The sequence below is a fragment of the Acidovorax sp. BoFeN1 genome (assembly GCF_003345135.1).
In the GTDB taxonomy this organism is placed as follows: domain Bacteria; phylum Pseudomonadota; class Gammaproteobacteria; order Burkholderiales; family Burkholderiaceae_C; genus Acidovorax; species Acidovorax defluvii.
This window is the reverse complement of record NZ_QOZT01000002.1, coordinates 1-56,959: the sequence shown is the minus strand read 5'-3', so window position 1 is coordinate 56,959 and position 56,959 is coordinate 1. Positions and strand designations below refer to the sequence as shown.

At 64.7% G+C, this 56,959-nt stretch carries 48 protein-coding genes and 1 riboswitch (1 of these 49 cut by a window edge); of the genes, 27 read left to right on the top strand and 21 right to left on the bottom strand.

Features of this window, described 5'->3' with window-relative positions; translation table 11 throughout:
* Window positions 1–1,377: the 5' portion of a flavin-containing monooxygenase gene (locus tag DTW89_RS00755; protein WP_114654519.1), read on the bottom strand. The gene continues 219 nt to the left of window position 1, outside the view; only the first 1,377 of its 1,596 coding nucleotides appear in the window; its start codon is at window positions 1,375–1,377; its stop codon lies off the left edge, out of view.
* A gap of 128 nt (window positions 1,378–1,505) precedes the next feature.
* Window positions 1,506–2,408, bottom strand: coding sequence for an alpha/beta hydrolase (locus DTW89_RS00750; protein ID WP_114654518.1), 903 nt, complete (start codon window positions 2,406–2,408; stop codon window positions 1,506–1,508).
* Window positions 2,409–2,681: 273 nt separating this feature from the next.
* On the opposite strand from DTW89_RS00750, the gene DTW89_RS00745 reads away from it, so the two are divergent.
* Window positions 2,682–4,517, top strand: a complete 1,836-nt coding sequence (locus DTW89_RS00745) for an acyl-CoA dehydrogenase (RefSeq protein ID WP_114654517.1) — start codon at window positions 2,682–2,684, stop codon at window positions 4,515–4,517.
* A gap of 12 nt (window positions 4,518–4,529) precedes the next feature.
* Here DTW89_RS00745 and DTW89_RS00740 read toward each other — a convergent pair whose 3' ends face one another.
* A complete protein-coding gene (locus DTW89_RS00740; RefSeq protein WP_114654516.1) occupies window positions 4,530–5,702 on the bottom strand; it encodes a VanZ family protein in 1,173 nt (390 codons plus the stop codon).
* Between the two features lie 225 nt (window positions 5,703–5,927).
* Window positions 5,928–6,689, bottom strand: coding sequence for a PEP-CTERM sorting domain-containing protein (locus DTW89_RS00735; protein ID WP_236636982.1), 762 nt, complete (start codon window positions 6,687–6,689; stop codon window positions 5,928–5,930).
* Window positions 6,690–6,894: 205 nt separating this feature from the next.
* Between DTW89_RS00735 and DTW89_RS00730 the strand changes: the two genes are divergently transcribed.
* The 13 genes from DTW89_RS00730 (at window position 6,895) to DTW89_RS00670 (ending at window position 21,399) form a co-directional block, all read left to right on the top strand.
* Window positions 6,895–7,686, top strand: a complete 792-nt coding sequence (locus tag DTW89_RS00730) for an SDR family oxidoreductase (protein ID WP_024815309.1) — start codon at window positions 6,895–6,897, stop codon at window positions 7,684–7,686.
* Window positions 7,687–7,865: 179 nt separating this feature from the next.
* On the top strand, window positions 7,866–8,291 hold the full coding sequence (locus DTW89_RS00725) for a PaaI family thioesterase (protein ID WP_024815308.1): 426 nt from the start codon (window positions 7,866–7,868) through the stop codon (window positions 8,289–8,291).
* 114 nt (window positions 8,292–8,405) lie between these two features.
* Window positions 8,406–9,422, top strand: coding sequence for an NADP-dependent oxidoreductase (locus DTW89_RS00720; RefSeq protein ID WP_114654514.1), 1,017 nt, complete (start codon window positions 8,406–8,408; stop codon window positions 9,420–9,422).
* A gap of 39 nt (window positions 9,423–9,461) precedes the next feature.
* Window positions 9,462–9,929 carry a GNAT family N-acetyltransferase gene (locus DTW89_RS00715; RefSeq protein ID WP_035241073.1) on the top strand — a complete coding sequence of 156 codons (468 nt, stop codon included), beginning with the start codon at window positions 9,462–9,464 and terminating at the stop codon, window positions 9,927–9,929.
* A 65-nt stretch (window positions 9,930–9,994) separates the two neighbouring features.
* Window positions 9,995–10,930 carry a glutathione S-transferase family protein gene (locus DTW89_RS00710; protein ID WP_114654513.1) on the top strand — a complete coding sequence of 312 codons (936 nt, stop codon included), beginning with the start codon at window positions 9,995–9,997 and terminating at the stop codon, window positions 10,928–10,930.
* 154 nt (window positions 10,931–11,084) lie between these two features.
* Window positions 11,085–11,990, top strand: a complete 906-nt coding sequence (locus tag DTW89_RS00705; protein ID WP_024815304.1) for an SDR family oxidoreductase — start codon at window positions 11,085–11,087, stop codon at window positions 11,988–11,990.
* 94 nt (window positions 11,991–12,084) lie between these two features.
* The gene (locus DTW89_RS00700) at window positions 12,085–12,696 is read left to right on the top strand and encodes a methylated-DNA--[protein]-cysteine S-methyltransferase (protein WP_114654512.1); all 612 of its coding nucleotides are present in this window, start codon (window positions 12,085–12,087) and stop codon (window positions 12,694–12,696) included.
* A 332-nt stretch (window positions 12,697–13,028) separates the two neighbouring features.
* Window positions 13,029–14,462 (top strand): MFS transporter, encoded by a 1,434-nt coding sequence (locus tag DTW89_RS00695; protein ID WP_114654511.1) that lies wholly within the window; start codon window positions 13,029–13,031, stop codon window positions 14,460–14,462.
* A 389-nt stretch (window positions 14,463–14,851) separates the two neighbouring features.
* Window positions 14,852–15,643 (top strand): LuxR C-terminal-related transcriptional regulator, encoded by a 792-nt coding sequence (locus DTW89_RS00690; protein WP_201740910.1) that lies wholly within the window; start codon window positions 14,852–14,854, stop codon window positions 15,641–15,643.
* A 38-nt stretch (window positions 15,644–15,681) separates the two neighbouring features.
* Entirely contained in the window at window positions 15,682–16,578 is an 897-nt protein-coding gene (locus DTW89_RS00685; protein ID WP_114654510.1) for a sensor histidine kinase, read from the top strand.
* 203 nt (window positions 16,579–16,781) lie between these two features.
* On the top strand, window positions 16,782–19,169 hold the full coding sequence (locus DTW89_RS00680; RefSeq protein WP_114654509.1) for a Tex family protein: 2,388 nt from the start codon (window positions 16,782–16,784) through the stop codon (window positions 19,167–19,169).
* 47 nt (window positions 19,170–19,216) lie between these two features.
* Complete coding sequence (locus DTW89_RS00675) at window positions 19,217–20,044, top strand: HDOD domain-containing protein (protein WP_024815298.1); 828 nt, start codon at window positions 19,217–19,219, stop codon at window positions 20,042–20,044.
* A 170-nt stretch (window positions 20,045–20,214) separates the two neighbouring features.
* The gene (locus DTW89_RS00670; RefSeq protein ID WP_114654508.1) at window positions 20,215–21,399 is read left to right on the top strand and encodes a patatin-like phospholipase family protein; all 1,185 of its coding nucleotides are present in this window, start codon (window positions 20,215–20,217) and stop codon (window positions 21,397–21,399) included.
* Window positions 21,400–21,437: 38 nt separating this feature from the next.
* Here DTW89_RS00670 and DTW89_RS00665 read toward each other — a convergent pair whose 3' ends face one another.
* Window positions 21,438–22,574, bottom strand: a complete 1,137-nt coding sequence (locus tag DTW89_RS00665; RefSeq protein ID WP_114654507.1) for an iron-containing alcohol dehydrogenase — start codon at window positions 22,572–22,574, stop codon at window positions 21,438–21,440.
* Between the two features lie 59 nt (window positions 22,575–22,633).
* On the opposite strand from DTW89_RS00665, the gene DTW89_RS00660 reads away from it, so the two are divergent.
* From DTW89_RS00660 to DTW89_RS00650, 3 genes are all read left to right on the top strand, one after another.
* Window positions 22,634–23,503: a 2-keto-4-pentenoate hydratase gene (locus DTW89_RS00660; RefSeq protein ID WP_114654506.1), complete on the top strand. Its 870-nt coding sequence runs from the start codon at window positions 22,634–22,636 to the stop codon at window positions 23,501–23,503.
* 69 nt (window positions 23,504–23,572) lie between these two features.
* A complete protein-coding gene (locus tag DTW89_RS00655; RefSeq protein ID WP_114654505.1) occupies window positions 23,573–24,535 on the top strand; it encodes an alpha/beta hydrolase in 963 nt (320 codons plus the stop codon).
* A 6-nt stretch (window positions 24,536–24,541) separates the two neighbouring features.
* The gene (locus tag DTW89_RS00650) at window positions 24,542–25,399 is read left to right on the top strand and encodes a YbgC/FadM family acyl-CoA thioesterase (RefSeq protein WP_114654504.1); all 858 of its coding nucleotides are present in this window, start codon (window positions 24,542–24,544) and stop codon (window positions 25,397–25,399) included.
* A gap of 144 nt (window positions 25,400–25,543) precedes the next feature.
* Here the strand turns inward: DTW89_RS00650 and DTW89_RS00645 are convergent, their stop codons facing one another.
* The 3 genes from DTW89_RS00645 to DTW89_RS00635 form a co-directional block, all read right to left on the bottom strand.
* Window positions 25,544–26,827, bottom strand: a complete 1,284-nt coding sequence (locus tag DTW89_RS00645; RefSeq protein WP_114654503.1) for an O-acetylhomoserine aminocarboxypropyltransferase/cysteine synthase family protein — start codon at window positions 26,825–26,827, stop codon at window positions 25,544–25,546.
* Window positions 26,828–26,939: 112 nt separating this feature from the next.
* Window positions 26,940–29,675: a cation-translocating P-type ATPase gene (locus DTW89_RS00640; protein ID WP_114654502.1), complete on the bottom strand. Its 2,736-nt coding sequence runs from the start codon at window positions 29,673–29,675 to the stop codon at window positions 26,940–26,942.
* 259 nt (window positions 29,676–29,934) lie between these two features.
* Window positions 29,935–31,938, bottom strand: coding sequence for a peptidase U32 family protein (locus tag DTW89_RS00635; RefSeq protein ID WP_114654501.1), 2,004 nt, complete (start codon window positions 31,936–31,938; stop codon window positions 29,935–29,937).
* Between the two features lie 258 nt (window positions 31,939–32,196).
* Between DTW89_RS00635 and DTW89_RS00630 the strand changes: the two genes are divergently transcribed.
* The 5 genes from DTW89_RS00630 to DTW89_RS00610 all read left to right on the top strand — a co-directional run bounded on the left by DTW89_RS00630 (window position 32,197) and on the right by DTW89_RS00610 (window position 36,853).
* Complete coding sequence (locus tag DTW89_RS00630; protein ID WP_442858079.1) at window positions 32,197–33,345, top strand: branched-chain amino acid ABC transporter substrate-binding protein; 1,149 nt, start codon at window positions 32,197–32,199, stop codon at window positions 33,343–33,345.
* A gap of 114 nt (window positions 33,346–33,459) precedes the next feature.
* Entirely contained in the window at window positions 33,460–34,101 is a 642-nt protein-coding gene (locus tag DTW89_RS00625) for an FMN-binding negative transcriptional regulator (protein WP_114654500.1), read from the top strand.
* Between the two features lies 1 nt (window position 34,102).
* Window positions 34,103–34,354, top strand: a complete 252-nt coding sequence (locus DTW89_RS00620; RefSeq protein ID WP_114654499.1) for a hypothetical protein — start codon at window positions 34,103–34,105, stop codon at window positions 34,352–34,354.
* Window positions 34,355–34,418: 64 nt separating this feature from the next.
* On the top strand, window positions 34,419–35,810 hold the full coding sequence (tadA, locus tag DTW89_RS00615) for a tRNA adenosine(34) deaminase TadA (RefSeq protein WP_114654498.1): 1,392 nt from the start codon (window positions 34,419–34,421) through the stop codon (window positions 35,808–35,810).
* A gap of 65 nt (window positions 35,811–35,875) precedes the next feature.
* Window positions 35,876–36,853: an LD-carboxypeptidase gene (locus DTW89_RS00610; RefSeq protein ID WP_111868111.1), complete on the top strand. Its 978-nt coding sequence runs from the start codon at window positions 35,876–35,878 to the stop codon at window positions 36,851–36,853.
* A gap of 122 nt (window positions 36,854–36,975) precedes the next feature.
* On the opposite strand, the gene DTW89_RS00605 is transcribed toward DTW89_RS00610, so the two are convergent.
* Window positions 36,976–37,323, bottom strand: a complete 348-nt coding sequence (locus DTW89_RS00605) for a hypothetical protein (RefSeq protein WP_111868112.1) — start codon at window positions 37,321–37,323, stop codon at window positions 36,976–36,978.
* Between the two features lie 275 nt (window positions 37,324–37,598).
* Between DTW89_RS00605 and DTW89_RS00600 the strand changes: the two genes are divergently transcribed.
* Window positions 37,599–38,528: an FHA domain-containing protein gene (locus DTW89_RS00600; protein ID WP_024815283.1), complete on the top strand. Its 930-nt coding sequence runs from the start codon at window positions 37,599–37,601 to the stop codon at window positions 38,526–38,528.
* Window positions 38,529–38,629: 101 nt separating this feature from the next.
* Window positions 38,630–41,170 (top strand): penicillin acylase family protein, encoded by a 2,541-nt coding sequence (locus DTW89_RS00595; protein WP_114654542.1) that lies wholly within the window; start codon window positions 38,630–38,632, stop codon window positions 41,168–41,170.
* 196 nt (window positions 41,171–41,366) lie between these two features.
* On the opposite strand, the gene DTW89_RS00590 is transcribed toward DTW89_RS00595, so the two are convergent.
* The gene (locus tag DTW89_RS00590; protein WP_236636981.1) at window positions 41,367–42,068 is read right to left on the bottom strand and encodes a hypothetical protein; all 702 of its coding nucleotides are present in this window, start codon (window positions 42,066–42,068) and stop codon (window positions 41,367–41,369) included.
* 34 nt (window positions 42,069–42,102) lie between these two features.
* Between DTW89_RS00590 and DTW89_RS19365 the strand changes: the two genes are divergently transcribed.
* Window positions 42,103–42,261 (top strand): hypothetical protein, encoded by a 159-nt coding sequence (locus DTW89_RS19365; protein WP_161555613.1) that lies wholly within the window; start codon window positions 42,103–42,105, stop codon window positions 42,259–42,261.
* Between the two features lie 163 nt (window positions 42,262–42,424).
* Here DTW89_RS19365 and DTW89_RS00585 read toward each other — a convergent pair whose 3' ends face one another.
* From DTW89_RS00585 to DTW89_RS00565, 5 genes are all read right to left on the bottom strand, one after another.
* Window positions 42,425–43,669 carry an acyl-CoA dehydrogenase family protein gene (locus DTW89_RS00585; protein WP_024815280.1) on the bottom strand — a complete coding sequence of 415 codons (1,245 nt, stop codon included), beginning with the start codon at window positions 43,667–43,669 and terminating at the stop codon, window positions 42,425–42,427.
* A 33-nt stretch (window positions 43,670–43,702) separates the two neighbouring features.
* Window positions 43,703–44,788 carry a phosphotransferase gene (locus DTW89_RS00580; RefSeq protein ID WP_114654497.1) on the bottom strand — a complete coding sequence of 362 codons (1,086 nt, stop codon included), beginning with the start codon at window positions 44,786–44,788 and terminating at the stop codon, window positions 43,703–43,705.
* A 91-nt stretch (window positions 44,789–44,879) separates the two neighbouring features.
* The gene (locus DTW89_RS00575) at window positions 44,880–45,599 is read right to left on the bottom strand and encodes a Crp/Fnr family transcriptional regulator (protein WP_114654496.1); all 720 of its coding nucleotides are present in this window, start codon (window positions 45,597–45,599) and stop codon (window positions 44,880–44,882) included.
* A gap of 161 nt (window positions 45,600–45,760) precedes the next feature.
* Window positions 45,761–46,540, bottom strand: coding sequence for an oxepin-CoA hydrolase, alternative type (locus DTW89_RS00570; protein ID WP_114654495.1), 780 nt, complete (start codon window positions 46,538–46,540; stop codon window positions 45,761–45,763).
* Between the two features lie 34 nt (window positions 46,541–46,574).
* Complete coding sequence (locus DTW89_RS00565) at window positions 46,575–48,098, bottom strand: 3-hydroxyacyl-CoA dehydrogenase (protein WP_114654494.1); 1,524 nt, start codon at window positions 48,096–48,098, stop codon at window positions 46,575–46,577.
* 71 nt (window positions 48,099–48,169) lie between these two features.
* Between DTW89_RS00565 and DTW89_RS00560 the strand changes: the two genes are divergently transcribed.
* Window positions 48,170–50,362 (top strand): hypothetical protein, encoded by a 2,193-nt coding sequence (locus DTW89_RS00560; protein ID WP_236636980.1) that lies wholly within the window; start codon window positions 48,170–48,172, stop codon window positions 50,360–50,362.
* A 163-nt stretch (window positions 50,363–50,525) separates the two neighbouring features.
* Here DTW89_RS00560 and DTW89_RS00555 read toward each other — a convergent pair whose 3' ends face one another.
* Genes DTW89_RS00555 through DTW89_RS00540 form a run of 4 tightly spaced genes read right to left on the bottom strand, consistent with a single transcriptional unit; the run spans window position 50,526 to window position 53,561 of the window.
* Window positions 50,526–51,428, bottom strand: a complete 903-nt coding sequence (locus tag DTW89_RS00555) for a thiamine phosphate synthase (RefSeq protein ID WP_114654541.1) — start codon at window positions 51,426–51,428, stop codon at window positions 50,526–50,528.
* 5 nt (window positions 51,429–51,433) lie between these two features.
* Window positions 51,434–52,243, bottom strand: coding sequence for a thiazole synthase (locus DTW89_RS00550; RefSeq protein ID WP_114654540.1), 810 nt, complete (start codon window positions 52,241–52,243; stop codon window positions 51,434–51,436).
* Window positions 52,244–52,257: 14 nt separating this feature from the next.
* Window positions 52,258–52,455, bottom strand: coding sequence for a sulfur carrier protein ThiS (gene thiS / locus DTW89_RS00545; RefSeq protein ID WP_114654492.1), 198 nt, complete (start codon window positions 52,453–52,455; stop codon window positions 52,258–52,260).
* Entirely contained in the window at window positions 52,452–53,561 is a 1,110-nt protein-coding gene (locus DTW89_RS00540) for an FAD-dependent oxidoreductase (RefSeq protein ID WP_114654491.1), read from the bottom strand. Before DTW89_RS00540 ends, thiS begins: the two co-directional genes overlap by 4 nt.
* 256 nt (window positions 53,562–53,817) lie before the next feature.
* On the opposite strand from DTW89_RS00540, the gene thiD reads away from it, so the two are divergent.
* Window positions 53,818–54,672: a bifunctional hydroxymethylpyrimidine kinase/phosphomethylpyrimidine kinase gene (gene thiD / locus DTW89_RS00535; RefSeq protein ID WP_114654490.1), complete on the top strand. Its 855-nt coding sequence runs from the start codon at window positions 53,818–53,820 to the stop codon at window positions 54,670–54,672.
* 48 nt (window positions 54,673–54,720) lie between these two features.
* Here the strand turns inward: thiD and DTW89_RS00530 are convergent, their stop codons facing one another.
* Window positions 54,721–55,116: a glutaredoxin family protein gene (locus DTW89_RS00530; RefSeq protein ID WP_114654489.1), complete on the bottom strand. Its 396-nt coding sequence runs from the start codon at window positions 55,114–55,116 to the stop codon at window positions 54,721–54,723.
* Between the two features lie 70 nt (window positions 55,117–55,186).
* On the bottom strand, window positions 55,187–56,458 hold the full coding sequence (locus DTW89_RS00525) for a purine-cytosine permease family protein (RefSeq protein ID WP_114654488.1): 1,272 nt from the start codon (window positions 56,456–56,458) through the stop codon (window positions 55,187–55,189).
* 68 nt (window positions 56,459–56,526) lie between these two features.
* A riboswitch (TPP riboswitch) is annotated at window positions 56,527–56,632 on the bottom strand.
* Window positions 56,633–56,959: the final 327 nt, after the last annotated feature.

Here is a 56,959-nt window from a genome sequence, read left to right as displayed (position 1 = left end):
TTTCAGGTCCTTGGCGTTCACATCCTTGATCAGCGCGGCAATCCACTCGACCTGGCTCTCGATGGACGGTGGCAGGTTGGTGAAGGGGCCGTTGGGGCCCAGCACCATGAACATGTTGGGGAAGTTGGCATTGGCCACGCCCATGTAGCTGCTAGGGCCTGATTTCCACTGCTCTTGAATCGTCAGGCCATTGCGGCCACGGATGTCGATCTTGGTGTAGTTGCCATCCACCGCGTCAAAGCCAGTGGCAAAAATCAGCATGTCCAGTTCGTGCTCCACGCCATCGGTGGTTTTGACGCCCTTGGGGGTGATTTCGACAATCGGGTTGGCCTTGACATCCACCAGATCGACATTGGGCCGGTTGTAGGTGGCGTAGTAGCCGCTGTCGCACAGCGGGCGCTTGGCGTACAGGTCTTGCGGCATGAGCTTGCGTGCCGTCTCGGGGTCCTTGACGATTTCGGCAATCTTGCTGCGGATGAAGTCTTGCGCCGCCTTGTTGGCGCGCTCATCGGTGGCGATGTCGCAGAAGGTCTCGAACATGAAGCGGAAACCACCGCCGTTGTCCCAGGCTTTCTGGAACACAGCTTGGCGCTCTTCTTCCGACACGCTCATGGCCGAGACGGTGCTTTCCTTGAAGCCAAAGGCCACCACCGAGCCCATGACCTGGTCCCAGATCTCGTCGTAGTTCTTCTTCACTTCGGCCACGTACTCGGGCGTGACCGGGCCATTGCCCACCGGCACGCTGTACTGCGGCGAGCGCTGGAATACCGTCAGGTGCTCGACCTTGGGCGCAATCGCGGTAATGACCTGGGTGCCGGTGGAGCCCGTGCCAATCACGCCCACGCGCTTGCCGGCGTATTGCACATCATCGGGCCAGTTGCCGGTGTGCAGCCACTCGCCCTGGAAGGTGTCGAGCCCCTTGATCTTGGGGACGTTTGTGGCCGAGAGCAGGCCCAGCGCGGTCACCAGGAATTTGGCGGTGTAGGCCTCGCCGGTGTCGGTTTTCACTTCCCACAGGTTGGTGGCTTCGTTGAAGTGGGCGGCGGTGATGCCGGTGTTGAGCTGGATGTCGGGGCGCAGGTTGTGGCGGTCGGCCACATGCTCCAGGTACGACAGAATTTGCGGCTGCGTCACATAGCGCGTGGTGATGTGCATCTCTTGCAGCAGCTCTTTGTCCCAGGAGTAGCAATAGACAAAGCTCTCGGTGTCGGAGAGCGCGCCGGGGTAACGGTTCCAGTACCAGGTGCCGCCCACGCCGCCGGCCTTGTCAAAGACGCGCACTTTCAGGCCCTGCTCGTCGCGCAGCTTTTTCAGCATGTACATGCCGCCAAAGCCGGCACCGATGACGATGGCGTCCAGATGTTGGGTTTTTTTCATGGTTGATCTCTCTGTGTGTTGCGGCCACAGCTGCGCCCAGCGGCGACGTAGTGGCCCGCGTTGTTGCAATGAAATGAAGAAAACTTCCCCAAGGCCCTCTGGCCCAGGGGTGCCTGGCTAACCGGCGCTCAGGCGCGCTTGAACCACTGGGCAATGCGCCGCAGCTCGTCGTCGGCCTCGGGGGCTCGGCCCGCCAGGAACGGGAAGACGTGCTGCATGCCGTCAACCACCGACAGCGTGACGTTCACGCCGGCAGCCTTGGCGATGCGCGCCAGATCCTGCGCGTTGTCTAGCAGGGTTTCGGCACTGCCGGCGTTGATGTACAGGCGCGGAAAGCCGGTGTAGTCGGCCTTCAGCGGATTGGCCAGCGGGTCGGTGCGCGAGCCCTTCTCGCCCAGGAACATGCCCGACATGGCCTCCAGCACGGCCTTGCTGACCAGGGCGTCCGTGGCCGCGTTGGTCTGCAGCGTCTTGCCGACATGTTCCATGTCGAGCCAGGGCGAGAAGGCAATCACCGCGCCCGGCAGCGCCACGCCGTCCTGGCGCAGCTTCAGCACGGTGGAGATGGCCAGGTTGCCGCCAGCCGAGTCGCCGCTGGTGACGATGTCTGCCGCCTTGAAGCCGCGCGCCAGCAGTTCTTTATAGACAGCCGTCGAGTCTTCAATCTGGGCCGGGTACGGATGCTCGGGGGCCCGGCGGTAGTCGATCACCACCGCAGTCACGCCCAGGTGCTTTGCCAGATGACCGGCCAGCTTGCGATGGCTGGCGGCCGAGCCCACGGCAAAGCCACCGCCGTGCGTGTACAGGATGACCTTCTTGGCGTCAGCGCCTTGGGGCAGGGCCCAGATGGCTTCCACACCGGCGAGCACTTCCGACTTGTAGGTCACGTCTTCGGGCTCGAGCGTCGGTTGATGCCACTCGTCGTACAGGCTGCGCAGGTCGGCGATGGTCATCGCGGGATTGGCGGCCATGCGGTCCGACCAGGACTGGTACAGCGCGCGCAGAAAATCGGATTGGGGTGAAGTACCCATGCATGTCTCCTTCGGTTGTGGTGAGCAGTGGCTGATTATTCGGAGGCAGTGCCCTCCCGTATTGAAGGTCCTGCGCACGCGCGTTGTAGAAAATGCGCAGTGACGGATGGTTCTACGGGTAAACCCCCGGGATTCACGGACCCAATGGCATTCCATTGCCACAGCAGGGGCGTGGCCGCAGCAATGTGCGGGAGCGGTCGGCCTGGGTCACCCTCATCGCCGCGTCGCGCAACGGACATGTCCGACGGGGTGTGCCCACCCATAATTTGCCGCATGACGACCCTGCGCTCCACCCTCGAATTCCTGCTCTACAACTGGCTCCAGGCCGAATCGCTCACCGCGCGCGAGCGCTTTGCCGACCATTCGCGCGAGACCTTTGATGCCGTGCTTGACACCTGCGAGCGCATCGCGCGCGAGAAGTACGCGCCGTTTAACCGCACGGTGGACACGCAGGAGCCGCATTTCGATGGCGAGCGCGTCACGTTGCCGCAGGCCACCAAGGATGCGTATGACGCCTACGCTGCCTCGGGCATGCTCAGCGCCGCGCAGGATTACGACATGGGCGGCATGCAGTTGCCCTACACGGTGGACGCGGCGGCCAATGCTTTTTTTGCCGTGGCGTCGATCAGCATCAGCTCCAGCCTGCTGAGCGTGGGCAATGCCAACCTGCTCATGGTGCATGGCACCGATCTGCAGAAGAAGGTGTTTGCGCTCAACGAGTTTTCGGGGCGCTTCTCGGGCACCATGTGCCTGAGCGAGCCGCAGGCGGGCTCCAGCTTGAGCGACGTGGCCACGCGCGCTGTGCCGGATGGCGAAGCGTTTGAAAGTGACCCGCTGGGCCCGCGCTACCGGCTTACGGGCAACAAGATGTGGATTTCGTCGGGTGAGCACGATCTGTCGGAAAACATCGTGCACCTCGTGCTGGCCAAGATTCCGGGGCCTGACGGCAAGCTGGTGCCGGGCACGCGCGGTATTTCGCTGTTCATCGTGCCCAAGAAGCTCGTCAATACCGAAGGCGAGCTGACCGGCGTGCGCAACGATGTGGCGCTGGCGGGCCTGAACCACAAGCTGGGCTGGCGCGGCACCACCAACACGCTGCTCAACTTTGGCGAAGGCAAATACCCGGTGAAGGGCAGGGCGGGGGCTGTGGGCTACCTTGTGGGCCAGCCTGGCAAGGGCCTGGCGTGCATGTTCCACATGATGAACGAGGCGCGCATCGGCATCGGCATGGCCGCCACCATGCTGGGCCTGGCGGGCTATTACGCCAGCCTGGACTACGCCAAAAACCGCCCGCAGGGCCGGCTGATGGGGGCGAGTGGCAAGGACGCTGGCCAACCGCAGGTGCGCATCATCGAGCACGCCGACGTCAAGCGCATGCTGCTGGCGCAAAAGAGCTACGGCGAGGGCGCGCTGGCGCTCAACCTGTTCTGCGCCCGCCTGGTGGACGAGCAGCACACTGGAGTGCCCGAGGCTGCCGACGAGGCGCGCCTGCTGTTGGAAGTGCTTACCCCCATCGCCAAAAGCTGGCCCAGCGAGTTCTGCCTGGAGGCCAACTCGCTGGCCATCCAGATCCACGGCGGCTACGGCTACACGCGCGACTTTCCGGTGGAGCAGTACTGGCGCGACAACCGCCTGAACATGATCCACGAGGGCACGCACGGCATCCAGGCGGCCGATCTGCTGGGCCGCAAGGTGCTGATGGAGAACGGCCGGGGCATGCAGCTGCTGTCCGCGCGCATGCAGGCCACCATGGCGCAGGCTGTCGCCGTGCCTGAATTGGCAGCCTCTGCGGCGCAGCTGGGCGATGCCTTGCAGCAGGTGGGCGCTGCCACGCAGGCCGCCTGGGCCACCGGCAACCCGGCTGAGGCACTGGCCAATGCCGTGCCCTACATGCAGGCCTTTGGCCACACCGTGCTGGCCTGGGTGTGGCTGGATGTGGCGCTGGCCACGCTGCGTGCAGATGCTACGCTTTCAATAGCTGCTAGCGCAGGTCGAATGGGCGCTGCACGCTATTTCTATCATTATGAGCTGCCAAAAATTGGCGCCTGGCTGAATGTGGTGAACAGCCGCGATACCACCTGCGCCGCGCTCAGCGAAGCGGCGTTTTAGGCTGCTGACAGCTCACATACCAACGTTGCGTGGTCTGCGCGCTGTCGTGCATACCGACAGGAGCCAGCCCATGCCGATGGCCAGCAGCACCGAGGTGATTTCAGCGGTGCGGGTGGGCAGATAGCGCTGCGTCCATTCGCACGCCAGTGCAAGCACCGCCGTGCAGATGGTCATGCCCACCAGCAAGGCGCCGTTGCGCACCGTGCTCCAGAGGATGGCGCCAAAGCACAGGCATTCAAACGCCCGCGCGGTGATTGCAGACTGCACCCAGGTCGAGAGCGTGGAAGCAAACGGCATCCATTCCATGTCGGCCGGCGGCGTGCGCCACGCCCAGGGCCAGATCGCGTCGAGCAGGTAGGTGGCCAAGGCCACCCATGCGGTGGCCGCCCAGCGTGCCCCCAGCGCCCACGTATCCAGCCAGCGCCACAGCAACCAGCCGCCCCCAATGCCCAGCACCACCGCCATGCCCGGCGACTGACCCACGACCACGAATTTGCCTGCCAGCACCGCCAGTGTGGCCAGCAGGGCCAACGTGTGTGTGCGGTGCGCCAGATGGGCGGTGCGGGCCAGGTGCGCAATGGCAGACAAGCCAATCACCGCTATGCCCACATGCAGCAGCATGCGCCGCGGCTGCCACAGGTCTTGCTGCCACAGCGACTTGACGTTCTGCGCCACCGAGGAAACGTCCAGCGTGGGAATCAGCGGATACAGCTCTGCCACCCACCACAGCGCGATCAGCACCAGCGTGAACTGGTCGGCATCGGCCCAACCCTGGTGCCGGTTCAGCAAGTGACCCACACGCCACCGTGCGGCAAACCCGGCGCCCCAGCCCAAGGCATAGCCCGCCATGTTGAAGATGACATCTGAAAGTGCAGGGGTGCGGGGCAGGAATTTTTGCAACCATTGCAGCGCGCTGGCCAACACTATCGCCGCCACCAGCCAAGCGGCAAAAAACACCCACTTGCGCGGACGCCCCTGCCCAGCCCAGCCCAGCAGCCCACCCAGGGGCACAAACAACGCGATGTTTTCGATCAGGTCCACCAGACCGATGCGGCCGCTCCAGATGAACGCCTGTGGCGCATTGAAGTTCCACTGGAAGGGAAACAGCGAGCCATACGCAACGAGCAATACAACCAGCGCCAGCGCGACCGGGAGGCCTCGCGAGCGATCATCGACAGATTTCATGGGCGCCTCGGGTCTCTGAATCCGGGATCACACCATACAACACCCTGCAGTGGGCCTTGCTCTGGCCGCACTCGACTCGGATGCTTTGAAAAATATAGCTGTCAACGCTTGCTGGATGGGGGTTGCACGCTATTTTTGCCCTGATGGCTGCCGAGAATTGTTGACGGCCTGCCACGGGTGCGCGCGCCCGACGATGTCTCGCGCGCCGGGCGCTCAGGCAATCGATCAGCGCTGTTGGCGGCGGCGAATCGATGCAAGCCCTGCGAGCGCTATTCCGAGCAGTGCAAGCGAGCCGGGCTCGGGCACATTGTTGGGATCTTCAGGGTTGTTGGCCGAGCGGCCGAAGCGCAGGTCGTCAAACCCAAGAATGTCGTTTGTCGCATTGAAAGTCACGCTGGAGATCAGCTGACCGTAGTCAATGAAACCAATGAAAGCGCCGCCACCGTTGATCGCCGAGGGCATGTTGATGGTCTGTGTGACCGAGGAACCATCCACGTACGTGATGGTTTGCTGCGGAACCAGATTGGTCTGCAGGCCGTTCACGAAAAAGCCGAAAGCATCCACTGCGTTGACGAAGGAAAAAGTGACCGAGCCGCCACTTACGGTCCGAAAGAGTGCGCCACCCGCAGTGGTATTGAATCCGCACACGGCGCCACATCCGGGGGTTCCGGTGTTGGTCGTGCCGCCGGTGATGGTGAGGTTGGCAGGCAGGGGGGATTCGAAATCCACGGTGTTCAGGGCCCCAGCCACCGAAAGGAACGATGCCGCGGCTGCGGTCGAGTTCACCATTTGCGCGAGCGTGGTCACGTTGTTGTCTGCAGCCAGATACGTTACGGGCGCAGCGTGCACAGCAAGGCAGGCACCCGACAGGATGCCTGCGATAGTGAGTTTTTTTGTCATCGACATGGTGGGTTCTCCTGGATGGTTTTCTGAAGCCACTGTTACAAAGCACGCTTTGTGCCAATAAAAAAAATCTTTATGAATCAATGGTTTGCTGTCTTTTCAGCCGCCAGTAACGTCTCGGTTGTAAATAAATTCGACAGGTCAATCGGGTGATTACGCCGAGCTTCTCATCCGTGTCTTCCAATCGCGCAGGCGACAGACCACGCCGCTACGTCAACGCACAATGCATCGCGACGCAGTGCCAGACCGGTTGCTGGCAGCGACCCCATTCAATTCAGGAGACAACGACATGACCCGCACCATCCAGCAATTGTTTGACCTCACGGGCAAGACGGCCCTTGTCACCGGTGGCTCGCGCGGGCTGGGCCTGCAGCTGGCGCATGCGCTGGGCGAGGCCGGTGCCCGGATCATGCTGAGCTCGCGCAAGGCGTCTGATCTGGAAGAAGCCACGGCCGACCTGCAGGCTGCCGGCATTGATGCGCGCTGGATTGCCGCCGATTGCTCGCAAGAAGCCGACATCCGGCGCCTGGCCGATGAAACGCTGGAGCGCATGGGCCATGTGGATATTCTGGTCAACAATGCCGGCGCCACCTGGGGAGCGCCCGCCGAAGACCACCCCCTAGAGGCCTGGGACAAGGTGATGAACCTCAATGTGCGTGGCTACTTCATCCTGAGCCAGCACATTGCCAAACACACCATGATCGCGCGGCGCAGCGGCAGTATCATCAATGTGGCGTCCATCGCGGGCCTGGGCGGCAACCCGATTGGCATGAACACCATTGCCTACAACACCTCCAAGGGCGCAGTCATCAATTTCACGCGTGCGCTGGCCGCCGAATGGGGCAAGTACAACATCCGCGTCAATGCCATCTGCCCGGGGTTCTTTCCCAGCAAGATGACGCTGGGCACCCTCAAGGCCATGGGCGAAGAGGCACTGGCTGCCCACGCCCCGCTGGGCCGGCTGGGCGACGACGAAGACCTCAAGGGTCTGTGCGCCCTGTATGCCTCGGATGCGGGCAAGCACATCACGGGCCAGTGGCTTGCGGTGGATGGTGGCGTGAGCGTGGTCACGGGCGGATGAGCGTGCAGGGCGCCGCTTTTGGGGCGGCCCGTTGTGTGCCGGGCTGCCCGAATGGCCCGGACGCTGCCGTCCTGCAGGTTGCCGCCATGCTGGCCAACCGCCCCTGTCGCCCCCCAATATGGCCACATCAGCCTTGCAAGACTATGCTTGCTGCCTTTTTGTAAACCCTGGAGTTGCCTGTGTTGAATTTTGGTGCCGAAATCCCCTTTGTCAGCCATCTTGGTTTCACGCTGCACCGCATGGCGGGGGGCGAGTCGGAGCTGCATTACGAGGCACGCCCAGAGCACCTGAATTCGTTTGACGTAACCCACGGCGGTGCATCAATGACCTTGCTGGATGTGACCCTGGCCACGGCAGCGCGCAGTGACACGCCCGAATTCGGCGTGGTCACCATCGAGATGAAGACCAGTTTCATGCAGCCCGCGCGTGGGCCGCTGGTGGCCAAGGGGCGGTTGATCCACCGCACCGCCAGCATGGCTTTTGCCGAAGGCACGGTGTATGACGCCGAAGGCCGCATTTGCAGCCACGCCACGGGCACGTTCAAGTATGTGCGGCGCCAGCCTGCCGACGCCGCAGCGGGGCCGCGGGCCATTTCAACCGATTGAGGCGTGCCGAGGCGCAGCGCTGTGCCGGCACCAGTTTTTTGAATCAAAACGGGCTCTAGCGCTTTATGGTAAAGCGCTGGTAGCTATCAAAATAGTAGTAAAAAGGAGGCTCTCATGCCAAGCAATCAACAAATCGTTCTCGACAACCGCCCCCAGGGTGAAGCCGTGGCCAGCAACTTCAAGCTGATTGCCACGGATACCCCCGCGCTCAAGGATGGCGAAGTGCTGGTGCGCCACCACTTCCTCAGCCTCGACCCCTACATGCGCGGCCGCATGAACGAGAGCAAGAGCTATGCGGCCAGCCAGCCGCTGGGCGAGGTGATGATCGGCGGCACCGTGGGCGAGGTGGCCGAGAGCCGCAACCCCAAGTTCGCCGTGGGCGACAAGGTGGTGGGCATGGGCGGCTGGCAGGAATACAGCGTGGTCGATGGCAATGCCGTGGGTGCGCTGCGCAAGGTGGACACCACGCATGTGCCGCTGTCGCACTACCTGGGCGCCGTGGGTATGCCCGGCGTGACGGCCTGGTATGGCCTGGTGAAAATCATTGCGCCCAAGGAAGGTGACACCGTGGTGGTGAGCGCCGCCACCGGCGCTGTGGGCAGCGCGTTTGCGGCCCTGGCCAAGGCGCGCGGCTGCCGCGCCGTGGGCATTGCCGGTGGTGCCGAGAAGTGCAAGTACGCGGTTGAAGAGCTGGGCTTTGACGTGTGCATTGACTACAAGGAACACAGCGACGTGCGGGCCATGTCCAAGGCCTTGAAGGAAGCCTGCCCCAACGGCATCGACGGCTATTTCGAGAACGTGGGCGGCTGGATCATGGATGCCGTGATGCTGCGCATGAACGCTTTCAGCCGCGTGGCCCTGTGCGGCATGATCGCTGGCTACGATGGCGCGCCCTTGCCCATGGCCAACCCGGCGCTGATCCTCATCAACCGCATGAAGATCGAAGGCTTCATCGTCAGCGAGCACATGGAAGTGTGGCCCGATGCCCTGAAAGAGCTGGGCACCCTGGTGGGCACGGGCAAGCTGCGCCCGCGTGAAACCATTGCCCAGGGCATTGCCGCCGCGCCCGAGGCCTTTTTGGGCCTGCTCAAGGGCAAGAACTTTGGCAAGCAACTCGTCAAACTCATCTGATCCACGTTGATATTTTTGACCTGAGAGGCTGAGCGCAAAATGCCCGACCTGCCCCCTGCGTTGCACTGGACCTGGGCCCGTTTCGACGACCTGGGTGTGCACGCGTTGCACGATGCGCTGGCCTTGCGCTGCAAGGTGTTCATCCTGGAGCAGGGCCCTTACCAGGACCCCGATGGCGCCGACAAGCACGCGTGGCATCTGCTGGGCTACGACAGCGCGGGCGCACTGAAGGCCTGCCTGCGCGTGGTAGACCCGGGGGTGAACTACCCCGAGCCCTCCATCGGCCGTGTGGTCACGGCCCCCGAGGCGCGCGGTGGCGGCACGGGCCGGGCCCTGATGGCGCAGGGGCTGGCCCGCTGCAACCAGGTGTGGCCGGGCAGGGCGGTGCGCATCAGCGCGCAGGCGCATCTGCAGCGCTTTTATGGCAGCCTGGGGTTTGTGGCGGTGTCCGATGTGTACCTCGAAGACGACATTCCCCATATCGAGATGCTGTGGAGCCCGCCCTGAGCAGCGCAAAGCGCTGATGCCCCGCACGGCCCCGCCTGTTTCAACCACTGCACTGGAGACAGCCCATGTCTGCGTTGATCCTGCACCACTATCCCTCATCGCCGTTTTCCGAAAAAATCCGGCTGGTGCTGGGTTTCAAGCAGTTGCCCTGGAAGTCGGTGATCATCCCCAGCATCGCGCCCAAGCCCGATGTGCTGGCCCTCACCGGTGGTTATCGCAAGACGCCCTTTTTGCAGATCGGTGCCGACATCTATTGCGACTCGGCCCTGATCTGCCAGGTGCTCGAACACGAGCACCCCGAGCCGGTGCTGTATCCGCCGCATCTCAAGGGTGTGGCGCGGGTGTTTGCGCAGTGGGCCGACACCACGCTGTTCTGGGCCGCCATGGCCTACAACCTGCAGCCGCGCGGCGCGCAGGCACTTTTTGCCAATGTGGCGCCCGAGGCGGCCCAGGCCTTTGGGGAAGACCGCCGCCAGATGAGCACCGGCATGCAGCGCCTGCGCCCGCCCGATGCCACGGCGGCCTACCGCTCGTATCTGCGGCGCCTGGCGCACATGGTGGAAGAGCACGATTTCACGTTTGGCACCGAGCCCTGCGTGGCCGACTTTGCCGCCTACCACCCCCTGTGGTTCACACGCCAGTGTGTACCGGTGATGGCCGACATCTTTCAGGCCACGCCAGCCGTGCTGGAGTGGATGGACCGGGTGGCGGCACTGGGGCATGGCCGCATGGAGAAATTCAGTGCGGCAGATGCCATCACCGTGGCCGCAGGGGCCGAACCCATGCCGGTGGTGGACGATATTTTTCAGAACGAGCACGGCATCGCCTTGGGCAGCCGGGTAACCATTGCCGCCGAGAGCTTCGGTACCGAGCCCACCGAGGGCGAGCTGATTGCCGCCACGCGCACGCGCTACACCGTGCGCCGCACCGATCCGCGTGCCGGCACGGTGCATGTGCACTTTCCCCGCATCGGCTATGTGCTCAAAGAGGTTGCCTCTTGATTGAGCAGCGCCTCTACCGCCTCTCGCGCACTGCGCAAAAAGCCGGACGGCACCTGCGCGCCGTGGCCGCCTTTGCGCGGTGTCCGCCGGTTGGGCGCACCCCGTTTTGAAGTGCAAGGCCCCGAATCATCTACACACCAAAGGAGACACACACATGATCGATAACTTTGCTGGCAAGACCGCCGTACTCACCGGTGCGGGCTCGGGCTTTGGCCTCGAATGCGCACGCATTGGCGCCCGCCTGGGCATGAACCTGGTACTGGTGGACGTGCAGCAGGATGCGCTGGACGCCGCCGCCGCCGAGATGCGCGCCGCCGGGGCCCAGGTGCTGGCCCAGCGCGTGGACGTGTCGAACGCCGCCCAGATGGAGGCTTTGGGCGCCGCCGTGCTCGAGCGCTTTGGCGCACCCCACCTGGTGTTCAACAACGCCGGTGTGGGCGCGGGCGGCCTGGTGTGGGAAAACTCGGTGAAGGACTGGGAATGGGTGCTGGGCGTGAACCTCATGGGCGTGGTGCACGGCGTGCGCGTGTTCACCCCCATGATGCTGGCCGCCGCCAAAAAAGACCCCGCCTGGCGCGGTCACATCGTCAACACCGCCAGCATGGCGGGCTTGCTGGCAGCGCCCAACATGGGCATCTACAACGTGAGCAAGCATGCGGTGGTCAGCCTGTCGGAAACGCTGTACCAGGACCTGTCGCTGGTCACCGACCAGATCAGCGCCAGCGTGCTGTGCCCTTTCTTTGTGCCCACGGGCATCAGCCAGAGCCACCGCAACCGCCCCGGCGACCTGCCTGCCGACAAGCCCACCAAGAGCCAGCTCATTGGCCAGGCCATGAGCGACAAGGCGGTGGGCAGTGGCAAGGTCACGGCTGCCGAGGTGGCGCAAAAGGTGTTTGATGCTGCCGCTGCGGGCCAGTTTTACATCTACAGCCACCCCAAGGCCATCGCCTCGGTGCAGACGCGCATGGAAGACATCATGCTGGGCCGCAACCCCACCGACCCGTTTGCGGGCAAGCCCGAGCTGGGCGCGCAGCTGCGGGCAGCGCTCCGGGCGGATTGAGGGCATGGGCAGGCAGCCCGGTGATGAAAATTCAAGTAAAAATGGCCTTTAGCGCTTATGGGGTAAGCGCTAACAGCTATTAAATAAATAGCAAATGCCAGCCTGTCCAGAATCCACTTGGCCCGAGCCAGACACCCCTTTGGGCCATGGCCACGCATTGTTTGACACGGCCATCGGCACCTGCGGCATTGCCTGGGGCCCTGGCGGCATTGTGGCGGTGCAGCTGCCCGAAGTGGATGCGCGGGCCACGCGGGAGCGCATGTTGCGCAGCCCTGGTCTTTTGCAGTGCACCGAATCGGCCGAGCCACCCGCCGCGGTGCGCAGCGCCATCGCAGGCATTCAGGCGCTGCTTTCAGGGCAGCTGCGCGATCTGCGCGAGGTGCCGCTCGATATGACCGGCATCTCGCCGTTTCACCAGCAGGTGTATGCCATTGCCCGCGCCATCCCGCCGGGCAGCACACGCACCTATGGCGAGGTGGCGCAGCAGATCGGCAGCAAGGGCCTGGCGCGATCGGTGGGGCAAGCGCTGGGCCTGAACCCGTTCGCGCCCGTAGTGCCGTGCCACCGGGTGCTGGCGGCGGGCGACCGGCCCGGCGGTTTTTCGGCCGGTGGCGGCGCGCTGACCAAGCTGCGCATGTTGCGCATCGAAGGCGCTTGCCCGGGTGGTACGCCCTCGCTGTTTGATTGCGGGGGATGGCCTGCATGACGCCCTACGGCCCGTGATGGCGCGGCCTCGGGCGGTCTGATCTGGGGGTGGCAGTGCGGCGTTGTCCAGAGCCCTGGGCGGTATGCCGCGCAGACAATGCCACGGCGCCGCCCCGGAGACAGCATGATGGCTGTGGCGGGGTGACAATCGCCCGACATGTTTTTTTACCGTTTTTTGACAATTGCACTATTCCCGGACCTGGTCGTGGCCATCGGTTTCGTCGCCGTTGCGAGGCGTTCGTCAGCGTTTGCAGTCGTTAGAGCCTGTTCAAAGTCTTTTCATGGGGCCCGCCCTAGCACCGGGATGGGCGCGGTGCAGCGGAGCCTGACCTGATGGACCGCGCAAACCCCGCTGCCCATGCCGCTACCCAGGCTACCACCGGGCCAGCCGATGGGCTGCCCCAGCCGGCGCGCAACCGGGCCATGCTGGTCATCATTCTGGGCATCACGATGGCGGTGCTCGATGGCAGCATCGTCAACCTGGCCCTGCCGGGCATTGCGCGCGAGCTCAATGCCAGCGCCGCCCAGGCCATCTGGGTGGTCAACGCATACCAGATCGCTACGCTCGTCATGTTGTTGCCGCTGGCATCGCTGGGCGAGCGCCTGGGGTACCGGCGTGTCTATCTGGTGGGCATGGCGCTGTTCACGGTGTCTTCGGTGGGGGCCATGCTGGCCGATTCGCTGGGCACGCTGATTTTTGCGCGGGCGGTGCAGGGGCTGGGTGCCGCCGGCATCATGAGCATCAATGCCGCGCTGGTGCGCCTGACCTATCCGCGTGCGCAACTGGGCCGCGGCCTGGCCATCAATTCCATGGTGGTTGCGCTGGCGGCGGTGGCCGGCCCCTCTGTGGCGGCGGGTATTTTGTCGTTGGCGCCATGGCAGTGGCTGTTTGCGCTCAACCTGCCGCTGGGGGCCTTCACGCTGTGGCTGGGCTGGCGTGCTTTGCCCTTCAATCCACCCAGCGCGGTGGCGCCACCGCGCCCCGCTGCCCTGGATGTGGCGCTGAACGTGCTGATGTTTACGCTGATTTTTGTGGGCGGCGAGCGGCTGGTTGCCAGCGGCAGTGCCGGGCGGGGCGTGACCTCGCCCGAGGCGTGGGGCGTGCTGGCGGCCGGGGTGGCTGTGGGCGGTGTGTATCTGCGTCGCCAATGGCACCTGGCCGCGCCCCTGTTTCCGGTAGATTTGCTGCGCATACCCGTGTTTGCCTTGTCGATGGGGGCTTCTGTGGGGGCGTTTTGCGCCCAGACCCTGGCCTATCTGGCCCTGCCGTTCTTGTTGCTGGATGGGTTGGGCCGCAGCCCCCTGGAGGCGGGGCTGTTGATCACGGCCTGGCCCGTGGCCATTGTGTTGACGGCGCCCCTGGCCGGCCGCCTGATTGGCCGCTACGCCGATGGCTTGCTGGGAGCCATCGGCATGGCGGTTTTTGCCTGCGGCCTGTTGCTGCTGGCCGCTTTGTCGGCCAACCCGTCCCCTATCGACATGGTCTGGCGCATGGCCTTGTGCGGCGCCGGGTTTGCGCTGTTCCAGTCGCCCAACAACCACACCATCGTCACTTCGGCCCCGCTGCACCGCAGTGGCGCAGCCAGCGGCATGCTGGGCACGGCCCGGTTGACCGGGCAGACGCTGGGCGCAGTGATGCTGGCGGGCATTTTCTCGCTCTGGTCCTCACACGATGGGCAGGCCGAGATGGTTGCGCTGGTCTGTTCCGCCGCCTTTGCCGCGCTGGCGGCCGTGTCCAGCGCGCTGCGGTTGCGCACAAGCCACTGACGAGCTATTGCCAAGGGGAGAGAGTCCTTTGGGGTGGTGACTGGGCCCAGCCAAACAGCCTTTGCAATGCGGTAGTTTTTATTTGTAATTTTTGAAACGTATACAAATTTGCATATTTAGGTGTGGATGTTTGCTGCTGTTTCTTTTAGTGTCAGCATTTAAGGATGACCTGCATAACCCCCTGCGGTCTGTGATGGCGCGGTCTCGGGCGGTCCACTGCGTTGCTTTTCTTGCCAACAGCGAGCTATTGGCCGCAAAAGAACGCCTTGTGGCCCATCCCGATCCGCACTACCACCGACTCGCGAGGGTCATGCAGGTCGTCCCTAACGGAAAAATGCTGTGCGCAGCAGTACCCCTTTTTGCGGTTTCTGCGCTCCCCTGGAGGTTTTATGGCCATCTTTCCCCCCGAGCCCCGCATGGCTGGGGTTACTTTCAAGCTGCAGGATGTTGGTGCCAGTGAGGGGCGCTTTGGAGGACATGGCGGCGCGCCTTCTGTATGGCCCGATTTCCTGAAAGGACAAGCGGATTGCCCGGTGCGTGTGTTGCTGGTGGACGACGATGCGCACATTCGCCTGGTGATTGCGCAAGAGCTCATGTCGGACCCGCGCACTCTGGTGGTGGCACAGGCGTCCAGTCTGCGCGAGGGGCGCAAGGCAATCAAGCAGCACGAGTTCGACGTATTGCTGGTGGATTTGCACCTGGGTGATGGCGAGGGCTTCGAATTGCTGGATTACATGAAAACCGTGCGCCCGTCGGCAGAGGCCGTGGTGATTTCGGTCATGGAAAACGACGATGAGGTATTGCGCGCATTTGAGCGGGGCGCTACCGGGTATCTTGGTAAAAATTCGTGGTTTGGCAACTACCCGCAGGCCGTGCTGCAGGTGGTGAATGGCGGGGCATCCATCACGCCCAACCTGGCGCGGCGCCTGCTACAGCGGTTTGACAAGACCCATGTGGACCAGCCTTCGCGCCACGAGCCCGCAGATGTTGACCGATTGTCAGATCGCGAGAAGGAAGTTCTGCGCATGGTGGCCAGTGGTTACACCAGTGCAGAAATTGCCACGCATCTGCAGATTAGCGGTATGACGGTAAACACCCACATTCGTAACATCTATCGCAAGCTGCAGGTGCGCACTCGCGCCCAGGCCGTGCGATTTGCTTCGCTTCGGGGACTTTTTTAGGCGCATCGGTTGCCAGGGCCGCCGCTCATTGTGCAGACATGTTTCGTACCAGCCCACCGCGTTTCGCTTTGGCCTGCCTGGCATTGTGGGTGGTGCAGCTGGTGTTGAGCCTGCTGCTGGCCTGGCATTGGTGGGCCCTGAGCTCATCCTCCATGCAGTGGGTCCTGGCCATGCAGATCGTCACCGGAGTCTTGCTGGGGCTGTTGATCTTGATACAGCTGCCCCGCGCCCTGCAGTGGCGGCCACGCCGCAATCCACGTCCCAGCGCAGAACTGCAGGCCGAGCGCCAGCGCATTGCGCGGGAGCTTCACGACAACATCGGCTCCCAGTTGATCAACACCATGGTGTTGCTGGACCCTCAAGTGCCCGCCCAGTCGCAGGCGCTGCGGGCGCTGGAACAGTGCATGCTGGATCTGCGCCTTGTCGTGGATTCGATGGACAGTGGCTCCGACTCATTGATTGATCGCCTGGCGCGGCTGCGCCACCGTATGCAGCCGGTGCTGGACCGGCGCGGTATCAACATGGCGTGGCATGTTCAACCCGCAAGCGACGCGGATATCCTGGATGCCGTGCGTGCCCAGCACATGGTCGCCATCGTGCAGGAGGCCCTGAGCAATGTGCTGCAACATGCGCAGGCCACGCAGGTGACGGTGCGCCTCAGCCATAGCCATGACGGCGAGCAGGGCAGGTGGCAACTGGATATCTGCGACAACGGGCGCGGCTTGTCGCAAGCATCGATGGCTGCACGCGCCCCATCGTCGGGGTTTGGCCTGGAGGGAATGCACGCCCGTGCGCGGCAGATCGGCGCGGTGCTGGAATTGATGCGGCCCGACGAGGGGGGCACCTGCATCCGCGTGGTGCTCCCTGACAGCAGCGGCCCCCACCCCATGCACCCAGAGCAACGCAGCGCGTCGCCCCTGCTGGATGGCGGGTGAAGGGGGTGGCGGCCCCCTGCTGGTGGGGTGTTGGTGAAAATGCAAGCCAAAATGCCATCAAACCCTTTTGCAGTAAGGGCTAATAGCTATTAAAATAATAGCATTTTAAGCCGGGCCACCCAGCCACACCAGCCCGGCGCTGGTTCTCGCGTGTGGCACACTCGCCCGCTTTTCCCGTCTACGTGCCAGCAGGATAGAACGCAATGCAAAAGATCGTCCGGCAGATTGCCGAAGAAATCCGGATCACAGAGCAACAGGTCAAGGCCGCCATCGAGTTGCTGGATGGCGGCGCCACGGTGCCTTTTATCGCGCGCTACCGCAAGGAAGTGACCAACGGTCTGGACGATATCCAGTTGCGCGAACTGGAAGCGCGCCTGTCCTACCTGCGCGAGCTGGAAGACCGCCGCGCCGCCGTGCTCAAGAGCATTGACGAGCAGGGCAAACTGACCGATGCGCTGCGGGTGGCCATTGCTGCAGCACCCACGAAGCAGGAGCTCGAAGACCTGTATTTGCCCTTCAAGCAAAAGCGCCGCACCAAGGGCCAGATGGCGCGCGAGTTCGGCATCGAGCCGCTGGCTGACAAACTCTTTGCCGATCCCACGCTGGACCCTGCGGTGGAGGCAGCAGCCTTCACCAAGCCGCCAGAAGTGCTGGACGACGGCAAGACAGGCGCCGATTTTTCTACCGTGCCCGCGGTGCTCGATGGCGTGCGCGACATCCTCTCTGAGCGCTGGGCCGAGGACGCGGTGCTGGTGCAATCCTTGCGCGAGTGGCTGTGGGCCGAGGGCCTGCTGCGCTCCAAAAAGGTCGACGGCAAGAACGAGAACGACCCCGAGGTCTCCAAGTTCCGCGACTACTTTGAATACGACGAGCCCATCGGCCGCGTGCCCTCGCACCGTGCGCTGGCGGTGTTCCGGGGCCGAGGTCTGGAGATTTTGGAGGCCAAGCTGGTGCTGCCTGAGCCGCAGGCGAATTCCACGTCCCAGCCCGACCCGCGCCAGCCCAGCATCGCCGAGGGCAAGATTGCCCTGCACCTGGGCTGGAGCCACCAGGGCCGCAAGGCAGACGACCTGATCCGCAAATGCGTGGCCTGGACCTGGCGCGTCAAACTCAGTCTCTCGACCGAACGCGACCTGTTTGCCCGCCTGCGCGACGATGCCGAAAAAGTGGCGATCAAGGTGTTTGCCGACAACCTGCGCGACCTGCTGCTGGCAGCGCCCGCCGGCCCGCGCGTGGTGATGGGGCTGGACCCCGGCATCCGCACCGGCGTGAAGGTGGCCGTGGTCGATGCCACGGGCAAACTGGTGGAGACCGCCACCGTGTACCCGCACGAGCCACGCCGCGACTGGGAAGGCGCGCTGCACACGCTGGCCAAGCTGGCCGAAAAGCATGGTGTGAACCTGATTGCCATTGGCAACGGCACCGCCAGCCGCGAAACCGACAAGCTCGCCGCCGACCTCATCAAGATGGCTACCAAGGTGGACCGCGTGATCGAAAAAGTGGTGGTGAGCGAAGCCGGCGCTTCGGTCTATTCCGCCAGCGAATACGCCTCGCAAGAGATGCCCGACGTGGACGTGAGCCTGCGCGGCGCTGCCAGCATTGCGCGCCGCCTGCAGGACCCGCTGGCCGAGCTGGTCAAGATCGACCCCAAGAGCATTGGCGTAGGTCAGTACCAGCACGACGTGAACCAGAGCGAGCTGGCGCGCACGCTGGGCACGGTGGTCGAAGACTGCGTGAACTCCGTGGGCGTGGACCTGAACACGGCCAGTGTGCCGCTGCTTTCGCGCGTGTCGGGCCTGTCGGGCAGCGTGGCCAAGGCCGTGGTGCGCTGGCGTGAGGCCAATGGCGCGTTCAAGAACCGCAAGCAGCTGATGGACGTGGCGGGCCTGGGTGCCAAGACCTTTGAGCAAAGCGCGGGCTTCTTGCGCATTCGCGATGGCGAGAACCCGCTCGACATGACCGGCGTGCACCCCGAGACCTACCCCGTGGTCGAGCAGATCATGGAGAAAACGGGCAAGCCCGTGGTCGAGCTCATGGGCCGCGCCGACATGCTCAAGACCCTCAAGCCCGATCTGTTTGCCAACGAAAAATTTGGTGTCATCACCGTCAAGGACATTCTGGCCGAGCTGGAAAAACCCGGCCGCGACCCGCGCCCCGACTTCAAGGTGGCGCGCTTCAACGATGGCGTGGAAGACATCAAGGACCTCAAGGAAGGCATGATCCTGGAGGGCACGGTGAGCAACGTGGCCCAGTTTGGCGCCTTCATCGACCTGGGCGTGCACCAGGACGGTCTGGTGCATGTGAGCCAGCTGGCGCACAAGTTTGTGAACGACGCGCGCGAAGTGGTCAAGACCGGTGACATCGTCAAGGTCAAGGTCATGGAGGTGGACGTGGAGCGCAAGCGCATCGGCCTGTCGATGAAGCTGGGCGATGCACCACCACGCCAGGGCGGCGACCGGGGCGCGCCGCGTGATAACCGCTTTGAAGGGGCAGGGCGCGGCTACCAGCAGCCCCAGCGCCGCGCGCCCGAGCCCGCACAGTCGGCCATGGCTTCGGCCTTTGCCAAGCTGCAGCAGCCCAAGAATCGGTAACAGCCGGGTACATAATCGTCCGCATCTCAACTGGAGGCGCTGTACCCATGGAGCTGAATGCCCTGCTGGCCCACCCCGTGGCGCTGCCCAGTCTGCCGCGCGCCGTTGCGTTGCTGATGACTGAGCTGGCCCACGATGAGCCCAGCCTGCGTCGGGTGGCCCAGCTCATCGGCACGGATCCGGCTCTGGCCGCCCGCCTGCTGGAGCTTGCCAACACGCCTGCTTTTCAGATGCAGCGCCAGATTGCCGGCATCCCCGAGGCGTTGGCGTTGCTGGGCGTGGTGCAGTTGCGGTCTCTGGTCAGTTCTGCGCCACTGGGCACCACTTCGCGATCGGTGCCGGGCGTCAACCTGCAGCAGTTCTGGCGCTACAGCCTGAACACCGCCAAACTCGCCCGGTCACTGGCGGGCCTTGTGCACCACAACCAGATCGCAGCCTATACGGCGGGGTTGCTGCACGCGGTGGGCGAACTGCTGCTGCACCTGGCCGATCCTGAAACCGTTTTGTCGATCAACACCCTGGTCTCGCCGCTGGATCTGCGGCGCGCCAAGATCGAGCAGCGCATTCTGGGCTACTGCTATGGCAACGTCAGCGCCGGGCTGGCGCAGCGCTGGCAGTTTCCCGATGTGGTGGTGGAAGCCCTGCAGCACCAGAGTGCGCCGCTGGACAACAACGTCTATGAGCCGCTGGCGGGCGTGATCCACCTGGCGTCGTGGCGCGCCCGTGCCCGCGAGGCCGATCTGGGTGAAAAGGAAATGGCCGTTTCCTTCCCGGGCGAGGTGGGGCTGATGCTGGGCCTGGACATCGACATGGTGCTTCAGCAAGACCCGATCGACTGGACCGCACGGCCCGAGGCCTCTGATTACGTGGTCTGAGAAACTGAGTGCCGGTTGGCGACCACACGGCCAGTTGGCGCGGTGAGCCGGCAAAGGTGGGATGAAAAATGCAGCCAGCATGTGGAGGCCAACAGGTTCCATGGCCGTCACGCCGCGCGTGCGCGGATTGCGGGGCGGTTTGGGCGCATTGCTTTGCGACAATCGCCTCCATGAAAGCCCTGCACATTCACGCCGGCCCACGGGCCCGCCAGCACCTTGAACAACATGGCCTGCAGTCGGCCGATGTGCACGTGATTCCCGCTGCGGCGGGCGGCCCCAAGGGCTTGGTCCTGGGGCCGCTGGATCGTTTCATTTTTGGTGAGTGGCTGGCGAGGTCAGAGCACCCGGTGCATCTGGTGGGCGCCTCGATTGGCGCCTGGCGCATGGCTGCGGCGTGCCTTGATGCGCCGGTGGCGGCCCTGGAGCGGCTGGAGCATGACTATGTTCACCAAAGCTACGACCTGCCTGCCGGCCGCAAGCGGCCTGCAGCGGCCCATGTGAGCCAGCGCTTCGCGCAGACCCTGGCGTCTTTTTATGAGGGGCGGGTGCAGGAGGTGTTGCTGCATCCGCGCTACCGCCTGCACATCGTCACTTCACGCGGGCGCCGCCTGCTGGGGCGTGAACACCCCGTGGCCACGCCCGTGGGGTATCTGGCGGCTTTTTTGACCAACGCGTTGCACCGCAAGGCGATGGGGGCCTGGCTGGAGCGCGTGGTGTTCTCGTCGCCGGATGCGGATGGTGCCTGCGCCTCATTGCCCTTCGGGGTCGGTGACTACCGAACCCGCCAGGTGCCGTTGAACGCCGCCAACTTCATGTCGGCGCTGCAGGCCAGTTGCTCGATTCCGTTTGTGCTGCAGGCGGTGCATGACATTGCGGGGGCCCCGCGCGGTGCGTATTGGGATGGCGGTATTACCGACTACCACATGCACCTGCGCTACGGAGTTGAGGATAATATTGCTATAAATAGCATAGCTGACTGCGCTTATTTATCGGGCGCTACAGGCCAAAAGCACCATAAAAACTTGCCTGGGCATCGTGCCACTGGCGCCGGGCTGGTGCTGTATCCGCATTTCCAGCACCGGGTGGTGCCGGGCTGGCTCGACAAACGCCTTCCCTGGCGGCACAAGACCACGCCTGCGCTTGATTCCATGGTGTTGCTGTCACCCAACCCCGAGTGGGTCAAAACCCTGCCCAACGCCAAGCTCCCGGATCGCAATGATTTCACGCATTACGGCACTGACACCACGGCACGCGCCCGCGCCTGGCTGGCCGCCACCCGCGCCAGCCAGCAGCTGGCCGATGAGTGGGGGGAGTGGCTGCACAGGCCCGACTTGGGGGCGGTGCAGCCTTTGTAGTGTGAAGATATCGAGCCCACGCACAGGGCTCACCGATCTCAAAGCGCCTGGGTCAGCATCTCGCGGTATTCGTCGGCCGTGGCCACGCGCGGGTTGGTCTTGTGGCAGTGGTCGGCCATGGCTCCCTTGATGATGTCATCGAACATCGCCTCGGTCACGCCCATGGCGGCCAGGCCGGTGGGCAGGCCCAGGCGGGCGTTCATGTCGCGGATGGCTTCGGGGATTTCGCCTGCGCTGGCCAGTCCCATGGCGTGGGCCATGCGCTCCAGTCGCCGGTCTTTTTGCACCGATGGCGCCTGTGCGTTGAAGCGCACCACGGCGGGCAGGAACATGGCGTTGAGGGTGCCGTGGTGCAGGCGCGGGTTCACGCCGCCCAGGCTGTGGCTCAGGCTGTGTACGGCGCCCAGGCCTTTTTGGAACGCCATGGCGCCTTGCATGCTGGCGCTCATCATGTTCAGGCGCGCCTCGCGGTCGGATCCATCACGCGTGGCCTTTTCGATGGCAGCCCAGCCGCGTTCCAGCCCGTCGAGCGCAATGCCATCGGCCGGCGGGTTGAACGCGGCCGACATGAAGGTTTCCATGCAGTGCGCGATGGCGTCCATGCCGGTGGCGGCCGTCAACAGGGGCGGCAGGCCCAGCGTGAGCTCGGGGTCGCAGATGGCCGCCTTGGGCACGAGGTTCCACGAGTGAAAGCCCAGCTTACGGTGGTCATCCACGATGATGATCGCGCCGCGCGCCACCTCGCTGCCGGTGCCGCTGGTGGTGGGCACGGCAATCAGGGGTGCTGCGCGGTCGGTGATGCGCGGCGAGCCGCCCTCGATGGTGGCGTAATGGGTGAGCGGCCCCTCGTGCGTGGCGGCAATCGCAATGCCTTTGGCGCAGTCGATGGCCGAGCCACCGCCCACGGCGATGAGGCCGTCGCAGCCCTGGGCCTGGTACACCTGCACGGCGGCGCGCACGGCGGCTTCGTTGGGGTTCGATGGCGTCTGGTCGAACACCGCCACGGTCATGCCGGACAGGGCGTCCAGCGCTTTTTGCAGCACGCCCGCGGCTTTCACGCCAGGGTCGGTCACGACCAGCGGGCGCGTGATGCCCACGCGCTCGCACTCTTGCTTGAGCAGCTGGACGGCGCCGTATTCGAACTGGATCTGGGTAACGTAGTAGATGAAAGCCATGGCGATGGGTGAAGTTGCGTTTACGATTGCTCCAAACACTTTACAACCCGGAGACACCGATGGCCACGAAGCAAACCCTCATTGCGCTGGCGTTTTCCGTCGCGTTGGCGACAGCCGCACAAGCCGAATGCCTGACCGATGCGCAGGCCGCCGACATGGTGGCCCACTACGTCGCCAGGACACCAGCGGCCAATCCCGAAAACCTGTCGGATGCGGATGGTGCCTGTTCGCGCGCCAAACTCAATCAATTGCTCGCGCAGCGAGTTGGCAAGGTGATTGGCTACAAGGCCGGCCTCACCAACCCGGCGGTGCAAAAACGCTTCAACACCGACAAACCGGTGTGGGGCAAGCTGTATGAGGGCATGGTTTTGCAAAATGGTGCCACGGTCGATGCCGCCTTTGGCGCCAGGCCCCTGTACGAGGCCGACATGCTGGTACGCGTGAAAAGTGCCGCCATCAACCACGCCAGGACACCCATGGATGTGCTGGAGGCCGTGGACCAGATCATCCCCTTCATCGAGTTGCCCGACCTGATGGTGCAGGCACCACCCAGGCTCAATGGCGCGGGCGTGAGCGCCATCAACGTGGGCGCGCGGCTGGGCGTAGCGGGTAGCCCGCTGGCCGTGCCTGCCTACCGTGCCGAACGCTATGCCTTGCTGCAGGCCTTGGCTGAAATGAGTGTGTCCCTGACCGATGGCACGGGTGCCCGTCTGGGTGGCGGCAAGGGCAGCGACATCCTGGGCCATCCGCTCAGCGCCGTGGTGTGGCTGGCCGGTGCGCTGGCCCAGGAGGGCTTGGCGATGCAGCCAGGTGACCTGATCAGCCTGGGCTCTTTCTCGCCACTGCTGCCGCCCAAGGCGGGCCTCTCGGTAATGGCCACCTACGACGGTCTGCCGGGCGCCGCACCGGTGCGCGTGACGTTCAAGTAATCCACGCTTGGGGCGGTGCGCACCACCGCCACTGTCCTCTTCCCCTGTTCTGCGCCGAGACTCCGACCGTTGACCGATCTGCACATTCACCACACCCGTCTGACCCCCCAGATGCGCAGCGTGCTTGAGCGCATGGCCCGCGCTGGCCACGCGCCGCTGCATACGCGTTCACCCCAGGACGCTCGTGTTGCCTACGAAGCCGGTGCCGGCGTGCTGGAGGTGCCCAAGGCAACCCTGGCGCGGGTGGAAGACCTGCACATCCCTGCCCGCGATGGCCATGCGATGGCCGCCAGGCTGTATGCACCAAGCACCGACGCGGGGTTGCCACTGCTGCTGTACATGCATGGCGGCGGCTTCACCATTGGCAGCATTGCCACGCACGACATTCTTTGCCGCGAGCTGGCGCGCCTTGCTGGCTGCATGGTGGTGTCGCTGGACTACCGGCTGGCGCCGGAGCACCGCTTTCCCGCGGCCAGCAACGATGCGTGGGATGCCCTGCAATGGCTGGCATCCCATGCAGAAACCCTGCGCGCAGACCCAGCACGGCTGGCTGTGGGCGGCGACAGTGCAGGCGGCACGCTGGCCGCGGTGAATGCCATCCTGGCGCGAGATGCGGGCCTGCTGCTGGCGCTGCAACTGCTGATCTACCCTGGTTGCGCGGCCCACCAGGACACGCCATCTCATGCCACCTTTGCGCGCGGGCTGGTGCTGGAAGAGCCCGCCATCAGCTGGTTCTTTGGCAACTATGTGCAAAGCCGCGCCGAGCGCGAGGACTGGCGTTTTGCCCCGCTGCATGCACCCGATGTGGACGGTGTGGCACCCGCCTGGATCGGCCTGGCCGAATGTGACCCGCTGGTAGACGAGGGCGTGGACTACGCCGACAAACTGCGCCTGGCCGGTGTGCCGGTGGACCTTGAGATCTACCGCGGCGTGACCCATGAGTTCATCAAGATGGGCCGCGCCATTCCCGAGGCGCGCAAGGCCCATGCCGACGCAGCCCGCGCGCTGCGCCTGGCGTTTCATCTGGAGTAAAAAATCATGCAACGCAGTGACTTCCGCTGTGTTCACCGCCTGCGCGTGCGCTGGGCCGAGGTGGACATGCAAAAGATCGTGTTCAACGCGCACTACCTCATGTACATCGATAACGCCATGTCCGACTATTGGCGCGCGCTGGCCTTGCCCTATGAAGCGAGCATGCTGGCCCTGGGCGGCGAGATGTATGTGAAGAAGGCCACGGTCGAATACCACGCCTCGGCGCGCCTGGATGACACGCTGGATGTGGGTTTGCGCTGTGCCCGCGTGGGCAACTCGTCAAGCCTGTTCGAGGCGGGCATCTTCAGCGGCGACCAGCTGCTGGTGTCGGGCGAACTCGTTTACGTGTTTGCCGACCCCGCCACGCAAACCTCGCGCCCCGTGCCGCCGGCGCTGCGCGCCATTTTTGAAGGGTTCGAGGCCGGTGCCGACATGGCCGAAGTGCGCACCGGCGACTGGAATGCCCTGGGCCGCGATGCGGGTCGCTTGCGCACCGCCGTGTTTGTGCGCGAGCAGGGCATTGCCGCCGACCTAGAGGCCGATGCACTCGACGCTTCGGCGCGCCATGCTGTGGTTTACAACCGCCTGGGCATGCCGGTTGCCACGGGGCGGTTGCTGCAGCAATCGCCAGGGGTGGGCCGCATTGGCCGCATGGCGGTGGACCGCTCGGTGCGCGGCGCGCAGTGGGGGCGGCAATTGCTGCAGGCGCTGGTGGATGCCGCCCGTGCGCGTGGTGATCGCGAGGTGCAGTTGCGCGCACAGCGCAGCGCTGAGGGGTTTTATCGCCGGGCAGGGTTTGCGGTGGTGGGCGAGCCCTATGAAGAGGCTGGCATCGCCCACATTGCCATGGCGCGCAGCCTGTAATTGGCTGCCGCAAAATAACTTGTGCTTCGCGTTGGACGTTTGACGCCGGACGCCTGATGCCGGGCGCCTGACGCAGTCAAGCGCCAGGCGCCGTCACCCAAAAAGCGCCCGCCAGGCAGTCAGCGCTGCAGGGCGGGCATTGGATCACACCTTCTCAAGCGCCTGCGCCAGGTCGGCCTGCAGGTCGCTGATGTGCTCGATGCCCACCGACAGGCGCACCATGTTCTCGCTCACACCGGCCTTGGCCAGCTCGGCCGGATTGAGCTGGCGGTGCGTGGTGGAGGCCGGGTGGGTAGCCAGGGACTTGGCATCGCCAATGTTCACCAGGCGGGTGAACAATTGCAGCGCATCGAGGAAACGGGCGCCTGCGGCACGCGGGTCGGCGTCGCTGGCCTTCAGGCCGAACGACAGGATGCCCGATGCGCGCCCGCCCATCTGCTTTTGGGCGAGTGCGTGGTCGGCGTGGTCGGGCAAGCCAGCGTAGCGCACCCATTCGACCTTGGGGTGGCTTTGCAGGTGTTTCGCCAGCGCCAATGCGTTGTCGCAGATGCGGTCCATGCGCAGTGGCAGCGTTTCGATGCCCTGCAGCGTGAGCCAGGCGTTGAACGGCGACAGCGCCGCACCCATGTTGCGCAGCGGCACCACGCGCGCGCGGCCAATGAAGGCGGCGGCGCCCAGGGCCTCGGTGTACACCACGCCGTGGTAGCTCACGTCGGGCTCGTTCAGGCGCTTGAAGCGGGCCTTGTGCTCGGCCCAGGGGAACTTGCCGCTGTCGACGATGATGCCGCCGATGCTGTTGCCGTGGCCGTTCATGTACTTGGTGAGCGCGTGCACCACGATGTCGGCACCGTGCTCGATGGGGCGGCACAGGTAGGGGCTGGGCACGGTGTTGTCCACGATCAGTGGCACACCATGGTCGTGCGCCACCTTGGCCAGCGCGGCGATGTCGGTCACGTTGCCCAGCGGGTTGCCGATGGATTCGCAGAACACGGCCTTGGTGCGTGCGTCGATCAGCGCCGCAAAGCTGGCCGGGTCGCGCGGGTCGGCAAAGCGCACCTCGATGCCCTGCTGCGGGAAGGTGTGCGCAAACAGGTTGTAGGTGCCGCCATACAGCGTGCTTGCCGAAACGATGTTGTCGCCGGTCTCGGCAATGGTCTGGATGGCCGCCGTGATGGCCGCCATGCCCGAGGCCATGGCCAGCGCGGCAATGCCGCCTTCCAGTGCCGCGACGCGCTTTTCGAGCACGTCGTTGGTCGGGTTCATGATGCGTGTGTAGATGTTGCCGGGCACCTTCAGGTCGAACAGGTCGGCACCGTGCTGGGCACTGTCAAACGCGTAGGCCACCGTCTGGTACAGCGGCACGGCGGCAGACTTGGTGGTGGGGTCGGGCGAGTAGCCGGCGTGGACGGCAAGGGTTTCGATGTGCATGGTTGGCAGTCTCTCTGTTGTGAAATGTTGTCGATGACCCGCGATGGCGGGGCGCCAGCGCACATTCTTGCACCGGCGGCCGTGGCGCCCCACCGAATCGTTTGCTATGTGCTTATGGGGCGGGGTCGTCGATGGCGCTGCCGCTGGCCCTGCGTTTGCGCCGACACGCCTTCTCCAGCTCGACCACGCAATACACCACCAGCGCCGCTGCCACGCAGATGCCCAGCTCGCCCAGGCTCAGCGGCTCGGTTCTGAAAATGGGGTTGAGAAACGGCACGTAGATGGTGGCCATTTGCAGCGCAAACGTCAGCAGCACGGCGCCCAGCAGGGGCCGGTTGCTGGCCAGCCCCAGACGCCACAGCGGCTCGCTCTCGGAGCGGATGGCCATCACATGGGCCATCTGCGCAAGCGTGAGCACGGTGAACACCATGGTCTGCCAGTGTGCGTGGCCGGTGTGCAAGGCCCAGGCCTGCACGGCCAGGCACAGGCCAGCGATCAGCAGGCCCATGCCCAAAATGTGCTGCCACATGCCCTGGGCAAACAGGCTCTCGTTCGGCGGGCGGGGAGGGCGTTGCATGATGCCGCGCTCGGCCGGTTCCGCCGCCAAGGCCAAGCCGGGCAGGCCGTCGGTTACCAGGTTGACCCACAGGATGTGGATGGGCAGCAGCGGAATGGGCAGCAGCAGCAGCGGGGCCAGGAAAATGGTCCAAATCTCGCCCGAGTTGCCCGTCATGGCGTAGCGCACGAACTTGCGGATGTTGTCGTAGATGCGCCGACCCTCTTTCACCGCCGCGACGATGGTGGCGAAGTTGTCGTCCAGCAGCACCAGGCTGCTGGCCTCGCGTGCCACGTCGGTGCCGCCCTTGCCCATGGACACGCCAATGTCGGCGCGCTTGAGGGCCGGGGCGTCGTTCACGCCGTCGCCCGTCATGGCCACGAAATGGCCCTGGGCCTGCAGCGCCTCGACGATGCGGATCTTCTGCGCCGGGTCCACGCGGGCATACACATGCACCTGCTCCACGCGTGCGCGCAGTGCAGCGTCGTCCAGCTGGGCCAAGTCGGCGCCGGTGAGCACGGGCGCATCGGCATGGGCCACGATGCCAAGGCGGTGCGCGATGGCGCGCGCCGTGGCGGGGTGGTCGCCCGTGATCATCACGGGGGTGATGCCCGCGCTCATGCAGTTGCGCACGGCGGCCTGGGCTTCCGGGCGCGGCGGGTCGATCAAGGCGATCAGGCCCAGCAGCTCCAGCTGGCTTTCCACATCATCCAGGGCATTGGTATCGGGCAGGCGCGCGTGGTTGCGCCGGGCCAGGGCCAGCACCCGCAGGCCCTGTGCGGCGAGCTGGTTGGCCGTGGCCAGCACGGCGGCGGTGTCCAGCGGCTGCCCGCCTTCGGGTGTCCACTGCGCCGTGCAGCGCGGCAGCACCGACTCGGGGGCGCCCTTGGTGTAGGCCACGAAGCCACTGCCGCCATTGCCGCAGCGGTGAAAGGTGGTCATGCGCTTGCGGTCGGAGTCGAAGGGCTGTTCCTGTACGCGCGGGGTGGTTGCATCGAGCTGTGCCTTGTCCAGCCCGCCTGCATGGGCGGCCAGAACCAGGGCGGTTTCTGTGGGGTCGCCCTGCCAGTCGGTTGGGTTGGCGCAGGGGCTGGGGGAAATGGAGGCGCCATCGTCATCGCTGCGTGCGTGGCGTGCGGCATCGTTGCACAGCGCAGCGGCGCGCAGGGCTTCTGCATGCACGGGGCCGGGCAACGGGTCGCCAGGTGCCCAGCGCTGGCCCTGTGCCAGCAGCAGTTCGGCGTGCATGTGGTTCTGGGTGAGGGTGCCGGTCTTGTCTGAGCAGATGGTGGTGACCGAGCCGAGTGTTTCCACCGAAGGCAGCCGGCGCACCAGTGCCTTGACCGCCACCATGCGGCGCGCGCCCAGCGCCAGCAGCACCGTGACCACGGCGGGCAGCGCTTCGGGGATGGCCGCCACGGCCAGGCTGATGGCGGTGAGGGCCATCAGCAGCGGGGATTCCCCGCGCAACACGCCCACCGCAAAAATCACGATGCAGATAGCGATGACCCCCAGGGCCAGGCGCTTGCCGAAGGCCGCCAGGCGCAGCTGCAGCGGCGTGCTGCGGTCTTCGCCGCCCAGCAGGCGGGCCACCTTGCCCAGCTCGGTGTGCATGCCGGTGGCCACCACCAGGCCCCGCGCGCGGCCGTGGGTGGCTGTGGTGCCCTTGAAAGCCATGTTGACGCGGTCGCCCAGGGCACTGGTGTCTTGAGCGGCCAGGGTGTCGGTCTGCTTGGCCACGGTGACCGATTCGCCCGTGAGGGCCGATTCGTCCACCTGCAGTTGCGCGATCTCGATCAGGCGCAGGTCGGCCGGAATCTGGTTGCCCGCCTCCAGCAGCACGATGTCGCCGGGTACCAGCACGCTGGCGGGCACCACCTGTACTTCGCCGCCGCGCAGCACGGTGGCATGGGCCGCCGAAAGCTGGCGCAGCGCGGCCATGGCCTGGTCTGCCCGCCAGGCTTGCACGAAGCCGATGATGGTGTTGAGCACTACGATGACCAGGATGACCAGCGTGTCGGTGAGGTCGCCGATCACGCCCGAGATCACGGCTGCGCCCAGCAGCACCAGCACCATGAAGTCCTTGAACTGGTCGGCCAGCAGCGCCAGGGGGCCACGCCGTGCGTGGTCCTGCAGTTCGTTGGCGCCGTGCTGCAGTGCGCGCTGCGTGGCCTCTTCATCCTGCAGGCCGGTAGCGGGATTGACCTGGTAGGCCTGGGCGAGCTCGTGGGCGTCGCGCAGGTGGGCATCTGCTCGGGGGGCGTTGGCAGGGGTAAGGGGGTCGGTCGTCATGCAGTATTTCTGTTGGGGCGATGAACGATGCCGTGGGGGCTCACGCGCGGGTGGGGGTGTTCACAAGCAGATCCCACCTTAGCCCAAACACATGTCATGCTTTGCAACTGAGCCGATGCGGGATGTCCCCGGTGGATATGTATGCTATATAAAACATAGCTCCTTGCGCTTATCCAGTAAGGGCTAAAGGCCTATTTGACCAATAAATTTGGCCCGCCGGACCCGCATGGCCCATTCAGCTATCGCGCGGTCACGGTCGTCAGGGAGCCTTGTGGGGCCTGGTCTTGTAGAAGGCAACCGGCGCTTCGGGCACTTGCTGGAGCACGGCGCGCTTGATCTTGCCCATGACATGCATCTCGCAAGGCTTGCAATCGAAGCGCAAAGTGAGCTTTTCCTTGCCATTGATCAGTTGCAAGGGCTCGGCCCGAATGGTGCCCTGCACGCCCGTGACGCCCTTGGCCTGCTTGGGGCAAAGGCTCATCGAATAGCGCACGCAGTGCTTGGTGATCATGAGGCTGACCTCGCCTTCCTCCTCATGCGCCTCGTAGGCCGCAGCGATCACCTTTACACCATGGCGCACGTAAAAATCGTGTGCCTTGTGGTTGAACACGTTGCCCAGAAAGCTCAGCGTGTCTTCGGGGTAGGGCGCGGGCGGCTCCACCGGGGCGGCGCGCGGCAAGCGTACAAAGCCCTTGCTGCGCGATGCCTCCAGGTCGCTGAGCGCCTCGCGGCGCAAGGCATTGAGCGCCGAGGCGGGCACAAACCAGGGCTGCGAGAGCTGCAGGGCAGTGTCGTTGACTGCAAAAATCGTGGCACCAAACCGGCCCAGCTGTTCGCGCAGGCTGGCTTCGGCCCAGGCGGCATCGGTGGCGCTTTGGTGGGCGTGCTGAATGCGCGCGCTGCCCGTGTAGCCGTCTTCGTCGGTCAGCGTGAGGGTCAGGCCGCCGGGTTGCTCAGCCAGCTGCACCCACAGGCCGATGCGCCGGTCGCTCGATTTTTTGTCGAGCACGCGCACCCAGTCCATGTCGCGGTTGCGGTTGATCTCGGTGCCCTTGCGCAGGTCTTTGAAGCCGTCCATCGGGTCTTTGGGAAACACGCGCCACTGCGTGGTGCTGCGCGGCGAGGCCGGCTCGGCCCGGTTGATGGCCATGCCCACCAGCTCCTTGTGCAGGTCGTAGTAGCACAGGCCGTCGCCGTTGTGCAGGATGGTGGCGGGGTTGCTCACTTCCAGCTCCACAAAGTCGGGGCCCACCTTGGTGACCCAGCCAATGGCCTGGCCGGGGTTTTTGGGGGTGTCAAAGGCGCCGATGTCGTCCTTGCGGCCGTTCACAAAGTAGTCGGTGAACTCGCGGTTGAAGTTTTGCAGCGGGTCGGGCGTGAACGTGAAGGTGGTGTTCCCGCTGGACGAGCGCGACAGTGGGTGGCCCGAGGCCTCGCGTTCCTCGATGATTTCGTCCAGCAGCGTGCGGTAGTGGGCGGTGATGTTCTTCACGTAGCCCATGTCCTTGTAGCGCCCCTCGATCTTGAAGCTGCGCACGCCCGCGTCGATGAGCGCGCGCAGGTTGTCGCTCTGGTTGTTGTCTTTCATGCTCAGCACATGCTTGTCGTGCGCGATGAAGCGGCCTTGCGCGTCGGTCACCTGGTAGGGCAGGCGGCAGGCCTGGCTGCAATCGCCCCGGTTGGCACTGCGGCCCGTTTGCGCGTGGCTGATGTTGCACTGGCCGCTGTAGGCCACACACAGCGCACCGTGGATGAAGAACTCGATGTTGGCGCGGCCGGGGGCATCGACCGGGCCCAGCGCCTTGTGCACGGCGGCAATCTGCTGCACCGTGAGTTCGCGCGCCAGCACGATTTGCGACAGGCCTGCGTCCTGCAGAAAACGCGCTTTTTCGGGTGTGCGAATGTCGGTCTGGGTGCTGGCGTGCAGCTGGATGGGGGGCAGGTCGATCTCCAGGAGGCCCATGTCCTGGATGATGAGCGCATCGGCACCCGCCTCGTACACCTGCCAGGCCATGCGGCGCGCTGCCTCCAGCTCATCATCGCGCAAGATGGTGTTGAGCGTGATGAAAATGCGGGTGTTAAAGCGGTGCGCGTGTGCAATCAGGCGCTCCAGATCGCGGATGTCATTGCCCGCGCCGGCACGGGCGCCAAAGGCGGGGCCACCGATGTACACGGCATCGGCGCCGTGGTTGACGGCCTCGATGCCGATGTCGGCGTCGCGGGCGGGGGAGAGCAGTTCGATCTGGTGGGGCAGCAAAGACATGGGGCAATTATCCCAGCGCCGGTTGCCGGGCGTGGCGGCCGGCACGCACAGGCTTGAGGTACTGCTGGCCGTGACGGCGACAGACGCTGCAGGTGAGCCCTTTGCAACCGACAAATCCATAAGCGAAATTAATTCACCAGAAAAATCCATGCTTGTTTGCCCATGCTGTGGCTGCGGCCAGACACGGGCGTACGATGCGGGGTTTTGCGCCCCTGTGGGGTGCTGTTTTTCTTCAATATTGATGGAAATGGAGCCGTGATGTCTGCTTACCGCCTGCGTTTTTCCCTGCAATGGACGGCCGCTGCCGCCCTCGCCGTGGCCTGTGGCGCCACGCTGGCCCAGGACGTGCAAACCGTCAAGATCGGCCACGCTGGCCCCATATCGGGTGGCATTGCCCACATCGGCAAAGACACCGAAAACGGTGTGCGCATGGCGGTGGACGACCTGAACACGCAGAACCTGGTCATTGGTGGCAAAAAGATCAAGTTCGTGATCGCCGCCGAGGACGACGCCGGTGACCCGCGCCAGGCCACCGCCGTGGCACAAAAGTTGTGCGACCAGAAGGTGGCCGGTGTAGTGGGCCACCTGCAGTCGGGCACGTCCATTCCCGCATCGTCGATCTATGACAAGTGTGATCTGCCACACATCACGGCATCGGCTTCCAACCCCGACCTGACCAAGCCCGGCTACAAGACGTCGTTCCGCCTTATCGCCAACGACAACGCCCTGGGCGCGGCGCTGGCCCTGTTTGCGGCAGATGCCCTCAAACTCAAGAGCGTGGCCATCATTGACGACCGCACGGCCTACGGCCAGGGCGTGGCCTCGGTGTTCAAGGCCACGGCGCTGCAAAAGGGCCTGAAGGTGGTGGCGGAGGAGTTCACCAACGACAAGGCCACGGACTTCATGGCCATTCTCACGGCCATCAAGAACAAGAAGCCCGACGCCATCTTTTACGGCGGCCTCGATGCACAGGCGGGCCCCATGCTGCGCCAGATGGAGCAACTGGGCCAGGGCGACGTGAAGTATTTCGGCGGTGATGCCCTGTGCACGCCCAAGCTGCCCGAGTTGGCCGGCAAGTCGCCAGCTGTCAAGAATGTGACCTGTGCCACCGGTGGCGCATCGGTGGACAAGATGCAGGGCGGCGCCGATTGGAAGAAGCGTTACGACGCCAAGTTCCCCGGCCAGTTCCAGATCTACAGCCCCTATGCCTACGACGCCGCCATGGTGCTGGTGGATGCCATGAAGCGCGCCAACTCGGTGGACCCGCTGGTCTTCGGCCCTTTCCTGAGCAAGACCCAGTACAAGGGTGTGACGGCCAACATCAGCTTCATTGCCAAGGGTGAGCTGGCGGCGCCTGCTGTCACGCTTTATACCTACAAGGATGGCACCCGCGTTCCGCTGAACTGATACAGGCTGGATACAGCAGGGCATCGCGGCGCGGGCCGGGCCCTGCCCGGGGCGTGCGGGTGAACGGGGGGCCCTTGCGGCAAAAACCACGGATTTGCCACTACAGTGGGGCCCATGTATCTGCCGCCCCAGTTTCATTCACACGACCCGGCCCATGCCCGCGCCCTGATGCGCGAGCACCCGCTGGCCAGCCTGGTATCCACCGACGATGAAGGGTTTCCCTTCGTCACCCACCTGCCGCTGCATGCGCAGGAGCGGGGCGACACGCTGGTGCTGCTGGGCCATTGCGCCCGGCCCAACCCGCACTGGCGCTATCTGCAGGCGCGGCGCGAGGCGCTGGTTACTTTCATGGGGCCGCAGGCCTACCTTTCGCCGTCGGTGTATCCGGATCTGGCCCGGGTGCCCACCTGGAACTATCTGGCCGTTCACTGCCGCGTGCAGGCCCGTCTGATTGAGGAACCTGCCGCCAAGGATGCGCTGCTCAAGCAGCTGATTGGCGACCACGAGCCGCCCTATGCGGCGCAGTGGCGCGGCCTGGGCGAAGCGTTTGCGCACAAGATGCTGGCGGGCATCGTGGCGTTTGAGCTGGAGGTGGTGGAGCTGCAGTGCAAGCTCAAGCTCAACCAGCACCGGCGTGAATCCCATGCCGCCATGTACGCACAGTACCGGCAAGGCGATCCCGATGCCCAGGCGCTGGCGCAATGGATGGAACGGCTGGGCATGGTGCCCGAGTCTGCAAACAACCCGGAGGTCTGACATGCGTGGAGTATTTGGATTGGTGGGCCTGGTGGTGGCGCTGGCCATTGTGGGTGTTCTGGCCAAGAAGCAACTGGGGTCCACCCGCACGCCGGTGCCTTCGTTGCAACCGCCTGCCGCGTCAAGCGGCGCTGGCACCCCGGCGCCGACGGGCACTGTGCGCGAGCAAAGCCAGCAGGTGCAGCAGCAGGTCAAGCAGCAGATGGAAGGCCTGATGCAGCAAGCCCGGCCCATGCCCGATGATTCCAAGTAAATATTGAACAAAATGGCCTGTAGCGCTTATGGATAGAGCGCTAACAGCTATTAAATATATAGCAATGCAATTGGAGCAAGACGCGCACTGGATGCGCCAGGCGCTGGCCCAGGCACAGGCCGCAGCGCTGGCGGGCGAAGTGCCGGTGGGGGCGGTCGTGGTCAAGGATGGCCAGGTGATTGCCACGGGCCGCAACGCACCGGTGTTGGGGAACGACCCCACCGCACACGCGGAAATCGTGGCGCTGCGCGCAGCGGCGCAGCATCTGGGCAACTACCGGCTCGATGGCTGCACGCTCTATGTCACGCTGGAGCCCTGCGCCATGTGCAGCGGCGCCATGCTGCATGCGCGCGTGCAGCGCGTGGTGTTTGGCGCACCAGACCCCAAGACGGGCGCCGCGGGCTCGGTGCTCAACCTGTTTGGGCATGCCGAGCTGAACCACCACACTGACGTGCAGGGCGGGGTGCTCGCGCACGAGTGCAGCGCGCTGCTAGGCACTTTTTTTCGTCAACGGCGCACCCAGCAACGCGCCCAAGCCTTGGCGCGCCATCCGCTGCGCGATGACGCCCTGCGCACGCCCGATGCGGTCTTTGCCGATCTGCCCGGTTACCCCTGGGCGCCGCATTACATCAGCGACCTGCCCAGCCTGGCGGGGCTGCGCATGCACTACCTGGACGAGGGGCCGCAACAGGCGCCGCGCACCTGGCTGTGCCTGCATGGCAACCCGAGCTGGAGCTATCTCTACCGCCACGTGCTGCCCGTGTTTCTGGCGGCGGGCGACCGCGTGGTGGCGCCCGACCTGATTGGTTTTGGCAAAAGCGACAAACCCAAGAAAGATGGTTTTCACCAATTCGCATGGCACCGCCAGGTGCTGCTGGAGCTGGTTGACCGGCTGGATCTGCGCAACACGGTGCTGGTGGTGCAGGACTGGGGCGGGATTTTGGGCCTGACCTTGCCCATGGACATGCCCGGGCGTTTTGCGGGCCTGCTGGTCATGAACACCATGCTGGCCACGGGCGATGCACCGCTGCCGCCCGGCTTTGCGCAATGGCGCGAGATGTGTGCCAAAAAACCGCTGTACAGCGTGGCGCGCCTGTTTGCGCGCGGCAACCCGCACCTGACCAGCAGCGAATGCGCGGCCTACGATGCGCCGTTTCCCGACCGTGGCTACCGCGCCGCATTGCGCGCGTTTCCGGCGCTGGTGCCCGGGCAGGCAGACGCCGAGGGGGCGGCCGTGTCACGGGCGGCACGCGATTTCTGGCAACACGACTGGCAGGGGCGCAGCCTGATGGCTGTAGGCGTGCAAGACCCGGTGCTGGGCATGCCCGCCATGCAGGCGCTGCAACGCGACATTCGGGGCTGCCCGCCGCCCATCGTTTTGCCACAGGCGGGGCACTTTGTGCCAGAGCACGGCCAGGCCCTCGCCGTGCAGGCTGTGGAATACTTCAGGCCCTGATTGCGCAGCCTGCCAGGTTGTGCCCCCCATTCTTACGGAGCAGGCCGCTGCCTGGCCTGAACGCTTTGCCCCACCACCACGACCCGTCGCACTGCGAACACGACCACGGCCCCCAACACATCTACATCTACTCGCCCGCTGGCGCCATCCGCGACAAGGCCGCGTTCAAGCGCGGCATTGCGCGCCTGAAGGCCATGGGCCACGAGGTGGAAGTGGACCCCGATGCCCAGGCCGTGCACACGCGCTTTGCCGGTGATGACGCCACGCGCCTTGCCGCCATTCACCGCGCAGCGGCCAGCGGGGCCGACGTGGCGCTGATCACGCGAGGGGCTTATGGCCTCACGCGCATCCTCCCGGGCATCCGCTACAAGGCCGTGGCCAAGGCCATCGATGGCGGCATGAAGTTTGTGGGCCTGAGCGATTTCACGGCGTTCCAGAGTGCCGTGCTGGCGCAGACGGGCGCGGTGACCTGGGCCGGCCCCGGGTTGATCGGCGACTTTGGTGTCGAGGGCGAGCCCGACGACATCATGCTGGCCTGCTTTGATGACCTGCTGACGGGCCACGGCGAGGGCGCTGGCTGGCGCATGGCGCGTGAAAAACCGCAAGCCGACGGCAAGCCGGCAGTGGCCGACATGTACGTGAAGAACGCCACCCTTTGGGGCGGTAACCTGGCTGTGCTGACGGGACTGGTGGGCACGCCGTATCTGCCCACGGTGCGTGGCGGCATCCTGTTCGTGGAAGACGTGGGCGAGCACCCCTACCGCATCGAGCGCATGCTCACGCAACTGCTGCACGCGGGCATCCTGGCCCAGCAGAAGGCCGTGGTGCTGGGGCAGTTCACCAACTACAAGCTGGCGCCCCACGACAAGGGGTTCAAGCTGCAATCCGTGGTGGACTGGCTGCGCACCCAGATCAAGGCGCCCGTGCTTACCAATCTGCCATTCGGGCATGTGCAAACCAAGGTGTTGCTGCCGGTGGGGGCGAAGGTGTCGCTGTCAGTGGAAGACCGTGATGCGCTGCTCTACTGGGGACACCAGCACTGATGGCAGATTAAGAGCGGCTAACAAAACTCTTCTGGCGTCGTTGCAGCGTCTTGTCGTACTACTCGCACTGCCTGCGACGCTGCGCCTAGCCAGAACCGCTTCGCTGAGTTTTGTTAGCCGCTCTAAAGATTAGCGGGCCTGGATGCCCCACCCAGCGTGCGGGGCAACTGCCCCTGAAACAGCGGTGTCAATTGGGTCAGCGTGGCATTGGCGACGGCCTCGCCCCGCAGCGGCACCAGCATGGCGCGCAAATCCATGCGCAGGTACCACAGCGCTTCGATATCGCTCGCGTAGCGCAGGCGCATGTTCATGCGGGCGACTTCGCTGCCACCGAGGCCCACCAGGCACTGGATCATCGCGTAGCGAACTTCTTCGAGACCATGGTTGCGCACCCATGAAGTCGACGCAGGAGCATCGCGGCCCAGCAGGCCGTGCAGACTGTTGCGAAGATTGGGTTTGTTCCAGCGCATGAAGAAATGGCAGGCTGTCTGCGAGTGGCAGGACGGGCCAAGTTACGCGGGAGCAAGGCGGCGCGCAAGGGGTGTGCTCCTCTTTTTGCAGAAAGACAACACGCCACGGCCACTTTTTTCCACTTTACACGGGGTGGGGCTGTTTTGGTGGGGGGCGCAAGAGGCTGGACGGGCGATGGTTGGATTTTTGCGAACGACCGTGTCATTTAGCGCGTGCGCTGCAGCAGGGCTTGCACTAAACTGATCTGGATAAAGGCAATAAAGGGCGTGAGTTCATGAGTGTTCTGTCGACGGTCGTGTTTGCGGATATTTCAGGCAGCGCGTCGTTGTATGAAACCCTTGGCAATGAACGAGCCACCGAGGCCGTCACCCAGGTCACCCAGTGGATTGGCGGCACCATCGAAGCCCATCGCGGCCGCATCGTGAAGAATCTGGGCGACGGTGTATTGGGAATTTTCGGAGACGCGGCAAGCGCTGTCTCGGCCGCTGCGGCCATGCTGCGCGGACACCAGGAACGACTGAGCCGATGGCCCCTGCCGCTGCGCATGAATATCCGCGTGGGCGTGGCCAGCGGCGATGTGGTGGATGTGGACGGAGATTGCTATGGCGATGCCGTGAATGTCGCTTCCCGATTGTGTGAGCGCGCCGGGCCCGCAGAAATCTGGGCCACGGAAGCCGCGGTGCTGCTGTCGGGCGCCGCACCCTCGGTGTGGTACCGCAAGCTGGGCACGATGGGAATTCGCGGCAAATCCGAAAAACTGATGCTCTACCAGGTGGAGTGGCGTGAAAACGAAGAGCCCGACTCGTTGACCATGCAGGCCGCGCTGGTCAGCCAGTTCGCACCCGTGGACTCGGTCCTGGGGCAGATCCAGTTTTCGTGGCACGGCGTCGACCTGTCCTTCACCTCTGCCGAGGCACCCGTGCACATTGGCCGCGCCACCGATGCGCGCGTGTGCATCAACGACCCCCGCGTTTCACGGCTGCACGCGCGCATCGATTGGCGCGGCAGCGGCTTTGTGCTGACCGACATGAGCAGCTTTGGCACCTGGGTGCGCTTTGATGGCAGCGATGTCCCCGTGCAACTGCGCCGCGATGCCTGCAACCTGCATGGCACCGGCGAGATGGCGCTGGGGGTTTCGTTTGCTGATTCGAGTGCTCCCGTCGTCAAATTCCAGGTGGCCGGAGGCTGCGCGCACCTCGGTTGATTGCCCGCGCGCCCCGCGCCATGCGCTGGCAAAGGGTCGGGTCACACCGCACCGGCCAGGGCAGCGCCCATTTCCAACAAAAGCTTGAGGAGACATACACCATGGTGTGGGCACAACGCGCATTCGTCGCACTGGTAGCAGGGGCCTTGCTGGCGGGGGGCGGCATGGCCGTGTATGTGCAGCGTGCTTTTCCGGCGCTGGATGGGCGCTTGGCGGTACAAGGGTTGCGCCATGGCGTCAGCGTGCAGCGCGATTCAGCCGATGTCACGCACATCCAGGCGCAGTCTGCGCAGGATGCGTGGTTTGCCATGGGTTACGTGCACGCGCAAGAGCGCACCTGGCAGCTCGAATTCAACCGCCGGGTCATGCATGGCGAGTTGTCCGAAGTTTTTGGCCCTGCCACGCTGGAGACCGACAAGCTCATGCGTGCGCTCGACATCATGGGCCATGCACGCCGGCAATATGCCGGGCTGCCCGCCCACGCCCGCGAGGCGCTGCAGGTCTACAGCCAGGGCATTCATGCCTTCCACAAAAACCTGCCGCAGGCATTGCCCCCCGAGTTTCATGTGCTGGGGGTAAAGCCCGGCGGCGCCACCGGTGCTGTCTGGCAGCCTGAAGACAGCGTGGGCTGGGCGTTGATGATGGCGCTGGACCTGGGCGGCAACTGGGGCAACGAGTTTGCCCGCCTATCGGTGGCCAGAACGTTGGACACCGGGCGCCTGTGGCAGCTGATGCCGCCCTATCCGGGCGAGCCCCCTGCGGCGTCGGCCGATCTGGCCAGTTTGTACCGGCAACTGGGCATCTACCGGGATGCCGCAACGCCAGCTAACCCCACCGACACCCTGGGCGGCAAGCCCGAGGCCACAAGCGCCGCGCCGCAAGGGACCGGGGGCGTGTTTTCGCGCCAGGTCAGCCAGGGCATGCTGGCCTGGGCACAAGACCTCACCCGCAACGCCGGCACCTCTGAAGGCAAGGGCAGCAACAACTGGGTGCTGGCAGGTTCGCGCACGGTCAGCGGCAAACCCTTGCTTGCCAACGACCCCCACTTGGGCCTGAGCGCGCCGGCCATCTGGTATTTTGCGCGGCTCAAGGCGCCGTCGGGCACCGCTGCCGATGGCACCCCCATTGGTGCCCTGGATGTCATCGGCGCCACCTTGCCGGGGCTGCCCTTTGTGGTGCTGGGCCGCACCGACAGCGTGGTTTGGGGTTTCACCAACACCGGCCCGGATGTGCAAGACCTGTATCTGGAGCAGATCAACCCCGCCGACCCCGGCCAGTACCGCACGCCCGAGGGCTGGATGCCCTTTGCGCAGCGCACCGTGACCATTCGCGTCAAGGGCCAGCCCGATGTGGTGCTGCCGCTGCGCACAACCCGCCATGGCCCGGTATTGAGCGACGTGCAAAAGCCGCACGCCGAGGTGCTGGACCTGCGCAAATATGTGCTGGCGCTGCGCTGGAGTGCGCTGGATGCCGACAACCAGACGGTGCTTGCCGGGCTGCAGACCAACCAGGCAAAGTCGGTGGATGCGCTGTTTGAGGCGCTGGAGCCCTACCACTCGCCCATGCAGAGCGTGGTGGCCGCCGATGTGCACGGCAGCATCCGCTTCAAGGCCATGGGCAAGGTGCCTTTGCGCTACGCGGACAATGACATTCGCGGCGTGGCGCCGTCGCCCGGCTGGGATGCGCGCTACGACTGGCAAGGCTGGTTGCCCTCTGCCCAGGCGCCCCAGGACGATGGCGGCAGGGGCTGGGTGGCCACCGCCAACCAGCGCGTCACTGCGCCCGACTACCCGCATTACCTCACGCAAGACTGGGCGTTGCCATACCGTTTTGACCGCATTGCCCAGCTGATCGAGGCGACCCCCCGGCACGATGGGGCCAGCATGCAGGCCATCCAGGCCGATGTCTTGTCGCTGGCCACGCTGCGGTTGCTGCCCCATGTGCGCAAGGCCTCGCCACAGCATCCGCTCGCGGTACAAGTGCAGGCATTGCTGCACGATTTTGACGGCGTCATGGATGCCCACCGGGCCGCCCCGCTGGTGTTTGCCGCGTGGACGGACGAGCTGGCACGGGGCGTGATTGCCCCCCACATAGGGGAAGATCGCTTCAAGGCCACCTACGGCAAGCGTGACTACCGCGCCGCCCTGGAAGGAATTCTGGAGCGCGACGACGCCTGGTGGTGCCAGCCGCTGTCGTGTGCCGACCAGTCGGCAGCCGCGCTGGTGCGTGCACTGGATCGCCTGCAGGCCGACTATGGCCCCGACCCGGCTCGCTGGCGCTGGGGCGATGCCCATCCTGCGCTCAGCAGCCACCGCCCCTTCGGCAACGTGGCGCTGCTGGCACCTTACTTTGATGTCAACGTGCCTTCGCCCGGCGATGCCTACACGGTGAATGCGGGGCAGTACAACGCGGGTGACGCCAGGGGCGCTTTCGTGAACCGCCATGCGGCTTCGCTGCGCGCGGTGTACGACCTGGCCGACCTGGAAAACTCACGCTTCATCTACCAGACGGGCCAGAGCGGGCTGGTGTTCTCCCCACGCTACCGTGACATGCGTGCCACTTGGGCGCAGGCGGGTTACCGCAACCTGCAACGGCAGCCTGCACGCATGCAGCACGATTTTCGGCTGGTGCCCGCGCCATAGCGTCTCTTGCCTCGAAAAAAGGCAGGACGAGTACGTGAAAGGGTGCCCAGGCACAGCGCAGGCCAGCCAAGGGCGCAAATGGCGGCGGGACGGGCCTGGAGCGACCGGGGAACGCCGCTCAGCACCGCCCTTGCGGCAACCCTGCCGGGTCAGCGTCTTGATCGTATGAATATATGAAAAAAATGGCTCTAGCCCTTTATGGATAAGCGCTAGCAGCTATAAATATGGAAGCAAATGGTTCGGTGTCGGGCAGCACGTAGGCCACGCCGCTGGAGCGCCCAAACAAGGGATCGATCCACTGGTTGTAAAACGCCGCGGGCGCATTGATGCAGCCATAGCTGATCCGTTTGTCCTGCGCGCTGCGGCTGGCCAGGCGTTGCAGGCGCCGCTCGGAAGCGCTGACGCTGCGCACGCGGTGCAGCGAAACCGCCGATTCGTAGTCAATCCACACGATGTCTTCGCCGCGCAGGTTGCGGCCAGGCTCGGTCACAAAACGGCCGGCAGGGGTGGTGCGTTCTTCGGGGCGAACCTGGGCCAACGGGCGCTGACCGATGCCGGGCACCGAATGGTCGCCGCGCGCCGCACCCAGCAGCACCGGGGCAGAGCCCAGCCACCGCGCCTGTGCCGAAAAAACGTGGATGCGGGCGGCCAGTTTGTCTACCACCGCAAAGGGCAGGCCCTGATTGTCGCCGGTGCCTTCGATCCAGCGCACCAGCTGGCGCACCAAAGGGCTGGTGCCAGCAGCAGGGTGGCCATCTGCGAGCGGCGTTGCGGGCAGGTTTGCCGACGCTGCGTGGCCTGCCGGGGCCATCACAGAGGCAATCCACGCACCTGCACCACACAGCAAGGTGCGGCGGTTCAGCGGCAGGGGATTCAGGGGTGGGCAAGAACGAGGCATAGCGCCTGCCATCGTATCGTCTTGGTGCGCGCCGATGGCTGCCATCGCGGTGAAATCATTCCATCTGTGCGGGGTGTGCGCACAAAAAGCACTCTGGCCTGGGGGTGATCCGCAGAGTCGTGAGGCGTGTGAAGATTTTCTCGCTGCAATTGTTTTCTTTGCAGATGAAAAAATGAGCCAAAACAGGCTTTAGCCCTTATTCCGTAAGCGCTGGTAGCTATCAAAATAAGAAAACCCGCCCAGGGCTGCCGAGGCAACCGGAAGGCGGGGAGGGGTGGCAAGCGGGCCTTGGCAATACCGGTGTGCGTGGCACCCGCCAGCGCACAGCGGTGTTGTCAGCCAGCAGCCGCGGGCGATCAGGGCTTTGGCGGCGCGTACTTGCCCAGTTCCATCTTGGCGATGGAGTTGCGGTGCACTTCGTCCGGGCCATCGGCAAAGCGCAGTGTGCGTGCCTGGGCGTAGGTAAAGGCGAGCGGGAAGTCGTCACTCACGCCGCCGCCGCCGTGCGCCTGCATGGCCCAGTCGATCACGTCGCAGGCCATGGTGGGTGCCACCACCTTGATCATGGCGATTTCGGTGCGTGCGACCTTGTTTCCGGCGGTGTCCATCAGCCACGCGGCCTTGAGCGTGAGCAGGCGGGCCATGTCGATCTTGCAGCGCGCCTCGGCAATGCGCTCTTGCGTCACGCCCTGCTGTGCCACGGTCTTGCCGAAGGCCACGCGCGCCATGGAGCGCTTGCACATGAGTTCCAGTGCGCGCTCTGCCAGGCCGATCAGGCGCATGCAGTGGTGGATGCGTCCGGGGCCAAGGCGCCCTTGTGCGATTTCGAAGCCACGGCCTTCGCCCAGCAGGATGTTGGAGGCTGGAACGCGCACGTTCTCGAACAGCACCTCGGCATGGCCGTGCGGTGCGTCGTCGTAGCCGAACACATTGAGTGCACGCACGATCTTCACGCCGGGTGTGTTGGCGGGCACGAGGATCATGCTCTGCTGCGAGTGGCGTGGGGCGTCCGGGTTGGTCTTGCCCATGGTGATGAACACCGAGCAACGCGGGTCCATGGCACCCGATGTCCACCATTTGCGGCCGTTGATGACGTATTCGTCCCCCTGGCGCTCGATGCGGGTGGCGATGTTGGTGGCATCGCTCGAAGCCACGTCGGGTTCGGTCATGGCGAAGGCGGAGCGGATCTTGCCCTCGAGCAGCGGCTTGAGCCAGCGGGCCTTGTTTTCCGCGTCACCGTAGCGGGCGATGGTTTCCATGTTGCCGGTGTCGGGGGCCGAGCAGTTGAAGACTTCGCTCGACCACAGCACGCGGCCCATGATTTCGGCCAGGGGGGCGTATTCCTGGTTGGTCAGGCCCGCACCGTGGTAGCCAGATGCCTCGGCCGTGTCCACGGGCAGGAACAGGTTCCACAGCCCGGCGGCCTGGGCCTTGAGCTTGAGGTTTTCGATGGTCTGCAGCGGCGTCCAGCGCTTGCCCACGGCCGTGTTGGCGGCCAGCTCGGCGGCGTAGGCTGCCTCGGCCGGGTAGATGTGGTCGTCCATGAACTGGAGCAGCTTGGCCTGCAGTTCCTTGGTCTTGGGGGAGTAGTCAAAGTCCATGGGGGGTCTCCGTCAAAAAAATCGATCGTGGGTTTAGCTGCGCTGGGCGAACGACCAGGCCAGCTGGGCCATGGGGCGCGCCGTATCGCCCGAGGCCTTGGCCTGCGCGCTGGAGGCTGTGCCCGCCTCCACCCGCTTGGCGATGCCCTGCAGGATGGCGGCGATGCGGAACATGTTGTAGGCCATGTAGAAGTTCCAGTCGGCGCGCAGCGCCTCGGGCGTGGTGATGCCCGTGCGCTCGCAGTACAGGCGGATGTAGCTGTCCTCGTCGGGAATGCCCAGCGCCGCTAGGTCTTGGCCCGCGATACCCCGGCCCATCGCGGCAGGGATGTGCCAGCTCATGCAGTGGTAGCTGAAATCGGCCAGGGGATGGCCCAGGGTGGACAGCTCCCAGTCGAGCACAGCAACCACGCGCGGCTCGGTCGGGTGGAACATGAGGTTGTCGAGCCGGTAGTCGCCATGCACGATGGAGACCTTGCTCTCATCGCGGGCGCTGGCGGGCATGTTGGCGGGCAGCCACTGCATGAGCTTGTCCATCTCTTCGATGGGTTGGGTGATGGAGGCCACATACTGCTTGCTCCAGCGCCCGATCTGGCGATCAAAGTAGTTGCCGGGCTTGCCATAGCTTGCCAGGCCCCTGTCGGCAAACTTCACCGAATGCAGGGCCGCAATCACGCGGTTCATTTCGTTGTAGATGGCGCCGCGCTCTGTCGGCGTCATGCCGGGCAGGGACTGGTCCCATAGCACACGGCCCTGCATGCACTCCATCACATAAAACGCGCGGCCAATCACCGATTCGTCTTCGCACAGCACATGCATGCGTGGCACTGGCACATCGGTGCCATACAGGCCGCTCATCACCGCAAACTCGCGCTCGATGGCATGGGCCGATGGCAGCAGCTTGGCCACAGGGCCGGGCTTGGCGCGCATCACATAGCTGGCGCCGGGGGTGATGAGCTTGTAGGTGGGGTTGGATTGCCCACCCTTGAACATCTCGACCGTCATGGGGCCGGTAAAGCCCTCCATGTTGCGGGTGAGCCATGCGGTCAGGGTGTCAATGTCGAATGCATGCTGCTCCGAGACCGGGCGCGTGCCAACGAAGTGGTCAAAGTTGCTCATAGTTCCAAAAGGTAGTCGCACTGAGAGGGCGTGGTTGCCGCACCGCAGGCGCAAGAAAATGGGGCCCTGCAGCAGCCCAGGGGCGCTGTGCTCAGGCGTCGGCTTCGGCGATCCGCATCAGCGCCTGGCGGTCGCGCACCACCAGGCCGCCCGGCTCGATGCGGATGGCATCTTCGCGCTCCATGGCCTTGAGTTCCTGGTTGACCCGCTGGCGCGATGCACCCAGCAGTTGCGCCAGTTCTTCCTGTGCCAGCTGCAGGCCAATGCGCATTTCGTTGCCGTCCGACAGGCTGGGAATGCCGTAGCTGCGCACCAGGTGCACCAGCTGCTTGGCCAGGCGTGCGCGCAGGGGCAGGGTGTTGAGGTCTTCGACCAAGCCGTAGAGTTGCCGGATGCGCCGCGCGTGCAGACGCAGCATGGCTTCGTAGAACTCGGTGTGCGCCGCAAGAATTTTCTTGAAGTCGGCCTTGGCCACGCAAAGGATGGTGGTGTCGCCATGTGCATAGGCGTCGTGCGTGCGCCGGTCGCCGTCGAAAATGGCCACGTCGCCGAACCAGATGCCCGGCTCCACATAGGTCAGCGTGATCTGCTTGCCGGAGATGGAGGTGGAGCTCACCCGCACCGCACCGCGCGCGCAGGCAATCCACTCCTCGGGCGGGTCGCCGCGGGCGGCTATGAGGCCGCCATCCTTGAAGCGTTTGACGTAGGCACATCGCAGGATGTCGTGTCGAAGGGATGGTGAGAGGGATGAAAACCAGCGACCTGAGTTGATCGCTTCACGTTCTTCGATAGTAAGAATCGGGTCGTCCATGGCCTGTCTTTTGTGTGACTTGAAACAGAACCATTGTCGCGTGAGGGACGGGCACTTACTGTCAGGGTTGTCACCTGCGTGTCTGCTGCCTTTGCCCAAAGCAAAACCCCCGAAACCTTGTGGGGCGCCGGGGGTGCGTGGGTGGGCGGTGAAGTGGGCAGCTATTCGTATTGCGGGGTGTGCTTGTCCAGAAATGCCGCGATGCCCGCACCGGCATTGGCGTGGTGCAGATTTTTGACAAAGTGGTCCCGTTCGCTTGCCAGGTGTGCGGACAGGGTGTTGCGGGGCGCATCGCTCACCAGTTCCTTGATGCTGGCCAGCACGTTGGGCGCCCGCGCATTGAGCTGCTCTGCCAGCGCCAGCGCGGTCGCCAGGGCACTGCCGGGCTCGGCCACGCGGTTGACGATGCCCAGGGCGTGCAGGCGCTCGGCAGTCAACCGGTCGCCGCACATGAGGATCTCGGTGGCCAGCTGGCGCGGCAGCGCCTGCGACAGGCTCCAGCTGGCGCCGCCATCGGGCGACAGGGCCACGTTGCTGTAGGCCATCACAAACACCGCATTGCGGGCCGCCACCACCAGGTCGCATGCCAGTGCCAGCGAAAAGCCGGCGCCTGCCGCAGCGCCTTCGACTGCTGCAATCACCGGCTTGGGAAAAGTACGAATGGTCTCGATCCAGCTGTGCAGGCCTTCGATGCTTTGCGCCTGCACCTGCGGGTCGGCCTGGCGGCTGGCTTGCAGACGCAGCAGGTTGCCTCCTGAGCAAAACACGCCTGCGGCCCCGGTGATGACAACACTGCGCACCTCGGCGCTGCTCTCGGCCACGTTGAGTGCCTCGATGCCGGCGGCATACATGGCGGGGTCGATGGCGTTGCGCAGCTCCGGGTTGCTGAGCGTCAGAACCAGGGTCTGGCCCTCGCGGGCGGCTTGAAGTTGTGCGGGCATGGGGAGTTTGCAGGCGGTAGGGTTGGGTGCTTCCTCAATGCTCTTCAACGTGTGCCAGGCTCAGGCCGATGGCCCCGCGCCGGCGCAACCAGGGGCTGGGGCGGTACCGTGTGTCGCCATACACCGTTTGCATGTTGAACAGCACTTCGAGGATGTTGGTGGGGCCCCAGCGGTCGCCCATGGCCAGTGGTCCGAGTGGGTAGCCAAGCCCCAGCGTGACAGCGGTTTCCAGGTCACGCGGGCTGCAGATCTGCTGCTGGCAGATGTCGCTGGCAATGTTCACGATGGTGGCCACCACGCGCTGGGTGACAAAGCCACCGCTGTCCCGGATCACGCTAACGGCCTTGCCGTCGCGGGCAAAAAGGGCGTGTGCAGCGTCCCGAATATCCACGCGCGTGGCCGGATTGGTGGCCAGCACGCGCCGCCGGGTGGCAGCATCGTCAATGAGCATGTCGATGCCGATGGTGCGGGCGGGATCGAGCCGTTCCACGACCGCGACGGTGGTGATGTCAAAACCCAGCGGTGCCACCACCGAGATGGCAGTCTGCGACGGTGATGCGCCCGTTTCAATGGTGGCGCCCAGGTCCTTGAGCAGTTGGTAGAGCTCGGCGCGCCGCGCCGCGCGTGTTGAAACCCACACCGGTGGAATGCTGGCAACTTCGGGAACAGCGGGTTCGGCAGGAACCTGCGCCACGCCGTTTTCGTAGCGATAAAACCCTTCGCCCACCTTCTTGCCGACTATTCCGCCCGCCAGACGCTGCGCAGTGATCACGCTGGGGCGAAAGCGCGGTTCTTCGTAATACTGGTGGTAGATCGACTCCATCACGGGGTGGGAGACATCCAGGGCCGTTAAATCCATGAGTTCGAACGGCCCCAGCTTGAAGCCCACCTGGTCGCGCAGGATGCGGTCGATGGTGGCGAAATCGGCCACGCCTTCACCGACGATGCGCAGCGCTTCGGTGCCAAATCCACGCCCCGCATGGTTGACGATGAATCCTGGGGTGTCTTGCGCCTGCACCGGTGTGTGCCCCATCTGACGCGCATAGTGGGACAGTGACTCGCACACTGTGGGGGCTGTCTTGAGCCCGGCAATCACTTCCACCACCTTCATCAGCGGCACGGGGTTGAAGAAGTGAAAGCCCGCCAGCCCTTCGGGCCGCCGCAATGTGGCCCCGATGGCGGTCACCGCCAGTGAGGATGTATTGGTGGCCAGCACGGCGTGTGGCCCCACCACGGCCTCCAGTTGGGCAAAAAGAGCCTGTTTGGCATCCAGACGCTCCACGATGGCTTCGATGACGAGGTCGCACGACGCCAGGTCGGCGATGGTGGCGACGGGCTCAAGCAGGTTGCCCCAGCCCTGGGCCTGTTCATCGGAAATGCGTCCTTTGTCTTGCAGGCGCTGCCATTGGGCCTGGATGCTGCCGCGCGCCGATGCTGCGGCGTCCGGTTGCATGTCGAGCAAGAGAACCCGACTGCCAGCCTGGGCCGCTATCTGTGCAATGCCTCGGCCCATGGCGCCCGCGCCTACGATGCCCACGATGGGAAACTGATTTTTCATGGCGGCATTATGGCGTTGGCGTTTAGTGACACTTGTGTGCAAAAATGACCACACCAAAAAAAGAAATTTTTGTGAAATTACGTAACGTTATTTTTGGGGCTGGGTGTTGGGTGGTCGTTGGCAGTGCCGCAGCCATTTCGCTGGGGCAAAGCCGGGGGGCCGTCATTCTTGGTGCTCCAGTCGATCTCGCCTTTGATGTGCAACCCGACGAGGGGGCAGATATTGCCTCGTCCTGTGTCACGGCAGATGTGGCGTTTGGCGACTCTCCGGTTCCCGAATCCCGGGTGCGGGTGTCTGCGTTGCCCAAGTTGCCGGGGCGCTCCCCTGCGGTGCGTGTGCAGGTGGCGGGTTCGGTGAATGAGCCCGTCATTTCTGTCAGGATGTCGGCTGGATGCTCAGGAAAAATCACCCGCAACTACACTTTTCTGGTTGATCCACCCGTTGCCTACGTGCCCGGCCACGTGGTGAACATTGACCAGTTGGCGTCGGTCCCCCCCGCATCAGGCCGCGATGCGGGCGCAGGTGCGGGGCGCCCCGCTTCGTCTCCCGCCATGCGTCGCAACGCACAAGCGCCCGCCGACCCCAGTGCACAGGCCGACGCCACAACTCCTGCCCCCCGCAAGCCACAGACCACCAAGCAGCTAGCTCGCGTTGCACCACCCCGTGCGCCTCGGGCTGTGGCCCCCAAAGCACCCGCACGCGAGGCTGCCCCTGTCAAGGTGGCGGCATCGCCCCCGGCGCCAGAGCGGTCACGGCTGGTAATGGAACCGCTGGATGCCTTGGCCGATCCGTCCGTTGCGCTGCGTCCTTCAGTCGACATGGGTGCCCTGCCGGCCCAGGCCTCGGCCTCACAACGGCTCGAAGCAGCAGCGGCCTGGAAGGCTATGAACACGGCACCCGAAGCGGCACAGCGAGACGACGAACGCGTGCGTGCGCTCGAAGCCGAGATGGCCGTCTTGCGTGCCAAATCCGCCTCCGACCAAGCCAGCTTTGCTGAATTGCAGCAGCGACTTGCCTTGATCGAGAGCCAGCGCTTTCCTGCAGGGCTTGTTTATGCGCTGCTGGCTTTGCTGGCCTTGGTATCGGGCCTGCTGGCCTGGGTATGGACCAGGGCGCGCCGCGATTCCCGGCTGGCCATACAGGCCTGGCGCGATTCGGTTGCGTTGAGTGCCAAGCACAGCGATGCAGGTCACCACGATCCCCACGATCTGGTACCCCATCCCCACGACACGTGGGGGCCGGAGGACTCTTCGCAATTTGCTGAAGATACGTATATTCACGCCGGATCGCAGCCCGTCCAGCCTGGAGACGCGCCCTCGATGGCAACGCCAGAGCGCGCGCCGCAACCCATATCGGTGGCAAAAGCCGCGCCACCCACCGAAAGCCCCTGGCACATCGTCAACCCCGAAGCCCTTTTTGATCTTCAGCAGCATGCCGAGTTCTTTGTTTCGGTAGGTCAGCACGACCAGGCCGTGGAGGTGCTCAAGAAGCACATTGCAGCCCATCGCGAAACCTCGCCATCGGCTTATCTTGAGCTCTTGCGGCTGTACCACACGCTGGGGCGCTCGGACGATTTTGGCCAGTTGCGCGATCAGTTCTGCAGCCACTTCAATGCGCAGGTGCCTGAGTTCTCGGCGTTCAGCCGCCAGGGCCGACCTCTGGAGCATTACCTTGATGCACTGGCCGCCATCGAAGCAGAGTGGACCTCGTCCTCCGTGCTGCAGTTGCTCGAAAAGTATCTGTTCCGCAGGGCGGGGGATGCATCGGTTGCACCGTTTGATCTGGCGGCATTTGACGATCTGTTGCTGTTGCTGGCCATTGCGCAAACCACGCCGGCAAGCGCTCGTGGGGCAGCGCCTCCGCGCATGCGCACAACACCACTTGCTTCGCCGCTGGATGCTCTGGACGGCGCAGTGTCAGAGCCGTTGCACGTTAAATCGCCTTCGGCTGCGGTCCCCGTTGTCGATCTGCCCCTGGATTCGCTGACTGCCAGCCTGGAGTTTGATTTTGGCCATCATGCGCCCGCAGCGCCCGAACTTTCCAGCAATGCAGTCCTGAAGCCCGGCGCACCAATAGAGTCCCATGAGCTGGACCTGGATTTGTCCGATCCTCCGCATCTCACGCTCAGCGATCTGCCACCCGTTCCGGTCACGGTGGCGCCGCGTCCAGACCAGCCGATTGGCTTTGGCATGGCCAACGATCTGGTGGAAGTGCGCCTTGAACTCGAAGAGCTCGAACAACGCAAACCCGAACCCAAGGTGTGAACCGAACCCGGGGCGCTGCGGTGCCAGGTCGCTTTCGGTCATGCTGACGGGAGAACCACCTCCGCTACCGACGCTTGTGCGGCGTGGTGGGGGTGTTGCAGCCACCAGCAAATCCCCGGCAGCCTGGACGCTGACCCATTTACGCTGTCCCAGCGCCAGGGCTCTACGTTGTGGCCATGCGTGCCATTAGCTGGCGCGCAGCCTCTTCGGGGTTGGGTGCGTTGACCAGCGCCCGCACCACAGCGATAGAGCCCACGCCGGTGCCCAGCACTTCGCCAAACTGATCAGCGCCAATGCCTCCAATGGCCACCAGTGGATAGCCTTGCATCAGGCGCGCATAAGCCGCCAGGCGGCCTATGCCCTGGGGCGCCGTCGCCATTTTTTTGAGCGTCGTGGGAAACACCGCCCCCAAGGCGACATAGCTGGGGCCCACGGCGTCGGCGCGCACCATTTCTGCGTAGCCGTGCGTGCTCACCCCCAGCCGCAGGTCCGAGGCCTGCAGGGCTTGCAACTCGCTGGGTTGCAGGGCGTCGAGGTCTTCCTGCCCGAGGTGGACGCCATAGGCCCCGGCCTCAATGGCTTGGCGCCAATGGTCGTTGATGAACAGCAGCGCCTGCGTGCCTTGCACCGCCTGCACGGCTGCTGTCACCTCGCGCGCCACGGCGGCGCAGTCGTCTGATTTGAAACGCAGCTGCACGGTGGGTACGCCGGCCCGCGCCATGCGCCCCACCCACACCGCATCGGGCAGAACGGCATACAGGCCCAGCTGCTGCGGACAAGACGCAAAGGCGCTACGCCGTGGCGCTGGCTGCAGGCCAAAATCCTGCGGCTCATCAGGCCATGGCGTGGGCGCAAAATGGCCCATGCGCGCGCTGCGTGCCTGCCATGCGTGGGCCACGCACTCTGCATCGTGCGCAATGAACCCGAGTGCGCTGCATGCTTGCAGCGCAGCCTGGTACACCGGATCTGGCGATGTGGGCGCCGGCGTGGGCTGCGCCGCAAAGCCGGGAAACGCGCTGGCATGGTGCTGTAGGATTTCTTGCAGCATGGCATCGACATCACTCATGGTCGTCATTCTTGTGCATGGTGCCAGAAGGGGGTGCCAAGCACGGGGGTGCTGGCCTGGGCGGTGTCCTGGGCTGCCATGGCGCCGGCCTTGCGGGCCGATCGCCCCGCCTGCACCGCGTCGGCAAATGCCCCGGCCATGGTGACGGGGTCTTGCGCCAGTGCAACGGCAGTGTTCAGCAGCACACCGTCGTAACCCCATTCCATGACCTGGCAAGCGTGCGAGGGCAGGCCCAATCCCGCGTCCACCAGCAGCGGCACATCCAGGCGCTCGCGCAGCAGCTGCAGCGCATAGGGGTTGACGGGGCCGCGCCCGGTACCAATGGGGGCCGCCCAGGGCATCACGGCCTGGCAGCCCACGTCCACCAGGCGCTGGCACAGCACGAGGTCTTCGGTGCAATAGGGAAGCACCTGAAAACCGTCCTTGATGAGTTGCGCGGCAGCTTCCACCAGGTTGAGCGTGTCAGGCTGCAGCGTGTAGTCGTCGCCAATCAGCTCCAGCTTGATCCACGGGGTGTTGAACACCTCGCGCGCCATGTGCGACGTGGTGATGGCCTCTTGCACGCTGTGGCAACCGGCGGTGTTGGGCAGGATGGGCACATTCAGGCGGCGCAGCAGCTCCCAGAAGCTGTTGCCCGCCTCGGCACCAAGGCTGCCCTGGCGGCGCAGTGATGCCGTGAGCATGGCCGGGCGCGCGCGCTGCACTGCGGCTTCCAGCACGCTGGGCGATGGATAGCGTGCCGTGCCCAGCAAAAGGCGGCTGGAAAAAGATTGGCCATAAAGGACCAGCATGTCGTCGGAATTGGAAGAGGTCATGGCATGCGGTGGCATCAGCCACCCGTCACAGGAGAGATGATTTCCACCCGGTCGCCCGCCTGCAGCAGCTGTTCGGCGTAGTGGGTGTTGGGTACAAAAACGGTGTTGACCGCCACCGCGAAGGGCGGGCGCGCCGCCACGGCGGCAATGGCATCGGCCAGCGTGGCGCTGTCGGGCAGTTCGTGGGATGTCTGGTTGATCAGAATGTTCATGGCAACGCGCGGCTGTCGTCTCCGGTGGGCAAGGCAAGATCAAAGCGGGAGGCCAGCGGCGACTGGCCCGTGGCCATGAGCTCCAGCACCACGTCGAGCATCGCCGGGGCGATCATGAAACCATGGCGGTATAGGCCGTTCACTTCCAGCACCCGGGGTTGCGATTGGCGCACGGCGGGCAGATTGTCGGGCAATGTGGGGCGGCACTGGGTGGCGATTTCCACAATGCGGGCCTCCGCAAAGCCGCTGTGCACGGCATAGGCGGCGCTCAGCAGCTCTAGGGTAGACCGCACGCTGGCTGGTGACAGGTCGTCGGATTCGATTTCCGTGGCGCCAATCACAAACAGATGGTCTTCCTTGGGCGCAATGTAGATGGGGTAGCGCGGGTGCACCACCCGGGTGGGGCGCCGCAGCGTGACTTCGGGCGCGTGCAGGCGCACCACTTCGCCCCGCACGCCGCGCAAGGCACGCCATTGGCCGCGCGCACCCAGACCGCGGCAGTCGAGCAGCCAGTCGGCCTGCCCGGGTGTGCCGGGCGAAAACTCGCCAGGGTCGCGCGGGGTGTGCCAGTGGCAGCGCACCTGCAGGCGATCCATCTCGTGGGCCAGGGCGGCCAGCAACTGACGGTTGTCCAGCTGGCCTTCACCGGGCAGATAAAGCCCTTGCGAAAAGCGGTGCGCCAGCGTGGGCTCGGCGGCAGCCACGCCGGCGCTGTCGAGCACCTGCATTGCGGGCAGATCGGGAATGGTGGTCTGGGTGGTTTCCAGCAGGCGCTGCAGCCGCTGCGCCTCGGCAGAGTCCTGGCGGTGCCAGACGATCAGCGTGCCTTCTTGCTGAAAGAACACCGGCTGTTCCAGCGCCGCCAGCATCTGGGGCCAGCGCGTGAGGGAGTATTGGCCCATGCGCACTACCCCCGGTTCGGTCACGGCCGACTCAGCCAGTGGGGCCACCATGGCGGCCGCAATGGGCGCTGCGGCATGCTCGGCGGCCGGGCCGCCGCTGTCGTAAACCTCAACAGAGTGGCCTTGGCGGGCCAGTTCAACAGCCAGAAGCCGGCCCATGAGGCCGGCACCCAGAATGACAATGGAGGAAGGTTGGAGTTTCATGCGTCCTTCTGTAGGCAACAGGAGGACAAAACGGGGCTGTGCCGTTACTGGAAACTCCCCACGCCAGCATGACCTGGATCGGGTAGCGGAGCCCAGCGCCAAGAGGTGCTGTGAGAACTTGTCGTTTCGTGGCTCCAGGGTCTTTCTCAGTCGCGCGCCATATTGGCGGGACACCCCTGTTTCGTCCGTAAGCCGGAATTACAGCATATCCCTCTGCGCCCCGAATTGACCTGGCGCATAGGCCATAATTTTTGCCATGACAACTCCAACAAGCTCCGCTACGCTGCGGCCGCGCTACGTGCGCGTGCTGTCCATCGCCGGCTCCGACAGCGGCGGCGGCGCAGGCATTCAGGCCGACCTCAAAACCTTCAGCGCCCTGGGCTGCTACGGCATGACCGCCATCACGGCCATCACCGCGCAGAACACACTGGGCGTGACGGGCATCCACGGCGTGCCGCCCGACATGCTGCGCGCGCAGATCGATGCCGTAGCGCAGGACATCGGCGTGGATGCAGTGAAGATCGGCATGCTGGCGTCGCCTGAGGTGGTGCGCGTGGTGGCGCAGGCCATCCGCACCCACCGCCTTCCCCATGTGGTGCTCGACCCGGTGATGGTGGCCACCAGCGGCGACCGCCTGATCGCCAGCGAAACCGTGCAGGTGTTGGTGGACGAGCTATTTCCGCTGGCCGAAGTGGTCACACCCAATCTCGACGAAGCTGCGTTGCTGCTGGGCCGCGAGATCGAAGGCATTGATGCCCTTGACGACGCGGCGCGGGACCTGTTGGCCCTGGGCGCGCCTGCCGTGCTGCTCAAGGGCGGGCACCTGAAAGGCGAGCGCGTGGTGGACCTGCTGGCCACGCGGGCGGGCCTGCGCCAGCGCCTCGAAAGCGCGCGCATCGCCACGCACAACGGCCACGGCACGGGCTGCACCTTGTCGTCCGCCATTGCCGCACACTTGGCACTGGGCTCGCCGCTGCCCCAAGCCGTGGAATGCGCGCGTGCCTACATATTGGGTGCCATTGCTGCGGGGGCTCACGTGCGCACGGGCCAGGGCCACGGGCCACTCAATCACAGTTATGCACCCGTAGTGCAGCGGGTGCTGCATGATTGAGTTCGAGTCCTGCGAGGCCCGTTAAGAGCTGAAGCGCTGAAGAGGCCTTCAAACCACCTGCGCGAAATGGCTGCGCAAGTAGGCAATGATCTTTTCGGAGTCGTAGAGCCAATGGCTGTTGCCAGCTTCGTCGGTGATCTTCAGGCAGGGCACCTTGGTGTGGCCACCTTGCTGCGTCAATTCGGCTCTGGCGGGTCCTTCCGGCTGAGCGTCCACCTGGGTGATTTTCAGGGAAAGGCGTCGCATTTCCTGGCGCACTTTGATGCAAAAAGGGCAGGTCTTGTATTGGTACAGGGCGAGTGCGCGGCACGATTGGTCCACCGAATCTTGTCCGGCAGTGGAACGCACCATGCCCTGGGGACGCGTCAAGGTCTCCTTGAGCTGCATCACAGGGCCCAACACAATGCGCAGGGTCTTGAAAAAGGATCGAACTAAAAATTTCATGGGCCATTTTAGGCAAGCAGAGCGCTGCCCCTTTGTGGGCAGACCATGGGCTGCCCTTGCGCGAAATCGTTCAGCGGCGTGGGCGGGTTGCGAATGCCAGCACAAAACACAGCACCAGCGTGGGCAGAGCGGCACCGAGCAACGTGGAGACCATGGGCATCAGGTGGTAGAAAGCTATGCCTGCCAGCCAGATGGCAACCGGCACAGGGTTGACCTTGCGTGCCTGCGCCAGCAATGCGGGCGCATTGGTGCCAAAAGCCAGGCGCCCCAGGATGACGCCGAACAAGGGCACAAACACCGAGCTCAGCAGCAGCAAAAATGGCTCCAGGCTGTGCATGGGCAGCACCAGCGCCAGAGCGGTGCACAACGCTGTCATGGCCAGGCCCCAGCGGCGCACGCTCCAGCGTGGCAGCAGGCTGTGGGCCGACACGGCGCCCGAGTAGGTGTCGCCGTAGGCGTTGTCCACTTCGTCAATCAGGATCAGCGACAGCGCAATCAACCCGCCCTGGGCCAGCAGCAAGGCCTGCACCAGGTCCTTGCTGGGCAAGGTCAGCGCTACCAGCACACCGAGTGCATAGCACCACATGTTGGCCAGCGCGTAGCCCAGCCAGGTCCCGCGCAGGGCAGCGCTGCCGCTTTTGCCGTGGCGGGCATAGTCGGCCACCAGCGGCAGCCACGAGATGGGCATGGCAATCACCAGGTCCAGCGCCGGCAACACGCCCATGCCGCCTTCGCCCTTGCGGTTCCACAGTGCTTCAAAGCCCTGCACCTGTGCCAGTGATAGAAACTGCCAGCTCAGCCACAACAGCGACAGCACCACCAGCGGCAGCGCCACGCGCGCAATCACCTTGCGCACCAGTTGCACCATCGAGCCGCTGATGAGCAACATCACCACGCCGCCCCACAGCAGCGTGGCCAGCACCGGCCAGTGCGCATCCGCCATGGTGTCCCACTGCTGCCCGATGGCCACCGTGGCATCGCGCATCACCACCAGCTCGAACGTGCCCCAGCCCACCAGCTGCACGATGTTCAGGACGATGGGCAGCCCCGCAAAGGTGCGGCCATACACCGCATGCATCAGGCCCGCGCTGGCCAGCCCGCTGTCGCAGCCCAGCTTGGCCACCCAGCCCAGCAAGCCAGCGCCCAGAATGGAGCCCGCCACGATGGCCCACAGGGCCTCTCGGGTTCCGAGGGCGGGCATCAGATAGGCGCCCACCTGCATCACCAGCAGACCCACGCCCAGGCTGAACCACAGCGAGGCGTGGTCGTGCCAGCCAAACACGCGCCGCTCGCTCGAAACGGGTGTCAGCGCCTCGTTGGCGGAAGTGGTGCGGGTGCTCATGCGGGTTCCTTGGCAGTGCGGTGCGTCACTGCGCAAGGAAGGCCCCGGCCACGCGCGGTCAACGGCGTGAAATAGCGGACGGGCTTCCCTGCGCGAGGATGATCTCAATCAGGTTCAAAGGGACTCTCTCAGCCCGTGCAGCGTTGGCGCTGCGGGGCACCCCTAGCGGTGCAGCGCCACGTGGCGCTGCGGGGTGGATTCTAGCGGGGGGGAATTTGCTTTGGAGGGTGGGTGGTTGTCGGCCAGTACCGGCCATCGGTGGTGCGGGGTTCGTTGGGTGCTGAACAGAGGGTGAATGGGCAGTTCAGCAAACCTTCAGGGTGGCAATACAACAATGCCAGACAACAAGAAAGCAGAAGTCGCATGCGGGTTAAGGCAATGCTGATCAAGGTCCACCGTTGTCGCTTCTCAAACGTTATCCGCAGATGAAGCAGCAGACCCTGGCAATGGCCGCAGATCAAAACAACGGATTCGAGCAGTCGCGCAAGCCCACCCGACGTG

Excerpts from the sequence above, each read along its gene's own strand:
- DTW89_RS00750 (WP_114654518.1), bottom strand. The coding sequence starts at position 2,408 with ATGGGTACTTCACCCCAATCCGATTTTCTGCGCGCGCTGTACCAGTCC.
- DTW89_RS00745 (WP_114654517.1), top strand. The coding sequence starts at position 2,682 with ATGACGACCCTGCGCTCCACCCTCGAATTCCTGCTCTACAACTGGCTC.
- DTW89_RS00740 (WP_114654516.1), bottom strand. The coding sequence starts at position 5,702 with ATGAAATCTGTCGATGATCGCTCGCGAGGCCTCCCGGTCGCGCTGGCG.
- DTW89_RS00730 (WP_024815309.1), top strand. The coding sequence starts at position 6,895 with ATGACCCGCACCATCCAGCAATTGTTTGACCTCACGGGCAAGACGGCC.
- DTW89_RS00720 (WP_114654514.1), top strand. The coding sequence starts at position 8,406 with ATGCCAAGCAATCAACAAATCGTTCTCGACAACCGCCCCCAGGGTGAA.
- DTW89_RS00715 (WP_035241073.1), top strand. The coding sequence starts at position 9,462 with ATGCCCGACCTGCCCCCTGCGTTGCACTGGACCTGGGCCCGTTTCGAC.
- DTW89_RS00710 (WP_114654513.1), top strand. The coding sequence starts at position 9,995 with ATGTCTGCGTTGATCCTGCACCACTATCCCTCATCGCCGTTTTCCGAA.
- DTW89_RS00705 (WP_024815304.1), top strand. The coding sequence starts at position 11,085 with ATGATCGATAACTTTGCTGGCAAGACCGCCGTACTCACCGGTGCGGGC.
- DTW89_RS00700 (WP_114654512.1), top strand. The coding sequence starts at position 12,085 with ATGCCAGCCTGTCCAGAATCCACTTGGCCCGAGCCAGACACCCCTTTG.
- DTW89_RS00695 (WP_114654511.1), top strand. The coding sequence starts at position 13,029 with ATGGACCGCGCAAACCCCGCTGCCCATGCCGCTACCCAGGCTACCACC.
- DTW89_RS00690 (WP_201740910.1), top strand. The coding sequence starts at position 14,852 with ATGGCCATCTTTCCCCCCGAGCCCCGCATGGCTGGGGTTACTTTCAAG.
- DTW89_RS00685 (WP_114654510.1), top strand. The coding sequence starts at position 15,682 with ATGTTTCGTACCAGCCCACCGCGTTTCGCTTTGGCCTGCCTGGCATTG.
- DTW89_RS00680 (WP_114654509.1), top strand. The coding sequence starts at position 16,782 with ATGCAAAAGATCGTCCGGCAGATTGCCGAAGAAATCCGGATCACAGAG.
- DTW89_RS00675 (WP_024815298.1), top strand. The coding sequence starts at position 19,217 with ATGGAGCTGAATGCCCTGCTGGCCCACCCCGTGGCGCTGCCCAGTCTG.
- DTW89_RS00670 (WP_114654508.1), top strand. The coding sequence starts at position 20,215 with ATGAAAGCCCTGCACATTCACGCCGGCCCACGGGCCCGCCAGCACCTT.
- DTW89_RS00665 (WP_114654507.1), bottom strand. The coding sequence starts at position 22,574 with ATGGCTTTCATCTACTACGTTACCCAGATCCAGTTCGAATACGGCGCC.
- DTW89_RS00660 (WP_114654506.1), top strand. The coding sequence starts at position 22,634 with ATGGCCACGAAGCAAACCCTCATTGCGCTGGCGTTTTCCGTCGCGTTG.
- DTW89_RS00650 (WP_114654504.1), top strand. The coding sequence starts at position 24,542 with ATGCAACGCAGTGACTTCCGCTGTGTTCACCGCCTGCGCGTGCGCTGG.
- DTW89_RS00645 (WP_114654503.1), bottom strand. The coding sequence starts at position 26,827 with ATGCACATCGAAACCCTTGCCGTCCACGCCGGCTACTCGCCCGACCCC.
- DTW89_RS00640 (WP_114654502.1), bottom strand. The coding sequence starts at position 29,675 with ATGACGACCGACCCCCTTACCCCTGCCAACGCCCCCCGAGCAGATGCC.
- DTW89_RS00635 (WP_114654501.1), bottom strand. The coding sequence starts at position 31,938 with ATGTCTTTGCTGCCCCACCAGATCGAACTGCTCTCCCCCGCCCGCGAC.
- DTW89_RS00630 (WP_442858079.1), top strand. The coding sequence starts at position 32,197 with ATGTCTGCTTACCGCCTGCGTTTTTCCCTGCAATGGACGGCCGCTGCC.
- DTW89_RS00625 (WP_114654500.1), top strand. The coding sequence starts at position 33,460 with ATGTATCTGCCGCCCCAGTTTCATTCACACGACCCGGCCCATGCCCGC.
- DTW89_RS00620 (WP_114654499.1), top strand. The coding sequence starts at position 34,103 with ATGCGTGGAGTATTTGGATTGGTGGGCCTGGTGGTGGCGCTGGCCATT.
- tadA (WP_114654498.1), top strand. The coding sequence starts at position 34,419 with ATGCAATTGGAGCAAGACGCGCACTGGATGCGCCAGGCGCTGGCCCAG.
- DTW89_RS00605 (WP_111868112.1), bottom strand. The coding sequence starts at position 37,323 with ATGCGCTGGAACAAACCCAATCTTCGCAACAGTCTGCACGGCCTGCTG.
- DTW89_RS00600 (WP_024815283.1), top strand. The coding sequence starts at position 37,599 with ATGAGTGTTCTGTCGACGGTCGTGTTTGCGGATATTTCAGGCAGCGCG.
- DTW89_RS00595 (WP_114654542.1), top strand. The coding sequence starts at position 38,630 with ATGGTGTGGGCACAACGCGCATTCGTCGCACTGGTAGCAGGGGCCTTG.
- DTW89_RS00590 (WP_236636981.1), bottom strand. The coding sequence starts at position 42,068 with ATGCCTCGTTCTTGCCCACCCCTGAATCCCCTGCCGCTGAACCGCCGC.
- DTW89_RS19365 (WP_161555613.1), top strand. The coding sequence starts at position 42,103 with ATGGCTGCCATCGCGGTGAAATCATTCCATCTGTGCGGGGTGTGCGCA.
- DTW89_RS00585 (WP_024815280.1), bottom strand. The coding sequence starts at position 43,669 with ATGGACTTTGACTACTCCCCCAAGACCAAGGAACTGCAGGCCAAGCTG.
- DTW89_RS00580 (WP_114654497.1), bottom strand. The coding sequence starts at position 44,788 with ATGAGCAACTTTGACCACTTCGTTGGCACGCGCCCGGTCTCGGAGCAG.
- DTW89_RS00575 (WP_114654496.1), bottom strand. The coding sequence starts at position 45,599 with ATGGACGACCCGATTCTTACTATCGAAGAACGTGAAGCGATCAACTCA.
- DTW89_RS00570 (WP_114654495.1), bottom strand. The coding sequence starts at position 46,540 with ATGCCCGCACAACTTCAAGCCGCCCGCGAGGGCCAGACCCTGGTTCTG.
- DTW89_RS00565 (WP_114654494.1), bottom strand. The coding sequence starts at position 48,098 with ATGAAAAATCAGTTTCCCATCGTGGGCATCGTAGGCGCGGGCGCCATG.
- DTW89_RS00555 (WP_114654541.1), bottom strand. The coding sequence starts at position 51,428 with ATGAGTGATGTCGATGCCATGCTGCAAGAAATCCTACAGCACCATGCC.
- DTW89_RS00550 (WP_114654540.1), bottom strand. The coding sequence starts at position 52,243 with ATGACCTCTTCCAATTCCGACGACATGCTGGTCCTTTATGGCCAATCT.
- thiS (WP_114654492.1), bottom strand. The coding sequence starts at position 52,455 with ATGAACATTCTGATCAACCAGACATCCCACGAACTGCCCGACAGCGCC.
- DTW89_RS00540 (WP_114654491.1), bottom strand. The coding sequence starts at position 53,561 with ATGAAACTCCAACCTTCCTCCATTGTCATTCTGGGTGCCGGCCTCATG.
- thiD (WP_114654490.1), top strand. The coding sequence starts at position 53,818 with ATGACAACTCCAACAAGCTCCGCTACGCTGCGGCCGCGCTACGTGCGC.
- DTW89_RS00530 (WP_114654489.1), bottom strand. The coding sequence starts at position 55,116 with ATGAAATTTTTAGTTCGATCCTTTTTCAAGACCCTGCGCATTGTGTTG.
- DTW89_RS00525 (WP_114654488.1), bottom strand. The coding sequence starts at position 56,458 with ATGAGCACCCGCACCACTTCCGCCAACGAGGCGCTGACACCCGTTTCG.